Source organism: Alteromonas sp. OM2203 (genome assembly GCF_048517045.1).
In the GTDB taxonomy this organism is placed as follows: domain Bacteria; phylum Pseudomonadota; class Gammaproteobacteria; order Enterobacterales; family Alteromonadaceae; genus Alteromonas; species Alteromonas gracilis.
The window spans coordinates 2,247,222-2,304,892 of the sequence record NZ_CP183209.1 but is presented as its reverse complement, the minus strand read 5'-3'; the positions used below and the strand labels follow the sequence as shown (position 1 = coordinate 2,304,892).

The 57,671-nt window shown below is 43.6% G+C and carries 43 protein-coding genes (2 of these 43 cut by a window edge); 12 read left to right on the top strand and 31 right to left on the bottom strand.

The window, feature by feature from the left end; all coding sequences use genetic code 11:
- Together ACM0P2_RS10295 and ACM0P2_RS10290 are read left to right on the top strand one after the other, a co-directional pair.
- Window positions 1–743, top strand: partial view of a putative DNA modification/repair radical SAM protein gene (locus tag ACM0P2_RS10295; protein ID WP_159118890.1) — the 3' portion only. 499 nt of this gene lie to the left of the window's left edge; only the last 743 of its 1,242 coding nucleotides appear in the window; its start codon lies off the left edge, out of view; its stop codon occupies window positions 741–743.
- A gap of 50 nt (window positions 744–793) precedes the next feature.
- Window positions 794–1,588: a TIGR03915 family putative DNA repair protein gene (locus tag ACM0P2_RS10290; RefSeq protein WP_159118888.1), complete on the top strand. Its 795-nt coding sequence runs from the start codon at window positions 794–796 to the stop codon at window positions 1,586–1,588.
- Window positions 1,589–1,618: 30 nt separating this feature from the next.
- On the opposite strand, the gene ACM0P2_RS10285 is transcribed toward ACM0P2_RS10290, so the two are convergent.
- The gene (locus tag ACM0P2_RS10285; RefSeq protein ID WP_159118886.1) at window positions 1,619–2,461 is read right to left on the bottom strand and encodes a DUF6279 family lipoprotein; all 843 of its coding nucleotides are present in this window, start codon (window positions 2,459–2,461) and stop codon (window positions 1,619–1,621) included.
- A 207-nt stretch (window positions 2,462–2,668) separates the two neighbouring features.
- Here ACM0P2_RS10285 and ACM0P2_RS10280 point away from each other — a divergent pair, with 207 nt between their 5' ends.
- Complete coding sequence (locus tag ACM0P2_RS10280) at window positions 2,669–3,673, top strand: ATP-dependent 6-phosphofructokinase (protein ID WP_159118884.1); 1,005 nt, start codon at window positions 2,669–2,671, stop codon at window positions 3,671–3,673.
- A 121-nt stretch (window positions 3,674–3,794) separates the two neighbouring features.
- Here the strand turns inward: ACM0P2_RS10280 and ACM0P2_RS10275 are convergent, their stop codons facing one another.
- The 4 genes from ACM0P2_RS10275 to ACM0P2_RS10260 all read right to left on the bottom strand — a co-directional run bounded on the left by ACM0P2_RS10275 (window position 3,795) and on the right by ACM0P2_RS10260 (window position 7,074).
- Complete coding sequence (locus ACM0P2_RS10275; RefSeq protein ID WP_105931286.1) at window positions 3,795–4,622, bottom strand: LytR/AlgR family response regulator transcription factor; 828 nt, start codon at window positions 4,620–4,622, stop codon at window positions 3,795–3,797.
- A 1-nt stretch (window position 4,623) separates the two neighbouring features.
- Window positions 4,624–5,697 carry a sensor histidine kinase gene (locus ACM0P2_RS10270; protein ID WP_159118883.1) on the bottom strand — a complete coding sequence of 358 codons (1,074 nt, stop codon included), beginning with the start codon at window positions 5,695–5,697 and terminating at the stop codon, window positions 4,624–4,626.
- A gap of 162 nt (window positions 5,698–5,859) precedes the next feature.
- Window positions 5,860–6,321 (bottom strand): DUF962 domain-containing protein, encoded by a 462-nt coding sequence (locus tag ACM0P2_RS10265; protein ID WP_159118881.1) that lies wholly within the window; start codon window positions 6,319–6,321, stop codon window positions 5,860–5,862.
- 69 nt (window positions 6,322–6,390) lie between these two features.
- Window positions 6,391–7,074 carry a PilZ domain-containing protein gene (locus tag ACM0P2_RS10260; RefSeq protein WP_105931283.1) on the bottom strand — a complete coding sequence of 228 codons (684 nt, stop codon included), beginning with the start codon at window positions 7,072–7,074 and terminating at the stop codon, window positions 6,391–6,393.
- A 185-nt stretch (window positions 7,075–7,259) separates the two neighbouring features.
- On the opposite strand from ACM0P2_RS10260, the gene ACM0P2_RS10255 reads away from it, so the two are divergent.
- Window positions 7,260–9,071: a M61 family metallopeptidase gene (locus ACM0P2_RS10255; protein ID WP_159118879.1), complete on the top strand. Its 1,812-nt coding sequence runs from the start codon at window positions 7,260–7,262 to the stop codon at window positions 9,069–9,071.
- 61 nt (window positions 9,072–9,132) lie between these two features.
- Here the strand turns inward: ACM0P2_RS10255 and ACM0P2_RS10250 are convergent, their stop codons facing one another.
- The 3 genes from ACM0P2_RS10250 to yejK all read right to left on the bottom strand — a co-directional run bounded on the left by ACM0P2_RS10250 (window position 9,133) and on the right by yejK (window position 12,153).
- The gene (locus tag ACM0P2_RS10250) at window positions 9,133–10,044 is read right to left on the bottom strand and encodes a M23 family metallopeptidase (protein WP_419226572.1); all 912 of its coding nucleotides are present in this window, start codon (window positions 10,042–10,044) and stop codon (window positions 9,133–9,135) included.
- A 60-nt stretch (window positions 10,045–10,104) separates the two neighbouring features.
- Entirely contained in the window at window positions 10,105–10,980 is an 876-nt protein-coding gene (locus ACM0P2_RS10245; RefSeq protein ID WP_159118875.1) for a 6-carboxytetrahydropterin synthase, read from the bottom strand.
- 66 nt (window positions 10,981–11,046) lie between these two features.
- Window positions 11,047–12,153 carry a nucleoid-associated protein YejK gene (gene yejK / locus ACM0P2_RS10240; RefSeq protein WP_159118872.1) on the bottom strand — a complete coding sequence of 369 codons (1,107 nt, stop codon included), beginning with the start codon at window positions 12,151–12,153 and terminating at the stop codon, window positions 11,047–11,049.
- Between the two features lie 159 nt (window positions 12,154–12,312).
- Between yejK and ACM0P2_RS10235 the strand changes: the two genes are divergently transcribed.
- Window positions 12,313–12,531 (top strand): DUF1414 domain-containing protein, encoded by a 219-nt coding sequence (locus ACM0P2_RS10235; RefSeq protein WP_159118870.1) that lies wholly within the window; start codon window positions 12,313–12,315, stop codon window positions 12,529–12,531.
- An 8-nt stretch (window positions 12,532–12,539) separates the two neighbouring features.
- Window positions 12,540–14,066 (top strand): DUF3413 domain-containing protein, encoded by a 1,527-nt coding sequence (locus ACM0P2_RS10230; protein ID WP_159118867.1) that lies wholly within the window; start codon window positions 12,540–12,542, stop codon window positions 14,064–14,066.
- Window positions 14,067–14,174: 108 nt separating this feature from the next.
- Here the strand turns inward: ACM0P2_RS10230 and ACM0P2_RS10225 are convergent, their stop codons facing one another.
- The 4 genes from ACM0P2_RS10225 to ACM0P2_RS10210 all read right to left on the bottom strand — a co-directional run bounded on the left by ACM0P2_RS10225 (window position 14,175) and on the right by ACM0P2_RS10210 (window position 18,101).
- The gene (locus ACM0P2_RS10225) at window positions 14,175–14,738 is read right to left on the bottom strand and encodes a D-glycero-alpha-D-manno-heptose-1,7-bisphosphate 7-phosphatase (RefSeq protein WP_159118865.1); all 564 of its coding nucleotides are present in this window, start codon (window positions 14,736–14,738) and stop codon (window positions 14,175–14,177) included.
- Window positions 14,735–15,610 carry a putative RNA methyltransferase gene (locus ACM0P2_RS10220; protein ID WP_173358592.1) on the bottom strand — a complete coding sequence of 292 codons (876 nt, stop codon included), beginning with the start codon at window positions 15,608–15,610 and terminating at the stop codon, window positions 14,735–14,737. Before ACM0P2_RS10220 ends, ACM0P2_RS10225 begins: the two co-directional genes overlap by 4 nt.
- Before the next feature lie 156 nt (window positions 15,611–15,766).
- Entirely contained in the window at window positions 15,767–16,897 is a 1,131-nt protein-coding gene (locus tag ACM0P2_RS10215; RefSeq protein ID WP_419226571.1) for an enoyl-CoA hydratase/isomerase family protein, read from the bottom strand.
- 49 nt (window positions 16,898–16,946) lie between these two features.
- The gene (locus ACM0P2_RS10210; RefSeq protein ID WP_159118859.1) at window positions 16,947–18,101 is read right to left on the bottom strand and encodes an acyl-CoA dehydrogenase family protein; all 1,155 of its coding nucleotides are present in this window, start codon (window positions 18,099–18,101) and stop codon (window positions 16,947–16,949) included.
- A gap of 304 nt (window positions 18,102–18,405) precedes the next feature.
- Here ACM0P2_RS10210 and ACM0P2_RS10205 point away from each other — a divergent pair, with 304 nt between their 5' ends.
- Window positions 18,406–19,941 (top strand): response regulator, encoded by a 1,536-nt coding sequence (locus ACM0P2_RS10205; RefSeq protein ID WP_236547118.1) that lies wholly within the window; start codon window positions 18,406–18,408, stop codon window positions 19,939–19,941.
- Between the two features lie 74 nt (window positions 19,942–20,015).
- Here the strand turns inward: ACM0P2_RS10205 and ACM0P2_RS10200 are convergent, their stop codons facing one another.
- The gene (locus ACM0P2_RS10200; RefSeq protein WP_159118855.1) at window positions 20,016–20,891 is read right to left on the bottom strand and encodes an NAD(P)-dependent oxidoreductase; all 876 of its coding nucleotides are present in this window, start codon (window positions 20,889–20,891) and stop codon (window positions 20,016–20,018) included.
- A gap of 87 nt (window positions 20,892–20,978) precedes the next feature.
- Here ACM0P2_RS10200 and ACM0P2_RS10195 point away from each other — a divergent pair, with 87 nt between their 5' ends.
- Both ACM0P2_RS10195 and ACM0P2_RS10190 read left to right on the top strand, forming a co-directional pair.
- Window positions 20,979–21,464, top strand: coding sequence for a glutathione peroxidase (locus ACM0P2_RS10195; protein ID WP_159118853.1), 486 nt, complete (start codon window positions 20,979–20,981; stop codon window positions 21,462–21,464).
- Between the two features lie 44 nt (window positions 21,465–21,508).
- Entirely contained in the window at window positions 21,509–22,534 is a 1,026-nt protein-coding gene (locus ACM0P2_RS10190; protein WP_159118851.1) for a 2-hydroxyacid dehydrogenase, read from the top strand.
- A gap of 106 nt (window positions 22,535–22,640) precedes the next feature.
- On the opposite strand, the gene ACM0P2_RS10185 is transcribed toward ACM0P2_RS10190, so the two are convergent.
- On the bottom strand, window positions 22,641–23,384 hold the full coding sequence (locus ACM0P2_RS10185) for a methyltransferase (RefSeq protein WP_159118849.1): 744 nt from the start codon (window positions 23,382–23,384) through the stop codon (window positions 22,641–22,643).
- Window positions 23,385–23,399: 15 nt separating this feature from the next.
- Window positions 23,400–24,161 carry a Nif3-like dinuclear metal center hexameric protein gene (locus tag ACM0P2_RS10180; RefSeq protein WP_159118847.1) on the bottom strand — a complete coding sequence of 254 codons (762 nt, stop codon included), beginning with the start codon at window positions 24,159–24,161 and terminating at the stop codon, window positions 23,400–23,402.
- A gap of 232 nt (window positions 24,162–24,393) precedes the next feature.
- Between ACM0P2_RS10180 and ACM0P2_RS10175 the strand changes: the two genes are divergently transcribed.
- Window positions 24,394–24,729, top strand: coding sequence for a hypothetical protein (locus ACM0P2_RS10175; RefSeq protein WP_159118837.1), 336 nt, complete (start codon window positions 24,394–24,396; stop codon window positions 24,727–24,729).
- Window positions 24,730–24,885: 156 nt separating this feature from the next.
- Here ACM0P2_RS10175 and ACM0P2_RS10170 read toward each other — a convergent pair whose 3' ends face one another.
- The 4 genes from ACM0P2_RS10170 to ACM0P2_RS10155 all read right to left on the bottom strand — a co-directional run bounded on the left by ACM0P2_RS10170 (window position 24,886) and on the right by ACM0P2_RS10155 (window position 32,119).
- Complete coding sequence (locus tag ACM0P2_RS10170) at window positions 24,886–25,509, bottom strand: TetR/AcrR family transcriptional regulator (protein WP_159118835.1); 624 nt, start codon at window positions 25,507–25,509, stop codon at window positions 24,886–24,888.
- A gap of 104 nt (window positions 25,510–25,613) precedes the next feature.
- Window positions 25,614–26,636, bottom strand: coding sequence for a protease SohB (gene sohB / locus ACM0P2_RS10165; protein ID WP_159118833.1), 1,023 nt, complete (start codon window positions 26,634–26,636; stop codon window positions 25,614–25,616).
- Window positions 26,637–26,753: 117 nt separating this feature from the next.
- Complete coding sequence (locus tag ACM0P2_RS10160; protein ID WP_173358594.1) at window positions 26,754–29,279, bottom strand: acylase; 2,526 nt, start codon at window positions 29,277–29,279, stop codon at window positions 26,754–26,756.
- A gap of 242 nt (window positions 29,280–29,521) precedes the next feature.
- Entirely contained in the window at window positions 29,522–32,119 is a 2,598-nt protein-coding gene (locus ACM0P2_RS10155) for a VolA/Pla-1 family phospholipase (protein WP_419227675.1), read from the bottom strand.
- A 320-nt stretch (window positions 32,120–32,439) separates the two neighbouring features.
- On the opposite strand from ACM0P2_RS10155, the gene ACM0P2_RS10150 reads away from it, so the two are divergent.
- Window positions 32,440–33,183, top strand: coding sequence for a YciK family oxidoreductase (locus ACM0P2_RS10150; RefSeq protein ID WP_159118829.1), 744 nt, complete (start codon window positions 32,440–32,442; stop codon window positions 33,181–33,183).
- A gap of 216 nt (window positions 33,184–33,399) precedes the next feature.
- On the opposite strand, the gene glnS is transcribed toward ACM0P2_RS10150, so the two are convergent.
- Window positions 33,400–35,067, bottom strand: coding sequence for a glutamine--tRNA ligase (gene glnS / locus ACM0P2_RS10145; protein ID WP_159118827.1), 1,668 nt, complete (start codon window positions 35,065–35,067; stop codon window positions 33,400–33,402).
- A gap of 298 nt (window positions 35,068–35,365) precedes the next feature.
- Between glnS and ACM0P2_RS10140 the strand changes: the two genes are divergently transcribed.
- On the top strand, window positions 35,366–36,388 hold the full coding sequence (locus ACM0P2_RS10140; RefSeq protein ID WP_159118908.1) for a LacI family DNA-binding transcriptional regulator: 1,023 nt from the start codon (window positions 35,366–35,368) through the stop codon (window positions 36,386–36,388).
- A 211-nt stretch (window positions 36,389–36,599) separates the two neighbouring features.
- Here ACM0P2_RS10140 and ACM0P2_RS10135 read toward each other — a convergent pair whose 3' ends face one another.
- The 11 genes from ACM0P2_RS10135 to ACM0P2_RS10085 all read right to left on the bottom strand — a co-directional run.
- A complete protein-coding gene (locus tag ACM0P2_RS10135; RefSeq protein WP_419227674.1) occupies window positions 36,600–38,300 on the bottom strand; it encodes an alpha-amylase family glycosyl hydrolase in 1,701 nt (566 codons plus the stop codon).
- 2 nt (window positions 38,301–38,302) lie between these two features.
- The gene (locus ACM0P2_RS10130; RefSeq protein ID WP_159120317.1) at window positions 38,303–39,784 is read right to left on the bottom strand and encodes an MFS transporter; all 1,482 of its coding nucleotides are present in this window, start codon (window positions 39,782–39,784) and stop codon (window positions 38,303–38,305) included.
- A 37-nt stretch (window positions 39,785–39,821) separates the two neighbouring features.
- A complete protein-coding gene (locus ACM0P2_RS10125) occupies window positions 39,822–41,756 on the bottom strand; it encodes a glycoside hydrolase family 13 protein (RefSeq protein ID WP_419227673.1) in 1,935 nt (644 codons plus the stop codon).
- A 181-nt stretch (window positions 41,757–41,937) separates the two neighbouring features.
- Window positions 41,938–43,881: an alpha-amylase family protein gene (locus ACM0P2_RS10120; protein WP_419227671.1), complete on the bottom strand. Its 1,944-nt coding sequence runs from the start codon at window positions 43,879–43,881 to the stop codon at window positions 41,938–41,940.
- A gap of 132 nt (window positions 43,882–44,013) precedes the next feature.
- Window positions 44,014–44,937: a PEP-CTERM/exosortase system-associated acyltransferase gene (locus ACM0P2_RS10115; protein ID WP_419227670.1), complete on the bottom strand. Its 924-nt coding sequence runs from the start codon at window positions 44,935–44,937 to the stop codon at window positions 44,014–44,016.
- Between the two features lie 78 nt (window positions 44,938–45,015).
- Window positions 45,016–45,525 carry an RNA methyltransferase gene (locus ACM0P2_RS10110; protein ID WP_105931255.1) on the bottom strand — a complete coding sequence of 170 codons (510 nt, stop codon included), beginning with the start codon at window positions 45,523–45,525 and terminating at the stop codon, window positions 45,016–45,018.
- Between the two features lie 679 nt (window positions 45,526–46,204).
- A complete protein-coding gene (locus ACM0P2_RS10105) occupies window positions 46,205–47,065 on the bottom strand; it encodes a patatin-like phospholipase family protein (RefSeq protein ID WP_419227669.1) in 861 nt (286 codons plus the stop codon).
- A 177-nt stretch (window positions 47,066–47,242) separates the two neighbouring features.
- A complete protein-coding gene (locus ACM0P2_RS10100; protein WP_419227667.1) occupies window positions 47,243–51,574 on the bottom strand; it encodes an alpha-1,6-glucosidase domain-containing protein in 4,332 nt (1,443 codons plus the stop codon).
- 83 nt (window positions 51,575–51,657) lie between these two features.
- Window positions 51,658–54,708: a TonB-dependent receptor gene (locus ACM0P2_RS10095; protein ID WP_419227665.1), complete on the bottom strand. Its 3,051-nt coding sequence runs from the start codon at window positions 54,706–54,708 to the stop codon at window positions 51,658–51,660.
- A gap of 271 nt (window positions 54,709–54,979) precedes the next feature.
- Window positions 54,980–56,476, bottom strand: a complete 1,497-nt coding sequence (locus ACM0P2_RS10090; RefSeq protein WP_419227664.1) for a tryptophan halogenase family protein — start codon at window positions 56,474–56,476, stop codon at window positions 54,980–54,982.
- Window positions 56,477–56,485: 9 nt separating this feature from the next.
- Window positions 56,486–57,671, bottom strand: the 3' portion of a protein-coding gene (locus tag ACM0P2_RS10085) for a tryptophan halogenase family protein (protein WP_419227663.1). The gene runs 317 nt beyond the window's last position; only the last 1,186 of its 1,503 coding nucleotides appear in the window; its start codon lies beyond the right edge, outside the window; its stop codon occupies window positions 56,486–56,488.

Sequence of the window (57,671 nt, the reverse complement as noted above, 5' to 3'; positions counted from 1 at the left end):
ATAGATTAAGTATAAACGTCGAGATGCCAACCCAACCTTCATTAAATAAATATGCTCCAGAGAAAGACCTTGGCGCGATTCATGGGGCGATGAATACGCTTAAAGACAAAATAACGGAACATAATGTCGATAAAACACACTCGGGCAAACGCCCTCCTCGCTTTGCGCCTGGTGGACAGTCGACCCAAATGATCATTGGTGCGGATGATTCGAATGACAAAATCATTTTGGGAACCAGCGTTAAACTCTATAGCGAACAAAAGCTACGTCGGGTTTATTACTCTGCATTTTCCCCCATACCTGACGCCTCACAAGTTTTACCTTTGAAACCAGCGCCTTTAATACGTGAACATCGTCTCTATCAAGCTGACTGGCTTCTGCGTTTTTATGGATTTACCCTCGATGAAATTGTTCATGATGAAATGCTGGATATGGATCACGACCCCAAGCTCGCATGGGCATTGCGAAATCGCCATATATTTCCAATCGATTTAAACAAAGCCGATAAAATGCTTCTGTTACGAGTACCAGGGCTTGGTGCTCGTACAGTTCAAAAAATTCTCTCGATTCGTCGTCATACCAAATTAAATTGGATAGACCTTACTAAAATGCGGCTGCCTCTAAAAAAGTTAAAACCGTTCATCAGCGTGGGTGACTACTCACCGAACATTCACTTACTCGATAGCAATAATTTTGAACTTCTATTTAAACAGCCTAAGCAATTTGAGTTATTTGGTGGGTAAATGAAATTTATGTTAGCAGCTTCTAATTTAGTTTCGAAGGTAGTGCCAGAATGAAGACAATTACAATTACCTCGGTGCCTGGGTTTGATGAATGGCGCGAAGCATCAAGGGTGTGTCTAGCACACGGTATTCCTCCTGAGGCTATTATCTGGCAAAACGTTCAGTCGGTACAGGACGACCTGTTTGGTCATCAAGAGCAGACCCAAGCTACTAACAAACTTCAAATAAAACACACAATTCCCAAATCTGCTTTAGTGCTATTTAAGTATGCGCTATGTCATAGTGATACCAAACGCTTTGCTTTGTGTTATCGCGTTTTGTGGCGGATAATTTATGAAAATAGAAACCTTATTCAGCTAAAAACTGACGAAGATATAATGCAACTCTATATGCTTGTAAAAGCCGTCAAGCGTGACGCGTATAAAATGAGTGCGTTTCTGAGGTTCAAGGAACTTGAAGTTGAGGGTAAAGAACATTTTGTCGCGTGGTACGAGCCCGAACATTACAGTTTGGAGGTTAAGCTCGACTTCTTTCGAACTCGTTTTAAAAACATGCGCTGGTCTATCCTCACTCCCTACCGTGGCGCTCATTGGGATACCGATACGCTTCTTCTTGAGGATAATCCAGATCCAAGTGCAGTTCCTGATGATGACCGTATCGAAAAATACTGGCTTACTTATTATGCAAACATATTTAACCCAGCGCGCATTAAGACGAATGCGATGCTGAATCAAATGCCCAAAAAATATTGGAAAAATATGCCCGAAACCTCGTTGATAGACAACATGATCAAGCAGTCGGGTGCCCGTGCGTATAAAATGATTATTGATGGAAATAAGCACTGAATAGCTACGCACGAGCTTGTGTAGGCATACTTATTTTTTGAAGTTTTCCACTGTTTCAATAAGTTCATCAATATTTTTAAGTAGCGTATCTCGCTGCTTGTGGCTCATAGTTGTAAATATTTCAGAAATTAACGTAGCGGTAACGGCTTGATTGTGTTCACTACTTTGCTTATAGATGTCGCTCTTATACGTATCTGGGTTTTGCATTAGCGCAATAAGCTCCGTTTCAAAATCCTTATTAAACTTGCGTGTTACAAACAACTTTCTAGCAGCATTTTGTATGTCCCTACGATAATTTAACCATTCTTCACCAGTGGGAATAAACTGGCTAGCGTAAGTAGCAACAATTTGCTTTTGCTCGTCGCTAAGCTTTCCTATTCGCTCACTGATAGTTTCCTCTATGCGCTCAATGCGTTCTTCCAAACGCTTTTCTTCTGATTTCGCAAGCGTTTCAAGACGCTCTTCTTCTTCCTCTTTGTTGTCTTTTTCAAGTGCTGCAAAAAGAGATACGACTTGTTCGTCATCTAATGTTTTTGCAATTGATACCAACTCAGGGCTTATTTCGTCGCGAACTCGCTCCCAATGCTCCCTCGCTAGAACTAGATGCCCCTGCAAAGCGCCAGAATCTAATCTACCGTTTTTGATTTGACTTTTGATTTCGCTGAGGTGCGCTTTGTAGCGCTCAAGCTCTGATGTTTTGTGCCAGCGCAGCCAGTTTTGCAAATAATCATCAAATTTTTCTTCCTGCTCCCCCTTAAGTTCTATGTAGTCGTCCAAATACCAATAGACCCACCAGTCGAGGTTGTTGTAGGCCAATTTGGAACTACATGAAGCGAGAAAAATTACAGAAAACAAAACTAGCAGCAAGCGCATAATTCAATCCTTTTTTATTAACTACGTTCTCTACCGAAGATTCGCTTATTCGTTTTTTACATAGAAAAGCAATAACGATTTAGCAGCGTTACCTTTACGATATAAACGAGTTTTAAGTTCTTAGGCACTTGCTATAAATGTTTACTTTACGTGCCAACCCCTTAACGCTACCTTAAACATATTACCTGTAAAAAGAAGGATTTTAATGTGTCAAAACGTGTCGCAATTTTAACGTCTGGTGGTGATGCGCCAGGTATGAATGCGTGTATACGGGCAGCCATTATTGCGTGCCAAAAAGCTGAATATACGTTGTTAGGTTACCAACATGGATATAATGGCTTACTACAACAGGAACATGTCTCCCTCTCTCTCGGTTCGACCCACAATCTTATTCAACAAGGCGGTACTATTCTACACAGCGCCCGCTGTAAAGAGTTTAAAAACCGCGAAGGGCTGATAAAAGCAGCGGATAACCTAAAACAAGCTAAGATCGACACACTTATAGTCATTGGTGGTGATGGCTCGTTTCGCGGAGCATCAAAATTAAGCGAACATTGGGATGGTCAAATTATAGGTATACCCGGCACGATAGATAATGATATTGCTGGTACAGATGCAACTATTGGCTATTTTACCGCTATAGACACAGCAATGAGTTCAATCGATAAAGTCCGAGACACCGCAGATGCGTTTGAGCGAATTTTCCTAGTAGAAGTTATGGGTCGTAATGCCGGCTTTTTAGCATTAAACGCCGCTCTTTCCTCGGCCGCTGATTACGTGGTTGTACCTGAATTTTTTGAATCAGCCGAGATAGAGATTCAAAAAATGGTAACGCAGATCAAAGCACAGCGAGCGTTAAAGGGGGCCGTAAGCTTTATCGTTGTTGTGGCCGAAAACGTCTGGCCCAATGGCTTAGCAGGGTTAACCGAAGCATTACGGCAGCATGATATTAGCGATGTAAGGCCTGTCACATTAGGTCACGTTCAACGCGGAGGCTCACCAGTGGCACAAGACCGCTTACTAGCAACAACCCTAGGGGAACACGCTGTCAAGTTAGTGGGAAGTAAGGCTACTAACATCATGGTAGGTGAAGTAAATCAACGCCCCGTTACCGTACCCTTGTCGAGAACATGGGAAACAACAAAGCCCTTGAACGATGCAAGTGTAGAAGCAATGCGTACACTAATGAATGAGAGATACAGCAGTGAATAGCGAATAAGTTTATAACAAAAATGCTATGCTCATCGAGCGGAACTACTTAAAGAATAATAGAAAGCCTTGTTTAACTATAAACAAGGCTTTCTAAAACAAGGCCAAATGTTATGGTGCCGCTTTACATCTTCATTGCTGCTTTGACTTTATCGCGATGGCTACGGCTTACCTTTAACTCGGTATCGTTTTGAAGAATTAAATGATACTCACCGCTTATATGACTGACTAATTTTTTAACGAATCGGATGTTAGCAATCGCAGAGCGGTGAACGCGAACGAAAAACTGAGGGTTAAGTTCTTGTTCCAACTCTTTCATAGTCTTTCGCATAATATGCATGCCGTCTAGCGCATGAACACACATATAGTCACCCGCAGCGTCAATCCACTGTATGTCTTGAACATTAACACGCGTTACTTCAGAGCCATCTTTTATAGCGAGCACATCAGGATATGGATTGGTCTCTACTGGTTCACCATTAGCAAGTTTGCGGAGAATCTCTTCACAATCATCACCCGTTAATTCAGCAACCAAACTTACAAGCTTTTGCGACTGCTCATCTTGATGCTGCGTAGAAAAATACTCACGCACTTTGTCTAATGCAGCGCCTAAACGTTCGTCGTCTGCAGGCTTTAATAGGTAGTCAAGCGCATGAACATCAAACGCTTTAATAGCATAGCTATCATAGGCAGTTACGAACACGATCATTGGAATAGGTTGTTTTAATTCCCGAAGTTTATGAATAACTTGAAAACCATTTAAACCAGGCATCTGTATATCCAAAAACACCAAGTCAGGGCGATGTTGAGAAATACTGCTCACCGCCTCAAGGCCGTTTTGACATTCGGCAACCACCTGTACATCATCATGGCGTTCTAACCTAGCACGAAGCCCTTTTCGAGCTAAAGGTTCGTCGTCCACTACAATGGTTTTAATCACTTGCTTTGTCATGTTATACGTCCTTAACTTCATACGGAATGCGTATTCTTACGCGCACACCAGAAGGCTGATTGTGTTCTATTGAGAATGCAAAATTACGGTGATAAAGGGATTGCAAACGTTCTTTTATATTGGCTAAGCCCACGCCGTTCTCTCGACTTAGCGTACCGTCTTTAATGTCCGCTCCAGGCCCATTATCGGCCACGTCCATCAATAGGTCATTTCCAAAAGTACGTGCAGTTATTGAAATACGACCGCCGTTTTCCATTTTAGATATGGCGTGCTTTATCGAATTTTCAATAATTGGCTGCAAAATCATACTTGGCACGAGAGCACTCTCACAGCCTTCATCAATGTCCCAAAGTACTTCTAAACGGTCATCGAAACGCACTTTTTCTATTTCTAAGTACAGGCGCAATGCCTTAATTTCCTGCCCTAGTGGAACTCGCTTTATCGGGTCGTTATCTAAAGAGTAACGCAAAAAGTTGCTAAGGCGCGATACCATAGCTTCCGCCGTATCATTTTCCTTTAGCAGGATGAGTGTTGATATAGCGTTGAGCGTATTAAATAAAAAGTGCGGATTAAGTTGGTAGCGTAGCATTTTTATATGCGCTTGGTGCGCCATAGTGCTTGCTTTAAGCGCATTTTGTTTTTCTTTTTGGAGCATCTGGAAGTTTTTGATGCCGAAATACACGCCACTCCAACAGCCTACCATTATCAAAGAGTTGATGGTGTTGGTGAAATACATATACCATTCATCAGGGCGATATCCATGTTTATAGATTTCCCAGTAGTTTATGTTTTTTACCACAGCCCATAGCAGCGCAATTAAATAACAAGAAACGATCACAATAGTGATCATGTTGAGGGGCGACTGCTTTCTTGCCCAACGGTAGATATATCGAAGAGGGATGGTTAACAACCAACCTGCATAGGCGTTTAGCATAATAATGAAGACCCATATAGGCCTTACATCATGGAGAAATGAACCAATGTAATAAATTATCGCAAACCCTGCCCAGCCCGCGCTGTGCAACGTCCAAAATAATCGTTCATTACTTTCTATTACACGCTGAAAGCGACTCACATTATTACCAGTTTAAAAACTTATAATAAGATTATACGCAAGCATTGCTATCACCCAAGCAGCTTGGTCGTGCCACTTATGCTTCTGGTCGCAGGGCAAAATCTTGAAATTAGACATTTTTTGGCGAAATAAAGGGCTTTATCAGGTTAAACCCGCTTGGCTTTAGTAGCTAATATTCATTCTTTTTAGCCAGTGAACCCACCACCAAGCTGGGCCGACTAAAAGAAACCGTAAATCATCAAAAAAAGACGGCTTCTTACCTTCAATACGATGACCTATAAATTGAAGTGCCCACATAACCACAAACAACACAAGTGAAAACGACCACACAGTGATATTGAAATGTTCAAGGGTGTTAATTGCACCAAAACATAAAATAGTAAGTAGGGTCATTGCGGCCCCAATGGGCCCGGAAAGAAGGAAGTAGTAGTACAGTACAGGCAAGGCGATGATATGGGCCCAAGTTACATCAAACTGCGCGATAAAGTTGGGAACAGGTATACTCCAGAACAGCCCAATTGTGACAAAATAAATGCTCGGAACCGCTATCGCGTGAATAATGACATTCGTTTTATTTTGATGGCTTTCGCCGTATTGCATTAGTAAACGCTCAATGCTTCTCATGTAGACCCCCCTAGCCTGCTTATATAACCATTATTAAAAGCGCACTCGTTATCACGTTTTACACCACTATTAAGCTAAAAGTGTGTGCCGCGACAACAGCGTCTTTATCAGTTTCTCATCACAAGTAAAGGCGAGCCCGTAGTAAACCACATCGTTCTCTATCTTATGGTTTTTTACTTTAGCTGTAAGAGCTACTTCTTTACCGTCTAACAAATAATTTATTTTAACTTCAGATTCATCGATCATTATTGGCCAATTCGGTTTCACCTGTAACGCGACTTTCGACCCTTTTTCGCTCAAATCGATTATGATCCCCGTCACATTTTCATCGCTTGGATACACGTCTGCTTCTAGCGTAACTGACACACCAAGCTGTGCACGTTTAACCGACCTAAGTCCAATACTTTCAATACGTTTTGGAAAGGTTGTAACAAGTAATCCTGAAGGTTTTGAGAGTAACTTTAGCACTTTTACTTTAAATGCAATAACCTGACCGGTATCGCCTTCAAGTACAGAGCGAACGACCACATCGTTGCCTACGGTGAGCGCATCTCTTACCGTTATCCACTTAGCAGACGTGGGAATATGAAAGAGCAAGCACTCGTCAATGAGCATACCTATATAGTCAGTTTTTACGCGCTTTGGCGCAGCCGGCATAGAAATCTGTAAATCTACTGTATCGCCGGGCACTAACGTTCGTAAAGAATCTAAGTTTTCTTCACTCAATACACTGCTTTGTATTTTTTCAGCCATTTGTATTTGTTATTGCTGGAATTAATAGGAATAAGTTCAATGTACGCATCAAACAAAAACTAATCAACACTGTGATGTGAAAGACCCTTAATAATTGTTAAAGAATGTTAGTTATGAATCTGTTGGGCTAAGCGCCTTAGATTGGTATAGTAATTAACTCGAGTTATTGACCCTATTGGACGTTTATGCCTTCTGCTCTTCATTACACGTTAACTATCGAAAATTGGCGTGCCCATCAATTTACCGTTACATTAGATATCCCCGAACACAGTAAAAACATGCTTGAGCTTTCATTGCCAAGCTGGATACCAGGCAGCTACATGGTGCGGGATTTCGCCAAGAGCATTATAGATATCAATGTTACCACTGGTGCAAATAGTAAAAATGAACATCTAACCATGCTCCCCATCGTCAAGCTTGATAAGCAAACATGGCGTGTAGAAACCCAGGGAAAACCATGCACCATTAGGTATTCTGTTTATGCAAATGATTTGTCAATCAGATCGGCATTTATGAACGATCAGTATGCGTTTATCAATGGTACCAGTGCGTTTCTTAACGTGTCTGAATTTGAAAATGCACGCTGTGAACTCGATATTAAACTTAATGAGAATGATCCAGAGATCACTGATTGGAAAGCCTATACATCCATGCCCACACGGGCGGATAGTGCATCTTCTTCTAAATGGCACTTCGTTGCACAAAGTTATGACGAGTTTATTGACCATCCTATTTATGTAGGTATTGCCGATACTCACTGCTTTGATGTGGATGGTGTTTCATTCACCTTACTATTTTCTGGCAATAACAACATCGACTATGAGCGTATCGCTAAAGATTTAACGCCTATTTGCAAACATCACCTTGATTTGTTTGGTGCCCCTCGGACTATCGACAATTATTTGTTTATGACGCTGCTTGCCGACAATGGTTTTGGAGGTCTTGAACATAAGTACTCTACTGCTCTACTGTACCCACGTTTTGACTTGCCACTGGTTGGCGAAAGTGGCAAAAAAACAGATAGCTATATTACATTCTTAAGCCTCTGTAGCCATGAGTTTTTCCATACATGGCATGTAAAGCGAATTAAACCCAGTGTCATGGTCAAGCCGGACTTGTCGCAGGAAACCTATACCAACCAACTGTGGATATATGAAGGCTTTACGAGTTTTTACGACGATGTAACCCTTGCTAGAACTGGCGTTATCGAACCACAGAAGTACCTCGATATTGTGGCGCAAAACGTGAGTCGGCTTTTACAAAATGCCGGGCGCTTAAAACAAACCACTGCAGAGAGTAGTTTTGACGCATGGACAAAGTTTTATAAGCAAGATGCTAGCGCTACTAATAATATTGTTAGCTATTACACCAAAGGCGGTATTATTGCTCTCGGACTGGATTTATTGCTTCGTAGAGAGTCTGACAACAAGGTCAGCTTAGATATGCTCATGCAGTTGCTCTGGCAAAACTATGGAATAGAGGAAAAAGGCACGCCTGACAACGTTATACAAGATTTATGTAAAACGCATTTTGATATTGATGTATCAGCATATTTAGACCAAGTAGTTTATGGCACAGATGACGTAGAACTAGCCTCACTCGTTAGTGAGATGGGGGTTGATTTTCATATTCGCCCTCGCGTGTCGAGTGACGACAAAGGTGGTTTAACGTCACAGCCTGCAATTGTCAATCAGCTTGGCGCCACGCTCAAACCAGCAAGCTTTGGTTTGACGGTTGTACAGGTTTTTGAAGGGCTCGCCGCCATGGATGCTGGAATTCTGCTAAACGATGTGATTATTGCACTTGATGGACACGTCGTGAATGCGCAAAAGTTTCAACGTCTTTTAGATAATGCACAGGCGTCAACGGTAGAGATAACCCTTATCCGTGATGGCAGACTCCTTACCTTGCCCCTTAATGTAGTTAAAGCCCGCACAGACATGGCGTTCTTTACCATTACCGATCAGCAGAAGCTCAGCAAATGGTTAGCTCGGTAAATTAAAAGAAAAGGCACCACAAGGTGCCTTCTTAACGTGTATCTAGCTGATTGGAGCGCGCTTAATCTTTTTCTGGTGAGCCAGATATAACCGTTTGCGGGTCTAATCTCATTTTCCCAAGGTTAATTCGCCAATCTAGATGGGGACCGGTAGAGCGGCCCGTTGTTCCAATAGTGCCAATTTGTTCACCCTGCTTTACTGTATCTCCCACTTCTACCGTGATGGTATCCATATGTAAAAAGGTTGAGAACACACGCATCCCATGATCAATAATCAGCGTGTTTCCTGAGTAGTAGAGGTCGTCAGCCATTGTTACAACGCCATCTACCGGGGCATACACATGTGTACCTGTTTCATTTGCTATATCAAGCCCGTAATGAGGCCATTTAGGCACGCCGTTTAAAATACGCTGACTACCATACACGCCAGAAATACGTCCGTTGGCTGGCCACTTAAAGCCTGTAAACAACGCGTCTAAATCAGAATTGCCGCTACGAGCATTCGCCACATTGATATTATCTTGCTTAATACGTGCCGTGACTTCAGCAGGTGGCGTAACCATTTTTTGTTCTAACCCATCAATACGCTGAATATTGTATTCCCGCTTTTCTAGCGTAATGTGGCGCTCCCATTTCTCACCGTTGGTTAATTCTACAGTGAGGCGTTGTTCTAGCGGGGCTTCTCTTTCAAACCCAACAACAAACTTGCCATCCTTGTTGGTGGGCACGCTCTGCCCGTTTAAGAAAACACGCGCGCCGTTTGGCGCTTGTCCGCGCAACAATGCGCCCTGTGTAAACTTCCCGTTGAGGGTGACATCTATGTTTGGTTGTTGCAAAGGTTTAGCCGTGGTGCCGCTAGTGTTAGTTCCTTCTGAAGCAAAACTCACTTGCGGCGATACAATTAGCGCAATTGAGCAGAGTAAAGCACGAGTAAGTAGTCTAAAACTCGCGTTTCTCGTTCGTGTAATTTCCATAGCCAATTCCTTACCCACTTGAGTCGCTATCTTGTCGTGCCGCTGTTTGAAGGGGTCTGCTTACCCTTTAACGGTAGCACCCTTACCTACGCCTTCATAAGCAATCACCTGACAAACGCCATCCGGTGTCCGTTTCTTTTGTTCTTCAAGTAAATACTGTGCCAAACACTCAACCGTAGAGTCAGTTTCAATGATTTCGCAATCTGATTTAGGAATTAGCAATTCGAAATAACCCTGCGAAGACTCATAAGCGAAGCAGTGATAATCTTCTTGATTTTCTACTTCACCCTTTAATTTTCTGTCGCTGTAGGCAATCTGGTCTTCACGGGTGGCTATGTAGATATCTTCCCAGCGTTCAGCCCAGTATTGTTGGCTGTCGACACACACTTTACCGTCTAAGATAATATCAATACGAGAACGATGGCCATGAGCGATGCGCTGACAATTACCGTCATGCTTTTTTAGCCCGTGTGTGTAGTGATAATAAGGTGAGGTAATAACCTCTTCCCGAAGATTAAGCGTAATATTTTCAACGTTTTCCGGCAAATGCGTAGCCAAAACCTCTTTTAGATAAACACCCACTGAATCCATATTAATTTCATCAGAATACACAAACGCATACGCTTCAGCAGGACAATGAAGCATGATGCTACGGCCATCTTTGCAGGTAAAACGGGTTTCAACTTGTTCTGAGTCATCCTCATGGATCACTTCTGAGCCTTCATACTCAGCCGGTACGAGCAACTTATGGTCAACATATTCGTCAATCAATCGCTTTAAGTTCTTTTTAACATGACCGAAGTCTTGAACCATGCTCTCTTCGTTAAGTTCACCGTCCAAAATCACATCGACAATCCAGCTTTCACCAACCATGCCACGCTTTGGGCAAAGGTACGAGAAGTCCATCACTGTCAAATCATTTACAAATAATTGCATAACACCCTTGAATCGAGTTTATTTTCTAAAAACTAGTATACGTTTTTTATCGCGGTTTCGCAGCGACTAGTCCATTGAAGATTGGCGATTAAGCTGATCTTTTAAATTTGGTGGAATTCCACGTATCGTCAGCGTATCGGTTGCTGGGTCATAGAAAACCCTATCCCCCATTAGTTTGCGCTCAAAACTCAAGGAAATGCCTCCGCCTTGCCCTGTGAACTTAGCAAGCTGTTTCAGCGCTGCTGGATCGGGCTGAATTTCTTTTTCAAGCGGGACTTCCATTGATTGAGTAAATGCAGAAAAATTACTGCTAGTCTCTTCGTTTTGTGGAAGTCGGTTAGCCAACTCGTCGACCGACAGGCTTTCACCCGCATCAATTTTTTCTTTGAAGTACGATTTTACTTCTTCTCTATGCTGATGCTGCTCTTGCGGGTCTAACGATTCACTGGCTAAGTATGCATCCACAGAAGAAATAAGCTGTTTATTTTGCTGCTTAACGTCTACCAGTTCTTCGCAACCAACAAACTGCATAAAGAAGTCTGATACTTTACGGCCCATTCTACCTTTAATAAAACTAACGTACCGCTGTTGCTCTGGCTGTACATCCCATTGAGTTAGATCGAATCGAACGGCAAGTTGCATTTTCGCCAAATCTAAATGCTCGCGAGCAGATAAATCAAGAGAGTTCGTCACTTCAACATGTGACCGGGTATTTAACAACGCAATCATGAGGTACTGCGTAGCCAAATATTCGTACTGACAGAAAATTAAAAAACCCGTCTCTACCGTTCCAGTTTCAGCTAGCGTGCGTACTAAACGGTTTGTTGCTGACACCGAAAACGCGTGAAAAGCATCCTCTACATTGTCGCCCGCTGCTTTTTGAATATCCATATACGCTCTTAGACCTTCCGCAAACTCAGCGACATTCTCGGTGCTTTTCTGCGTCTCGGCTTCCCCCTCTTCGTTCTCAACTTTGGCTTCGCGAGTTACTTCACTAACGAAGTGGCCTACCCCCTTTCCTGGTTTGGCGTTAAAGCTGTGATTGATTTGATGGGCAAGAAGCTCAATTTCGGGCGTAACTGCAAGGCAGTTTTCTCGGGGAATAGCTTCAATTTTCTCTTCTTTGTTTACAATCAAACGATGTACAACAAAGTGATGAATCAGTGCACTCATAGAGTATCAGGTGTCCTGTTGCTTAAAAAGTGTCAGAATTATTCAAAGAATTGCGGGATTTAAGAATGAATGATTGTACTCACTCAAACAACGATTATAATCATTTTACGTGTAAAACCATTCTTTTTATCAAAGAAATCTTAAAAAAGAGGCGTAGCAATGCCCCAACAAAGCCGCTATAACAACGACGAATTCGAAGCGCTAATGAATAACGTCATTCTAACGCTTGAAGAAGCTGGTGCAAACCGCGATCTTTCTCTTATGGTGTTAGGAAATGTAATTACGCATATTTTGAACACGCAGGTAGCTCCTGAAAATCGTGAAAAAATGGCAACGCAGTTTGCCGATGTTCTTAAGAAAAGCGTAAAAAACAGCTAAGGGACAGCATGATACTTGCCGAATCACCTCGTCGCCAGCGCGTTACTAAACTGGTAAATTGGGGGCACTGGTTTGCCTTGGCGAATATTATTATCGCCATTGTTATAGCCTCAATTTTCGTGTTCTCTTCCCCTATGCCTGGAACAGGTATCGGCACTGTATATCTTCTTGCCAATTGGTTTGGTCATATCGGATTTATGACCTTCTTCGGCTTTGTTATTTTTATTCTTCCGCTATGCTATTTGGTCAATAACCAAAGGGTGATAAAGCTAAGTGCCTCTATTATCGCTGCAGTAGGCCTTGCGCTTCTGGCATTCGATGCACTCCTCTTTAACCGCACTGGCTTTCATATAAGCTTTCACGCCGCCGATTTACTGCGAAGTGAAGCACAATCGACAATGGCAATCGAGAGCTGGCAGCAATGGTCATTTCTACTTCTTTTGTTTGTGGTATGGCTTGGGTTTCAACTGGTTCTAGCTAATGCAATCTGGAAGCGTGTTGAGCGCTTTACTCGCTATAAAGTAGGGATACCCGTCACTACATTTTTCGTCAGTTGCTTTGTTACAAGCCACGCCATTCATGTTTGGGCCGATGCTAGGCTTTATCAGCCAATTATTAAACAAGACAACATGTTTCCGTTGTCTTACCCAGCGACGGCTAAAACGACGATGTCGCGCTATGGTCTTCTAGATTTAGCTGCATATGAAGAGCGAAAGCAGCTACAGTTCAATCCAGATATCCATAACATTACTTATCCTGCAGAACCTGTTTATTGCTCTATAGAGACAAATAGAAACTTAACAGTAGTCGTGCAGACGGACAACGAGCAAACCGTCAATATTGGCGAAATTGCTTCAACTAGCCTGTCTCAAGTGGCCAATTACTACTCAACAGCAAGCACTATTGAAGGTTTAATGGTATCCACCCTATTTGGTGTGCCTGAGATCTATCAAGACGCATTGTCTCAAAAGCGTCCCGTTCTGCTAGCACTTCCCTTGGGTTCAGGTATGCCAGTTTCTATTCATAGTGATGATTCGCTGCCATTACCGCAACTTTCAGGCTACCAACAGCCGATAACGAATAGTCACCAAGGGCTTCACATCGCTTTTATGCAAAGCGCAGATACAGCTAGTTATGTGAAGAGCACGCTTGCACGCAATCACGATATTATTGTGGCAACGGGGTTTGGAAGTGAAGATGGAAAGGGAGTGCTTTACAGCACCCTTAAGTTAGACGCAAAGTTAGCGAGTACCGAAGATTTAGCGCCAACGATATTAAATGCCCTGGGGTGTAACGCGCCAACCACCTATTATTCAACAGGCCAAAATCTATTATCCCCTAATAGGGCTTGGTTGGTGAGCACTTCAGGTGAACGAATTGTTGTATTCCACGACAATAAACGCACTGATGTATTAAGTAATGGAAGTTACGAAATTAGCGACATGGCAACGGGAAAACGTAGCAAAGACCCGTTAAACGTCGACTTATTAAGTCAGGCAATAAAGCACCTGTCGCGCTTTTCAACGCAAAATTAATGATTAACGCTGCTGTGCAGTAATTCTTTTACTCACAGCAGTTTACATCCTATCTCACTGAAAATTCTTAATTTTCAGCCTAAGCGCCGGTTACGCATAACCATTCATTCACGTAATCAGCTCTTTTAGACTCTCAATTCTTGTTACCGAGTGGTCGTTCGAAAGCTGTGCTCTCTGCTCGCATGAAGCATTGTCTTTGCTTAGGAAAAAACTTTGCTTGAGCCCTGCCGCATCAGCAGCCTGTATATCCCGCCAGCTATCGCCAACCAACACGCTATTAGCTAGGTCTATTTTTAAATCTTGTGCAGCCGATAAAAGCATTCCCGGTGCTGGCTTTCTGCATGCGCACTTTGTTGCGTACTTAGGAATGTTTCCATCAAGATGGTGTGGACAAAAATAAAAAGGTAGTGAATGGATACCATGAGTTGAAAAGTCGTCTTGAACCCGCTCCATAAGTACCTCAAAGTCAGTTTCAGTATAATATCCACGAGCAATACCGCTTTGATTTGTTACGACAACAGGAAGAAACCCTTTAGATTGGAAGAAAAGTACCGCGTCAAAAATTCCCTCTATAAAATCAAAATCCTCATATTTTCCAACATAACCATGGTCTACGTTGATAACTCCGTCCCTATCTAGAAAAAGCGCAGGTTGCTTGTATTGGTTATTCATTTAGCATCTTCGCTGTTGTGTTTTTGCCAAAGTTGAATGTGAAAATCAGCGGAAACCGACGTGAGCGTTTTCACAATCTCATTAATTTTTCCTTCTGGCAATTTCCAATAAAAAGGCGTCATTTTTATCAACGCAAGAGCCTGCTCAACGCTTTTAAATTCAATAGAAAACGTGAATATCTCGTTGTGTAATCTCGTGAACCCTGCCCTTGGCGCTTCTTCAAGCTTGTGTTGTTTCGGATCGTCATAAACCCTTGTTTTTAGCTCAAACAAATGCTTTGGAGCAGGGTCCACAGTAAGCAGAAGGCCTTGGGCTCTTAGTACTCTTAGATACTCCTCGTTGCTCCCCGGTGCGAAAACCTGAATGATCACATCTTGACTGGCATCAACAAGCGGTAAGTCAAAGCTACTTGCTACCACAAACTGTGTGCTCTTAAATGCTTTGGCAGCAAGTTCAACCGCAATCTTAGCTATATCACTACCCGCGCCATTAACTGAAAAACCTTTAGCCAGTAATCCGTCGATAACTGCATCTAAGTAACTGCCTTCACCGCAGCCAGCATCGTAGATATTAATGAAACCTGATTTACGTTCTCCATCCAAAGGTACAGAATGAGTATCTTTCTTGCCCAGGGTATCCCCTAGTAGTGAAATTATTCTCTCTTTTAGCGGTAGGTAAGCGTTTAGTTGGTGAAATTCTCTTCGCGCTCTCACCATGTCCTTATCGTCGCCTGGCACTTTTGATTTTTTAAACTGAACAGGCAACAAATTTACGTAACCAGACTTTGCTTTATCGAAGCTATGGCGATTGGGGCAGATAATCTGTTTAGTACCAAGAGAAATCGGGGATTTACAAAGTGGGCAGTGCCACATGGCAAGATCTTACTTGTAGGAAATTTGCCGCTTAGGATACCAAATCCAGTACCTTGACGGCAATACAGTGTTCCATTGCTCCGTCAGAACCTTGTATTTCAAAAGGTGCTCTAGTCAGCACGATAGAGCTAAAGCACCTTTTAAGACTTATAAAGCTTAAAGTGACGCCAGCGGATGGTTCTCTTTTGTCCAAGGCGAAGTGAAATGATGTTCAATCTCGCCCGGGGGAACATCTTCGACGTGCTTATATTTCCACTTGGGCGCCATGTCTTTGTCAATCAAGAGCGCCCTAACACCTTCTTGAAATTCACCACTCTCACCGCAACGACAAGACATGTCAGCTTCCATTCTAAAGCAATCAGCTAGCGTCATATTCCCACCTCTCTCGCACTGCTCAAAAACCAGGTGCATGGTAATGGGAGAACCTTTCGCTAATGTCGCTTGAGCTTTTGATAGCCACTTGTTGTCTTGCATGTCACAAGACAAAATCGCATTTACAACCTCAGTAACGTTGTCGCCTTTACATAATTCATTAATCAACGCCATATTGGGTTCGATATTGCTTTGCGGGATATTTTCTGGCCCTGGAAGGTCACTCAGGACATGGGTTACCGCCTCGTTTAAATTATCTAAATCAGTGACGTTCCAAGAATAATTTGCAAGTTGCTCGAGCAAATTATCTTTTTCAGCGCTACTGACCATGATATCAGCTAATCCAACGTAGCAAGCGTCAGCCCCATTCATCTGCCCACCCGTTAACCCTAGAAACAAACCTGATTTCCCTGGTAGCCGAGGAAGAAAGTAACTTCCTCCAACGTCAGGGTAAAGTCCGATGGTAATTTCAGGCATGGCCAGGCGAGATGTTTTGGTGACAACTCGATGGCTAGCACCGCAGAGAAGACCCATGCCACCGCCCATCACAATGCCACTTCCCCATACAATAATGGGCTTACTATAGTTATGAATGGTGTAGTCTAACGTGTATTCAGTTTCGAAAAACGTTTCTAGGAATGCCGGAATTTGTCCTTGCGCTTCAACCATTGATTTGTACATGGAAACGATGTCACCACCAGCACAAAAAGCCTTTTCGCCAGCCGAGTCGATAACTACCGCAACAATATCACTTCTAGTATGCCACCTTTGTAATGCTTTTAGCATAAGGTCTGCCATTTCGAGATCTAACGCATTTAATGCTTTTGGCTTATTCAACGTCAACCGGCCTATTTTAAAGCCATCTGTTTTCGTACTAATCTCATCAACGATCACAACTGATTCGGCATCTGTCATTGCAACTCCTATCGGGAAATCCGTTTATAAACATGAATAAAAAAGGGTTTTACAGTACGCTTCGTTCGTCCGACAGTAAACGCCTACCGATGATCACCCGCATTATTTCGTTAGTTCCTTCCAATATCTGGTGAACTCGGACATCTCTGAAATGACGCTCTAGAGGATATTCTTTTATGTAGCCATATCCGCCATGCAGCTGCAATGCGTCGTTACATACGTTAAAACCGACATCTGTTGCAAAACGCTTCGCCATTGCACAATACGTTGTTTTATCAGCGTCATCGTTATCCAGTTTACATGCAGCCATCCGCACCATTTGTCTTGCGGCAACAAGTTCTGTTGCCATGTCAGCCAGCTTGAATTGTAGCGCTTGAAAACCAGCAATGGGCTTTCCAAACTGTTCACGCTCATTCATGTAGTCTCTTGCTACATTTAACGCTTGCTGTGCAGTGCCAACTGAACATGTTGCGATGTTAATACGGCCACCGTCCAAGCCTTGCATTGCCATTTTAAAACCCTGGCCTTCGTCGCCTAATAGCCAACTTGGATGAAGCTTCACATTATCAAACGTTATCATACGGGTTGGTTGCGCGTTCCAGCCCATTTTCTCTTCTGCTTTGCCATACTCAATGCCTGCTGCATCAGCAGGAACAGCAAATGCAGAAACCCCTTTCGGACCTTCTTCTCCAGTACGAGCCATAACAACCAATACGTCTGTGCTACCCGCGCCAGAGATAAAAACTTTTGAACCGTTTAAAACGTACTCACCGCCTTCCTTAACGGCTTTAGTTTTAAGTGACGCCGCGTCAGACCCAGCACCAGGCTCTGTAAGGCAATACGACGCGAGTTTTTCACCAGAAACCAGCTTTTCACACCATGTGCTCTTAACTTCTTCGGTTCCCCAGGTTGCAATCATCCACGTCGCCATGTTGTGAATAGTTAGCATAGCGGTGGTTGTCGTGCACCCCATCGCAAGCTGCTCGAAGATAATTGAAGAATCAAGACGCGAAAGCCCTAGACCCCCAGCGCTTTCTGGCGCGTACAAACCACAGAATCCTAATTCGCCTGATTTCTTTATTGCCTCAACAGGAAAATAATGTTCTCTGTCCCACATCGCTGCATTGGGCGCCAACTCTTGTTGTGCGAATTGACGGGCGGTTTCTTCAAAGGCCAATTGGTCGTCTGTTAAATCAAAATTCATGAGTCATACCTTCAATTGATTTGCTTTTTCATAACAATAACCAATAGCTACCCCTTACGTAAACGTAAAGGTAAACATTCTTTTAAATTTTGTCGCAAAGGACGTAAATATTTTGTGACGACAAGAGGTTCACAATTGGATATCGCCTCCATCGACATAAAATCTTGGTCTATTTGCTAATGCACTTTTATGCCGCTACTGATAACCTAGCTACTTTGTCATCACACACTAAGTACTCGTGGAATTTAGAATTGCTATTGTAGAGGATAATGCCACCGCTCGAACTGCGCTTCGAGGGCACCTTATGTCTATTGCAAACTTAGAAGTGAGTAGTTTTGCTACAGGTGTTGAACTTAAGGCCGCGCTAAAAAAGCAGAACTTTGAGCTTTTGCTTATGGATTACCACCTCGGTGAAGGTAAAAACGGTGTAGAATGGGTTCATAATCTTCGCGAGGCGGGGTTTATTCGTCCAAGCACGGGCATTATCTTTTTAACGTCAGATCGCTCTCCACAAATCATTGGTCGTATTATGGACCTGCAACCTGATGTCCTTCTTATAAAACCCTATACAATCGCATCCCTGACCCGGCAAGTTAACCACTACTTAACGTACCGAGACTTTATAAAGAACGCGTTGCATTCGCTTGATAATAGAGAGCCAGACCGAGCAGTAAATATTATTAGAGCGAAGATAAAAGAAGGCATTCCACCTCGTCTTGTTGGAGACATCAGAAAGCTTTACGCTCGTCTTCTTGTCGATTGCGGAGAAATTCGCCGCGCACTAAGTATTTATGAAGACGTGTTGACCCGTTCGGAAAAGGTACTTTGGGCTCAATGGGGTAAAATTAAGTGCCAGTATGCGTCAGGTCAGTGGCCAGATTGCAAAAACCATTTAAGCGATTTAGTTAATTCAAGTCTTGCTCGCGATAAAGCCTTTGAATGGTTAGCGTCCATTTCCTTCGAGCAAAGTGCGTTTGAAGATGTAGAAAAATATTTAAACGAAATCAACTTTAGCGAGCTAAGTCTTCCCGCAGCTAAATTAAAAACTATTGCTTTTCAGAAGCAGGATAAAGTCATAGAAGCCATTGACTTACTTCAGAAAAAAAGAGCAATGCACAGAAGCGCTAAAGACAGGTTTGTTGACTTTACTTTCGAACTTGCAGAATTTTATCTTTTGTTAGCGGAAGAGTCCCCAGAGACAAATCGGACAGAGAGTTTGTCTCAGGCCCGTAAGCTAGTAGGTATAGCAGGGCGAAGCCAAGGTGATCCACAAATTCTTCAAAAGCGAGATTATCTCCTTGCCTTCGGCGCAGTAATTGAGAACGATTTAGAAAAAGCGGCGCACCTGCTTGAAGGCGATCACATCGACAACTATTTGCGAACAGAGCCTTCGATTTTAGTGATTGCAGCTAAAGTCCATCACGGTTTAGGCGACGAGCGTAAAGCGGGTGAACTACTTTTGATGGCTAAGCAAAAAAACGCTGAGTTACAGGTCATCTCTGAACAAGTCATGAATGATGAACTCATATTTTCAGGTGGGGAACGTTTAGGGTTAAATCATGAACAGGCCGTTGCTATCAACCAAACCGGCACCCAGTTATTTATCGAAGGGAGTTTCACAAGCGCAATGAAGCACTTCTATGACGCGTTTCACCTCTCTGAAGAAACGCCAGCATTTGGGTTAAACCTGCTTCAGTGCATGATTGAGGCAGATACGGGCGTGTATCGAAAGTTTAACCTAAAACAGCTTATCGATAAGATATCGACGATGAAATTAAATGAAACTAATAAAGCCCGTCTTGAACAGCTTATTCTTTCTAGTCAAGAGCAATCGATTTAAAGCTATTAATGAAAACGCGACCCTGATTGTTAACCAGGATCAGCGTTAACGTTTAAGTATCTACCAGCGTAAAATTATTTGAGGCGTGTTAACAGGCTAGAGGTATCCCAACGTCCTCCACCTAACTTCTGAACATCGGCATAATATTGATCAACAAGTGCAGTAAGAGCTAGCGTTGATCCATTTTTACGCGCTTCATCTAACGCAATGCCTAAATCCTTTCGCATCCAATCAACCGCAAAACCAAAATCAAATGTATTGCTTAGCATTGTGCTGGCTCTGTTTTCCATTTGCCAAGATTGCGCAGCGCCTTTGCTGATTACATCAATTACAGCATTACAATCTAAACCGGCCCTTTGGCCAAAATGCAATGCTTCTGATAACCCTTGAACGATACCCGCGATGCATATTTGATTCATCATTTTTGCTAATTGACCGCTACCGCTCTTGCCCAATAGCTGGCTATGTCGAGCATAATGAGACATTACTGGTTCTGCTTTATCATAGGATTCTTGATCGCCACCAACCATTACCGTCAGTTGACCGTTTTCGGCACCTGCCTGTCCTCCCGAAACAGGTGCATCAAGAAAGCCGATATCTTTTTCTGTGCAAGCAGCGTAAAGCTCTCTGGCTATATCCGCCGATGCAGTAGTGTGGTCCACAAGAACGCTGCCCGGTTTCATCACTTTAAGCGCTTGATAGGCAACGTCTTTCACATCGTTATCATTTCCTACACACATAAAAACAATGGATGCATCTTCGCAGGCCTGAGCAACCGTTTCACAAGCCTTAACTTGTGCGGCATCTAAATTATAAGTCGTTACCCAGTCTTTGGCTTTTTGCGCCGTTCGGTTGTAAACAGTCACAGGGTAACCCGCTTTGCTTAAATGGCCGGCCATTGGAAAACCCATAACACCCAAGCCTAAAAAACTCACTTTCAAATTACTCATACAAAATATACTCTAGAAGATAAACATCAATGTTTTGATTACTTAAGAGTAACAGACTTAACAACAACAAAAACATAGGAATTTACTTTGGAACTCTACTCGCATCACATTACCCGCAATACCGGCGAACAAATCACCCTTGAACAATACAAAGGGAAAGTGTTGCTCATTGTCAATACCGCCAGTAAATGTGGGTTTACTCCACAATATGAAGGGTTAGAGGCACTTTACAAAAAGTATAAAGACAAAGGTCTGGAAATACTGGGTTTTCCATGTGATCAATTTGGTCATCAAGAGCCAGGGAGTGATGAAGATATTGCAGAGTTTTGTAGTTTAAATTTTGGTGTGTCTTTCCCTTTATTTCAAAAAACTATTGTGAACGGTCCTGAGGCAAATCCACTTTTTGAGTCATTGAAAAAAGAAGCGCCAGGCCTATTAGGAACCAAGCGAATAAAATGGAATTTCACAAAATTTCTTGTCACCCCAGATGGCAAGGTATTAAAGCGATACGCGCCCACCATCAAACCTTCGGCAATAGAAGCCGATATCGTTAAGCATTTACCTGTTGACTGATCGTTCCAACAGGACTTTAATTACCTGCTCAAGGGGTAAGGCATATGAAACAAAAAGGTTTATCGCTAGACGACGGCTCTAGCAGGAATGTGGCTTTTTTTAGTACTCGGCCTTATGAAAAGCAGGTCTTTACTGAACTGCTCAATGTACGCAATGAGACGTTAACCTCTCCCATAGAGGCAACGTTTTTTGAACATCCGCTAAACCCCTCTACAGCTTTAAGTTGTGAAGGTTTCTCTGACGTTGTGGTATTCGTAAATGACGATGTAAGCGAAGCTACAATTAAAGCGTTGAGTCAAAATAATGTAAGCCACGTAGCGCTTCGTTGTGCCGGCTACAACAATGTGGATGTGGACGCGGCAGCTGAAATGGGGATCAGTGTGAGTCGTGTACCGGCTTACAGCCCTGAAACTGTTGCAGAGCATACGCTTGCGCTTATCCTTACATTGAACAGAAAAACACACAAGGCCTATAACCGGGTTAGAGAGGGTAACTTTAACTTACAAGGTTTAATGGGCTTTACGCTTCATGAAAAAAATGTTGGCGTTATTGGAACGGGCAAAATTGGCAAAGCGGTCATTCGAATATTGCTCGGGTTTGGGTGCAATGTATTATGCTTTGACCCAACACAGGATCCTTCTGTTAGCGGCATGGGGGCTCAATATGTCTCTCTCAACGAGCTGCTCTCAAAAAGCGTGATTATTACGTTGCACTGCCCGCTCAATGAACATAGCCAGCACATAATAAACGCTGACAGCATTGCCAAGATGCCTGACGGTGTCATGCTTATTAACACGTCTCGAGGGGGGTTACTTGATGATGCGGCGGTTATTAAGGGCCTAAAGTCGAAGAAAATCGGCTACCTAGGCTTGGACGTTTACGAACGCGAGTCTGAACTCTTCTTTAGCGATCATTCTCAGGAGATTATTCAGGATGATGTTTTTCAACGGCTCACTACCTTCCCCAATGTTTTAATAACCGGGCACCAAGGTTTTTTTACTCAAGAAGCCCTCCATGAAATTGGAGAGATAACGCTAGATAATATAATGTATGGCGGCAACAGGCTCTGAGCCATTGTCGCTTTTGATGGTCTATTTATACACTCACTTATTGCGCCTTTTTCCAATCCAAGCTGCTTAACACAATAAGCTGTTGGGAAAAGAAAAAGGCATGCTCTTACGGCTTTTTAAGTATTAATTGGAAATATTTGCCAAGCCACATGTAAGGTGCTTTTGTATGATATTGACGTTCTAGCGCCAGTAGTTCGTCGAACTTACTGCTCTGATGGCTTATATCGCGCATATAATCATGAAAGCATCGAATGCCAGCTTTTTCTAACACCTGAAAACCAAGCGCCTCACAGTGCTCCACAACGCGCATAGCACTTAACGGCTGGTTAGGATTAAGCCTAACCTGCTTTTTTACTTTCATGCCTTTGGCGATATAGTCAAAGTTACCGTAAATGGCATTTGCAAATAAGTTTGCATCCTGGTTGAAAAAGCTAAGACTAAGAGACGCCCCACTCTTCATATTGTTAAAAATATAGTCGATTGCATCGAAAGGCGCGTCAAGCCATTCAAGCACTGCATGACACACAACCAAATCATAGTCAGCTAAGTCTTCTATAGCCTGCAGGTACTGCTGTCTTATCGTTATGCCGTCACAAGCACTAAGAACAGTAGCAGCTTGTTCGAGCACATCTTTAGATGCGTCGGTTAGCGTAACAGTGTGCCCCATTGACGCTAAATGGGCAGACATAACCCCTGTTCCGCCGCCTATCTCAATGGCGCGCAGCGGTTTTGCAACATAGGGCGAAAGCACATCACAGAGTAAGGTGTGCCTTAGCTTTCCTTTTGTTGTACCGTAAATATTATTTGAAAATTTTTCAGCAATTCCATCAAAGATACGATCGTTGTTCATACACCTTACTCTACATCAAGCAGGATTATCGATATCAATGAACTGAACAGTCACATCAAACTGTTCTGCTATGTGCTCACCTAAAGATTTCACCCCGTAGCGTTCAGTAGCATGGTGACCAGCGGCAAAAAAGGTGATCCCCATTTCTCTGGCAGTATGTACTGTCTGCTCGGATACCTCGCCGGAAATAAAAGCGTCGACACCAAGGTCCACGGCTTGTTCGATAAACCCTTGTCCGCCTCCCGTACACCAAGCAATGGTTGAAATAGGCTTAGTGACAGGGCCCTCAATTAAAATTTCTCGTCCTAGAAGTTTTTTTAATTTCGATTGCAGGGCTTGACCGTCAATCGACTCTACTAAATTTCCCTGCATAACAACGCCCAGCGGCTTAACGCTACTTACCGCGCTCACATTTTCAATTCCTAGAAGCGCTGCAAGTTGACGGTTATTGCCGAATTCTGGGTGTACATCTAATGGAAGGTGATAGGCATACAGATTAATATCGTTAGCAAGCAGCGCTGAGAGACGACGTTTTTTCATGCCGGTAATTACTTGAGATTCACCTTTCCAAAAATAGCCATGGTGGACAATGATAGCGTCCGCATGCTTTTCTACGGCAGCATCAACTAACGCTTGCGATGCCGTCACGCCCGTTATAATAGTCTCTATATTCCGTGCGCCTTCTACCTGTAAACCGTTAGGGCAATAATCACTTATTTCTTTGACCCTAAGCATGCCATCAAGATAATTCTGTAGTTCTAGATTGGTAATAGACACAAGTCCTCCGGTTGAAAATTAGACAAAAAGGCCAAAAAGCGCTATAAAAAGACGCGAACGTTATTCAAAATTACTGCTTATGGGCAAACACAAGTAGTTTGTGAATTTGCAGATGTTCACCTTGTCGGCTTGGGTAATTTGTCGTGAAGCGCTACATCAATATTAGTTTCAGCCAGCGCTTTTATAGGTTTTGAATCGTTCGCTATGTTAACAAATTAAAGAGCAAAAAAGCATGACAAACTTAGACAAAGATGCCGTGTTGGCAGCTTTCACTGACGCTTATAAGAAGGCTCACGGTAAAAGCCCTAATATCGAAAGTAAAAGTGGATGGTACAGCGTAGACGGTGGTAAGAACGTACGACTCGCACAACTTCAAGAGATGATAGCGTCATTGGAGTCACAGCACGGGAATTCTGCTGAGAAAACTTCAAAGAAGAAAAATACAACTACCGCGACTAGCACAGCGAAGAAAAAAGCCACAAGCCCCACGAAATCAGGATTTTCTGTGAAAGACTTTTGGGCAGAAAAACTTAATGCAGAAGCACCTGGCGCCACCCTTCCTCGCTAGGTTAACAAATAGAAAGCAATTCGAAACAAAAGGGATTTACGTAATGCGAAGTTGCATGGCCAGCTCCTCATTACGTAAAACACCTCATCTGTAACCACCCGTAAAACAATAGTAACAGCTGATACCAAAGTATTTGATTGTCTAAGCGGAGTGGTATTACCTGCCTGCTAGCCCTTGTGCCACAAATGGAACAAGGTGCTGAATCACTTCTTCAATATCAACGTGCTTATGAAAATCTGATTCTGCAATCTCTGTTAATGCTTGGCTCGACGCCATAGAAAACACAAAACTTCCCATTGCAAAATGCAATCGCCAGAATAGCTCCTCCTCTGGTAATTCCGGAAGGCAACGCCTTATAGCGTCAACGAGCGCTCGGATACAATCACCATAATCATTCATTAAAAACTTTCGCAAGTGACCCTGAGTTTCGTTATACCCTCGCCCTAGTAACTTAACAAAGGTGGCGGTGCCCTGAGTAGATAGCTTATTAAGATTTATCATAGGTGGGATGAGTGAATAAAGTAGCTGCTCAACGCCCTTCACACCCTCGATATGCGGTAGCGAAGCTAAGCAGGATTTCACTTCCGGCATAAGCTGGTCGAAATAGCGCTTAAAAACCGCTTGAATAAGGTTTTTCTTGCTGCCAAAGTGGTAGTTGACGGATGCAAGGTTCACTTCAGCTCTGGCGGTAATTTCTCGCATCGAGGTTTGTGTAAAACCGCTTTGAGAAAACAAATATTCAGCCGCATCCAATATATCGGTTTTCGTATGCCGTGCCATATTCTTCTTATTATCTTTCTTGTAGGTTCAAAAACTTAACTCACGCCTGCCTTACTAAAAAAAGTCGAAATACCGTTTTTTCAGTCGCAGACGTGAGCTTGACATTAAAACCAGTGACGGGCTTTATTCATAGATTTCATAAAAACACGCTCAACAACATTTGCTGCCGACATACCAAGTTTTTCTGCAACATTCTTTTTCACTGAATATTTTACGCTAAAGATTTCTCGCGCTGGATAGTGAGAAAGGATGTAATCATCCGATGTAGTAATGTCGTCAACTAAGCCAAGCGCTTTAGCCTTAATACCTGGCCAGTATTCACCGGTTGCCACCTTGTCGATGTCCATATCTGGGCGCTGGCTTTGCACAAAATCTTTGAAGAGCACATGAATTTCTTCAATTTCCTCTTTGAACTTTGCGCGGCCTTCATCGTTGTTTTCACCAAACACCGTTAGAGTGCGCTTAAATTCGCCCGCAGTGTGCTGTTCAAACTCGATATCGTTTTTCTTTAATAACTTATTAAAATTTGGAAGTTGAGCCAGTACGCCAATACTTCCGATATACGCAAATTGAGAGGCAAGAAGGTTGTCAGCGACGCACGCCATCATATAACCACCACTAGCGGCGACTTTATCTACAGCTATGGTCAGCTTTATCCCTTTTTCTTTAATCCTTTGGAGTTGTGACGCCGCTAGGCCGTATCCGTGCACAACACCACCACCGCTCTCTAGACGAACCAGTACTTCATCGTCTTTATTAGCTACGCATAAAATAGCTGTAATTTCTTCCCGTAAGTGTTCAACCTCGTTTGCATCCATAGAGCCTTTAAAGTCAATCACATATAGTCGAGACTTTTGGGTATCGTCGCCTTTTTCTTTACTTTTTGCTTTCTCTTCTTTTTTCTGTTCTTTCGCCAACTTTTTAAGTGCATTTTTATCTAACAACACCTGCTTTGCGTAGTTAGTGATGTCTTTTAATTGCTCTGAAATAGACACGATTTCAAGCTGCCCTTTTCCCTGTTTTTGCTTACTTGCAACGCCAACAATGGTTGATACCACTACAACAAAAGCAATGACCAGTGTCGCTGCTTTGGCAACAAACAAACCGTACTCGTACAAAAACTCCAAACTCTACTCCTAGTAAGATAAGCGGGTAACATAACGTCACAACAATTAAGTAAATAGCGACCTTACCGATTAACGGCAAAGTCGCTGTTTTCATTACGCTATAATACCAGTCTCACGCTAGTCTGACGATAGGGTAAGCTGCTCAATCTTATTGGCTTCAATTTCTTCTTCCGTGAAAAAGATGTCTCTCAGTGTTGGCTGCTCAGAATAAAGCTCGGTTTGGTCCAAGAAATGCTCGCTGCCATACTTACGTGATTGTGAGTAGGTCAATATACCGCGCCCTTTTGGTCCATTGTCGGTAAAGTTAATAACCATAGCCCAACTCGTACCATAATTTATGTGGTAACCCTCTGCTTCAGCACTCATGATGGTATTGCTATTAACCGGGTCATAAGTATGACGTGGAAGGAGTGTTCCGTTTCTATTTCGAATGACGTCAAACACATTAAAGCCGCCCTCAATGTTGTGCGCGCCCGCCCAAGGCAACTTAATACCTGATGGTGCACCGTTTGGTAGGCTGCGTTCAACAAACTGTACCTCGCCTAAAGGTGCATCGAAAGCAACTCCTGCTTGCTCGATAACCTGAGTTGCTCTTGCTAAATGTTGAAGAGTAACTTCGTTTTTAACCAAACCAGATGGCGTGCTGACAGGCGCATCGAGGGAGAAAGGTATTTCCCATTGTGGCGCTTGATTAAATTGAAAAGCAAACTCTCTGAACACATGGGCCCCTGTGCTTGCTAGGTTCATTGTGCCATCCCAGTCCTCAAGTGCTGCGCAAGCTTGTGACACATCCACATTGGTACCGTCTACATCGACTGGAGTATCACCTTGTTCTGCACATATCGAAAGCAACGAAGGCAAAATATTTTCTGCTAAATAGCTTCTGTTATTAAGCAGCAAACCTTCTACTTCCTCCGGCGTGAAAGTACCGTCACTCCCAGCTTCATTTTCAATAAACTGTTGACCCATACGCGAACGCAGTGATTGTTGGTTGTTCACATTACCGAAAAGCGGGTTGCTTACCACAATAGGCGTATCGAGATTAGTTAGCCAATAGCTATCATTAGAGTTTTGTACCGAGTCAGTACCTTCGTATTTTGGCGCTTCGTCGTAAGGCACGGGCCCTTCGAAATCAAACTGAGAAATATTTCCAGGTAAAACCGTGAAGCCTGCAGCCGCTTTAGTTTGAATAAGCAACGGATTTGTTGTGAGTTGCTCTATCGCTGTTTCAGTTAAATTAGGAACGGTTGAGTCATCAATATAAAAAACCTGACCGTCAGCAGAAGCCGCCATAGTGTTATTAAAAATAACGCCATCATAATCTTTAAACGCTTGCTTAAATTCATCCATCGATGTTGCCATGTTCATGGCAAGCCAATGATCAACGATATCGAAATTAGGTAAGTTGGCATCTTTTATTGCAAACGCGTTGTTCCCTGTCCAATCAAAATTACCCGGCACTTCTATCATAGGCCCGTAGTTGGTGTAGTAAGCCGTTTTATTGAGCTTAATTGTCTGCCCACCACCTACAGCAACATCTATCTGCAGTGGTTTTTCGTAAATAGTTCGTCTATTTCCGTCCACAACATGGGTAAGACCAGATTCATCGTTTTCATCGAGAGTGAGTTGATAAACTACAAAATGCTCGGCTGTAGAGAATGTATGTGTCCATGCAACGCTCTCATTAAACCCAATATTAACTGCACCTGGCAAACCCATTAACGAGCCACCTGTAACATTTAAATGACCCGGTACTTGAGCATGAAAATTCCAGAAACGAAGGTTACCGGTATGCGGAAAATGTGGGTTTCCAAGAACCATACCTTTTCCGTTGGTTGTCTTGTCACTGCCTAGACCCCATCCATTTGACCCCATTTCCTGGGGATTTCTTTCAGGTAAAGCGACCGTTGGCGCAATATTAACAGAAGCTGCGACCTCGCTTGTTGATGCTGCAGGTGTGGGTAAGTAACTTTTCCCCTCAGGTGCAGCAATAAACATTGGCCCAAGGAAATTAGCTGCCCCTGGAAGAAGCGCCACACCCAATGAATAGGTTAAAAGATCAACACTGTCTATTTCAGTTACCCATGGCTGCCCGGCACAACTTTGGTCTTGGTCTTCAATTGGTGTTTCGCTTAAATAACGATTGTAGCCCGCGGTATATCCCTGAAACATAGCGCGTGAGTTCGCTGAAAGTCTCGGCAAATTCTCTTCGGCCAGCTCTCTTATTCCTAGTGTCAAAAAACCGAAGTCATTAATAAGATGCTCGGAATCTCCGCTACCGGGATTTAGGTCCGGTCCATAATACTTGGCCCGTTCTGAGTTGTATTTCAGTATTTGATCTGCCAATACACAAAGATTATCTCGAGCAAAAGCATAACCAACGCCATAAGCCATACTCTCTAAATTATCCGCTTTAACATGCGGCACCCCGTAAGTTGTCCATGTAATATCGGCTGAGAGTGAACCGTCAGGCGAAAATGCTGGTAGTGGTGCTGGTGTAGGGTCTGGAGTAGTTGGCGGAGTTGGTGCTGGTTGCTCTACGTTTGAGAAATCGTTGTTGTTGTCTCCACACGCCGCCAACAGCGAAGCTAGAGAAAGCGCAATAAGCGTTTGTTTAGTAGCAAACGTATTTTTTTTAATCATCGCATTGAATCCCTGTAATAAATGAAAAGGCCCTTCTCTCATAAGCATATATAAGCATTCTATGCTGAGAAGCGAGTATCAAGAATCATACTGATCCGACCTGAATTTTACACTACATTAACAACGTGAAACATTCAAACAACATTATAATTTATATACAAAAAAGCCGGCTTCAAAAGCCGGCTTTTTCAACATTAAATGTAAGCAGTTGTTACATTGTATTTTACAGAACTAATACCTTTTTAGTTTGCTATAACGCTCTCATCCGAAATTGGAAGCGCTAATGCATCAGAAGCAATATAGCCTGCCACTTCTTTTTGCATCTCGGTGGTAACTGCCGCGCTTGCTGTTGGGCTCAAGCTAGATGCATGTGCGCCGCTGTTGAACAGTACCAAACCGCTGATTGGGTCTGTACCCGGACCTTGGGTGGTAGTCACTTGATCTAAACCAATGGTAGAAGCGAGTGGAAGCTGACCTGAAAGCGGCAGTGCAGTTGAAACCGGAATCACCTGATCAGGTAAGTTCTCTGCGCTACCGTCACCCACTACCGTCATCATGTGAACTGGCGTAGTGCTACCCAACGTCTGTGCATAGTTTGTTGGGTCACCCGAATCCATAACTGTTTGCGCAGCAAAAGCAAACTCGGCAAATACCGCATTCACAGCTGCCGCTTGTTCTGGCGTCAAGTTATCTTCAAATATTGCAACAGCTGCGCGAAGCTGCTCTTCGCTTACGTCAGTTGTTTCATACAGCTGATTAAGCAGTGCAACAAAGTCCTCAGATGCTTGAGACAACAATAGACCTTTAATTAATGGGCCAAAAGCAGCAGATTCTAGTAAGAATTGCGCCACGCCGCCTCCCGGAGATTCAAGAGAAGCTTGTCTCACGGCAAACATACCGTCAAGTGCCGCTAAGTCACCACCCATCGACGTGTTAGCAACTGCCGCGAAGTTGCCGCCGGTAATCGCACCAAGTGATACACCCATAATAGAAACACGAGACATATCAAACTTAACGTTCTGTGCAGCAGTGGTATCTACAACAGCGTTTAGACCTAAGCGCAATCCAAGTAAATCTGACACGCTTTGACGTAAATTATCGCGTGCAGTAGGTAGACTCGCTAGGTTCATATAGTGAGTAGCACTAACCGTGGTTGCATTTAGGTCGTCATTACCGTCGCCATCGAGATCAAAACCACGACTACCGTGTAATGGTTGGTCGATTGCCACAGACGCTATACCAGCCAAAGACAGTGTGCCTGTAATCGCAAGCATGTCTTCTTTCTGACTAGTAATGCCGTGAGCTAGAATAACCACTGGCCAACCTGCCTCAGGCATACTAATCGGGAAGCCCAATGCACCTGCAATTGCCGGATCAGGGATCGTTACCTGAACGTCTAGCGTTTCTGTACCCATGTTTCCGCCGGTCGGCTGTGGATACGGATTAAATTTAGTAATGTTTCTTGCGTTATCAAGCATTTCGCCATTAATTCGAACGTCAGCAAGTCCTAGCGAAGAACACATAGCTGCATTTGGACCTGGCTCTGCATTTGCGAGTAGCTCCTGCGGTGCGCCAGCTAGTACAATGCCGCTATCGCACGCTGCTTTCCAAAAGTCATTTACCGGTGCTAATGGGTTTTCAGCACTCGGTACACCTAAGAAATAAGGCAGTGCGATGTTACCTTCATAACGCTGCGCAGCACAAAATGGGCCCGCTTGCGCTAAAATACCTGTCGATACGCCAACTGCAAAATCATTCAGTGCACCCCACTGTGACGCAAGTTGACCAGAAGCCGTACCGGCAAGACCTGCACATGTTTCTAACAGGCTAAAGTCAGTAGCGTCAATAGCAGCTTGAATATTATCAGGTAAGCCTTGCTTGCCCAATTCAACCGCGCCTGCAACAACCGTTTCGTTAACCAATCCAAGCGCTTCCATCGCATTTGGCGCTGCAGAAGCGTCGCTAACCGTAATCGCTGGTAGTGCTGTTGGTGCAGATGGGTCACCACCAGCAGCAAGTTGTGCAAATCGACTAATCATCACCTTTTTAATCGTATCAAGTGAGTTAGCTATTGACTGCGTTGTGAAGGCAGATACGTAAGTAATGTCTTCACGGTCATAACCTGCGCCAAGTACCGGATTAACTAATGAATTTACTAGGCCCTGCAATTGAAGCTGTGCATCGCTTGATAAAGGGTTGGAGTTAATGTCTTGTCTAACAGAGTCCCAGGTTGTTGAACCTTGCACAGACTTGCCAGAGGAATCTTTCAAATCAGTGGTCATGACAAGCATGTAGCCTTGTGCAGATTTGAGCGGTTTTAATGGAACAAATGTAATAGTGTTGCTGTCCGCTAGACTAAGCACATAATCAACACCAAAGGTAAGCTGGTCACCAAGCTTACAACCCGCTGATGGCGTAGTGACCTGAGCACAGTCTGGGTCGCTTTGGTCAAGACCAAGAGTAGCTTCAAACAACAATACGCCAGCCGCAAGTGTACTTTCATCAAGCGAGGTACCTGGCGGTGTTTCTACGTTAATAACGAATGGATGTTGCGTAGACCAACCGTCCAAAACGTTAAGTGCGTTTTGCGGGTCTGCAAAATCGGTAGGGTCAGCCACCGGAATGTTTAGTGTGTAATCGAAGAAACCGTCATCGCCCGGAAGCATAAGCAGGTCATTAGGAATATTTAGGTTCCCTGCTGCTGGGTCAAAAACAATTCGTGAAAATGGGGTTTGAACTTCTGTTTCGGCCTGAATGTCGGAAAGGGTTTCATCGGAGCCACCACAGCCTGCTAGACCCAGCGCAAGGGCCACACTGGAACTTAATACGAGTTTTCTCATCTCTACTCCCTACAAGCATTGTTGTTATTCTGTGTTTAAAACCTAATTCTTTTAAAAGTAGCCTGCTGTGCGTTTTCTTTACAGGTGTAATTAATGGTTTTAAACATGTTAGACCAGTTGTATCTCACTCAATCTTATTGACTTTGTTGCAACTTTGCAAAGTTTTGTTAACTACTTTTGTGAACTTTTTTTACGTTTGAAGAAATTTTCATTCATTGATTTACTTGTGAGTCAGGCTGGGTATGATCTCTCACCTATTTTTGAGATGGGTACAACCACCCTTATCACCGCGATAAAAATTAACCTTTTCAAGGATTACAATGAACGACTATAACGCACCGGCTGATTTATTACGGGACAAAGTTATTCTAATTACAGGCGCTGGCGATGGTATTGGCGCACAAGCAGCTAAAACTTATGCTGCTCACGGCGCAATTTGTATATTACTGGGCCGCACTGTGTCTAAGCTTGAAGCTGTATACGATGAGATTGTCGCTGCCGGCGGACAAGAGCCTGCCATTGTTCCACTTGATATAAAAGGTGCAACACCTTCGCATTATCAGCAAATGACACAAACTATCATTGATCAGTTTGGCCGACTGGACGGTGTACTTCACAATGCTGGGATTTTAGGTCATTTAAGTGCGTTTAAAGATATTGATGCACAGGAATGGCAAGATGTCATGCAGATTAACCTTAATGGTATGGTGTATATGACACAGGCGCTTATACCTGCGTTGGAGAAAGCCGATAATGCTTCAGTGATTTTCACAACATCCAGCGTAGGCAGAAAAGGCCGCGCGTTTTGGGGCACCTACGCCGTATCAAAATTTGCAACAGAAGGCGTCATGCAAACCCTAGCAGATGAATATCAAAACAAATCGCTGCGCTTTAATTGCATTAACCCAGGTGGTACTCGTACTCACATGCGCGCGCAGGCTTTTCCTGCAGAAACCCCTGAAACACTCAAAACACCAGCGGATATCATGCCTATGTACTTATACTTAATGGGTGATGAAAGTATAAAGGTAAACGGTCAGTCCCTTGATTGCCAGCCAAAGTAAACAGCGAAATAGCTTATCTCCAAAGAAGCTTAGATGCACGCAATACGTTGAACTGTAAAAGGGCTGTTGGCTTTCCTATCTAGATACAATCGTAAGCGACTGAGTAAACACTGTTCACTAAACCAAAACAGAAATTAGCTTTTTTGCCAAATAAAAAACCGCTTAAGTTTGCACTTAAGCGGTTTTTTAACGTTTGCGTTCTCTTACACGGCTAACTTATTCGCCTATTTTTGCCCAAGTGTCTCTAAGGCCAACCGTACGGTTGAAAACAGGTTTTTCGTCAGTACTGTCGTTGTCAACGCAGAAATAGCCTGTGCGCTCGAACTGCCACGCACCTACTTCTGGAACATTTTTCGCCAAGCCAGCTTCAACCCAACCTTGTTTAAGTTCAAAGGACTCTGGGTTAATCGCATCAGTAAAGTTTTCTTCCGCAGCAGGGTTAGGTACGTTAAACAAGCGGTCATAAAGCCTAAATTCGGCCGCCTGCGCGGTTGCCGCATCCACCCAGTGAATAACGCCTTTCACTTTGCGTCCGTCAGCTGGATCCTTACCCAAAGTACCAGGGTCGTATGTGCAGTAAACGGTTGTTACGTTACCCGCTTCATCCTTTTCAACTCGATTAGCTTTGACTACATATGCGTTACGAAGGCGTACTTCTTTGTCCAGCACTAGGCGTTTGAATTTTTTATTCGCTGACTCGCGAAAATCTTCCGCTTCGATATATACTTCGCGGCTAAATCCAATGTTACGCGTACCCATACTCTCATCGTTTGGATGATTAGGCGCAACCAGTGTTTCCGTCTTGCCTTCCTCATAGTTTTCGATAACCAACTTGATGGGGTCTAGAACGGCCATGGCACGAGGAGCATTAGTGTTTAAGTCGTCGCGAATACAGGCTTCTAACATGGACATTTCAACCATGTTATCCATTTTAGTCACACCAATCCGCTTACAAAACTCAACGATAGAGCCAGGTGTATAGCCACGGCGGCGCAAACCGGCAATGGTTGGCATACGCGGGTCATCCCAACCGTTTACATGATTTTCTTCTACTAACTGAATCAAGCGGCGTTTACTTAATACCGTATACTCTAGATTTAGTCGTGAAAACTCATACTGACGCGGCGTGCAGTCAATACTAATATTCTCAATAACCCAGTCATAGAGACGGCGGTTATCTTGGAACTCTAGCGTACACAACGAATGCGTAATGCCTTCAATGGCATCTGAAATACAATGGGTAAAGTCATACATCGGGTACACGCACCATTTATCACCGGTTTGATGATGGTGAGCGTGTTTAACGCGATAAATAACCGGATCACGCATGCACATAAACGGCGATGACATGTCTATCTTTGCACGCAGACTGCACTCGCCTTCTTTATATTCGCCTGCCGTCATTTTAGCAAACTCACGAAGGTTCGTTTCAACGTCTGTATCGCGATAAGGGCTGTTCTGACCAGGCTCTTTAAGCGTACCGCGCATTTCGCGCATCACGTCTTGTGCTGAAAAATCTACGTAAGCCAAGCCTTTTTCTATAAGCTCAACGGCATATGCGTGCAGCTGGTCAAAATAATTTGATGAATAGCGCGCTTCGCCATCCCAGGTAAAGCCAAGCCACTGAACGTCTTCTTTTATGGAATTGACGAATGTGATGTCTTCTTTTGCAGGGTTAGTATCGTCAAAGCGCAGGTTGCACGTTCCTGTATAGTCTTGTGCAATACCAAAATTCAAGCAAATCGACTTAGCATGGCCTATATGAAGAAAGCCATTTGGCTCGGGCGGAAACCGAGTTTTAATAGCATTGTGTAAGCCACTAGCCAGGTCTTTGTCTATGATCTGACGGATAAAATTGGTCGGACGGTTTTCAGTCTCGGCCATTCGCTTGTTCCCCTTATGCACGTAATATTTCAAAATCTTTGCGAGTATAACACTCTCACAATTACTTCAACCATGTTTTCTTTAAAGAAGCCTGACAAGTGGTTGAATTAAGAACGATCCAACCGTTAAGCACAGGTTTTATCATTAAACCAAATCAGCAGAGATATAGATAAAGACTAAGGATTTATGAATTTTGCGTTGCAATACTGCCTCTGAGACGCAAAAAACACGCCTTATTCGAAAAATGTGGTAACCTAAATTTGCGACAACATTGTCGTAGCAGCAAAAAATGGTATTTATGAAAGAAAAAGCAACCTCTTTTGATATTGCCCATTTGGCAGGGGTTTCGCAGTCAACCGTATCGCGAGCATTAAATAATAGCCCGCTGGTAAACCAAGAAACTCGCGATCGCGTTCAACGCATTGCCCGGGAACTCAATTACAAAGTGGACAAGAACGCGAGTAATTTGAGAAAACAAAAGAGCAGCACGATTGCCCTACTCTTATTTGAAGATCCCACGTCTGATGATTCGATGATCAATCCGTTTTTTTTAGCTATGCTGGGCAGCATCACACGGGCCTGCGCGCATGCCAATTACGATTTACTTGTCTCTTTCCAAAACCTAGATGACGATTGGCACGCCGAATATGAGGATTCGAATAAGGCGGATGGCATTATTTTGCTGGGATATGGCGACTACACTGATTATCAAAATAAAGTTGCTCAATTAGAATCACAAGGCACCCACTTTGTCCGTTGGGGAGCGCCAGATGAAGCACATCCAGGGATTAGTATTGGTTGCGATAATTACCAAGGCGGCCAAAGCATAACTGAACATCTTATAAAGTTAGGTAAACGTTCGTTTGCTTTTATCGGCGATAATGGTGAGCACGCGCCTGAATTTAAAGCGCGATTTAACGGCTATTTTGACGCCCTCAAAAAGCACGGACTGAGTAGCACAAGCGTGCAAAGAGACGCTATATCCACTGAGGATGCAGGCTCTCAAGCCGTAAAGTCATTACTTGAAGGCGGTGAGTTACCCAATGCATTTGTTTGCGCATCGGACCTTATCGCCATGGGCGTATTAAGAGCGCTAAGACAAGCCAACGTGAATGTTCCTGATGACGTTGCAGTAGTTGGCTACGACAATATTGCTGTGTCTGCCTACACCACTCCATCGCTTACTACCGTTCAGCAAAATACTAAACTGGCTGGCGAGTTACTGGTGAATACCCTGTTAAAAGCAATCAACAATGAAGATGTTCAGGACTATTTAATGCCCGCGGATGTCATTATTCGCCAATCTTGTGGTAGCGAGTAAAATCTTTATAAGCAGCAAATCTCGTATCAACGAAAAAGCCCTGAAAACTAATATTCGGGGCTTTTTTAAGGTTCAGATTTCAACTTAAGCGCGCGTAACTATTACATTTCTTAGTTGGCTTGAAAGTATCATTTATACTCAGTGTTCAAAGCATACGTTTGTCAACGACCAATATTCAGCCAATTCCCGTCTTGCTGTATTAAGTATATGTCTATTGACGAGCCAACTGATACTTAATTTGCTCAAGTAAATCAAGGTTGTTCACTTCCCCTTCACGCACCCATACCTGTACGCCATTTGGCTTAACAGTAGTCTTTACCGAAGCGCTGCTTGCCACGGTCAGTGTCTGACCAGTTAGTTGTTCTACCCATTCTCCAGACTGCATGAATTCACTAATATCGAAGGATTCCAGTGAATTACCTTTATTCAATAATACTAGTGCAGTCTCTTGAGCGTCTTCGTTATCTATTACACGATAAAATGCCGCTCGATGGCCGTTAAGTTCGATATTTACTTGAACACCGCGCTGCAGCGAAACTGTGTTTTTGCGAACATTAGCAATTTTTGTTAGCGCCTGTTGGATAGTATGCTCCTTTGCTTGGTCGAGGCGCTCTTGACCCACATAGTTACGATTGCCCGCATGTTCAGCTGTTCCGCGCATAAAGCCTATTTCAGACCCCATATAAACCACCGGAATACCGCGAACCGTAAACAACCAATTATGGGCATTGATAAAGCCTTCATCAGTAGCATTCATTCGCGCCATATCATGGTTATCATAGAAGGTGGTTAATTCATAAACATTGTGATAAGGGCCGTGAGTAAGGTGAAGTACCTTCTCTAGATCAGCAAAATTACTCTCTAGTGGCTTTTCAAAAACACGTACCATGGCTTTTTGCATCGGAAAGTCGAGGACGCTGACGCCGCCATTTTTTGGTAAGGTATGCTGCGCAATATTATTGGCTTCATAATCGAATGCTTCCCCAAACATAAAGAAATTAGGGTGCTGCTTACGAATGCGGTCAGATGCCTCTCGCCAAAACGCATGAGGAACATGTCTGATTGTGTCTATTCTAAACGCATCTGCACCTTGAGAAATCCAATACAGATAACTGTTTATGAGATAGTCGCGTACCGCCGGGTTCTCATCATCTAGATTAGAAAGTTTTACTAAATCTGGATAGTCATGAAAAAAGCTATGTAGCGGATTGTTTTTAGGGTCTAAATCTTCAGGTGCAAGATTTTGATGGTCAGCAACTAAGTTTCCATCCTTATCATAAATTTCACCATAGCCCGGTAAGTCTTTTTGCATGGTAAAGCTTGGCGTGCCGTGATTCGCTACAATATCAAACACCGACTTAAGACCGTGCTCACGCATTTTCGCGGTATAATCACTTACACTTAAATTGTCGCTAACCAAGTGCTCGTCAGCTTTATAAAAGTTTGTAGCCCAGTAGCCGTGATATCCGGTTTTACCGCCGTCTTTAAATGCGCCACCGTAAGTAATCGGCTCATCACCGTTGAACGCATAGTCTGGATTATCGTGTACTGGCGTCATCCATACTGCGGTGAAACCCATGTCTTTTATGTAGTCAGCGTTATTTAAGATACCTTGTAAATCTCCGCCCATATAGCCTACATAGGCTTTTTTGTCATCAGGGCCCTCAAGCGGCAGTTGCCACGTAGGGTGTTCCCCCCCCTGACTTTCATGGTTATTGTTAGGGTCACCGTCAACAAATCTATCGGTAACTACAAAATAAACCGCTTCACTCGCGAACGGGTTACTCGTACCCACAACGTCGAAATTGTCGGTATTTTCAGTACTGCCAATCTTGGGGGCCGATGTGCTCGTGCACGCCGTACAAAATATTCCGGCAACAGTTAAAGCAACTGCAGTGCGATTAAAAGACATAATTAAGCTCCTTGTGCGGCTTCAAGTTCTTGTTTGTCAGCTTCCTTTACAAAGAATACTGACGCAGCGCCAATCAACATGGAAACGCCCGCTACAACGATGATGTATTTAGCATCGTTATCAAATACGCTGCTTAGAATCCAGCCCGCTGTCAAACCCGACACAATTTGTGGCGCAGCAACGGTAAAATTAAAAATTCCCATATACACACCGGTTTTATTAGCAGGCAATGCACCCGCTAACATGGCGTAAGGCATAGCGAGGATCGCTGCCCACGCAATACCCACACCTATCATAGGAATAAGTAATTTTACCGCGCCTAAAGGCACTGTAACTTCAGTGATTAATAAGTTTACGTTCACCATTGTCAGGTCTTGGAATAGTAAGAAGCTTACATAGCTAAGGCCGCCTAGGGCTAATGAACTGGCATACACCGTTTTTCGACCGAACTTATCAGCCAATTTGGCAAGAAATATAGAAAAGATAGCCGCAAACACCGAATATGCGGCGAACAAGATCCCAACCCAGTCGCCAGCAGCACCTTTGGCCATGATAATGGTTTCAGGAACCATAGGGGCAGCAGCAATATAAGCTGGATCAAACCACTGCTTATCTACATTCCAAATGTGCTGTGTAATGGCAGGCGTGGTATAAACCCACATAATAAAAAGTGCAAACCAAGAGAAAAACTGCACAACTGCAAGCTGCTTCATGGTTTTTGGCATATCCCTCACCAGACGGAAAAATTCGCTTAAACGCTGACCTAGCGGCGCTTTGGACGTTTTTTCGTGCACTGGCTCCTCATCAGTGAGCCCTTTGTAACGATTGTATTCCTCTGGTGCGTACTCTTTTGTACGAACTACCGTCCAAATTACCGTACCAAGCAGCACAGTGGCACCGATATAAAAAGCCCACACTACAGAAGGCGCAACTTCGCCCATTTGCGCAGTATTTTCTAAACCAACTACATTGGTTAGCACAAATGGCAGTATAGAGCCTATCACCGCACCAATGTTGATGAGTAGCGACTGAATTGAATAGCCAACGTTGCGTTGTGAAGGCGGAACCATGTCCGATACCAGCGAACGAAACGGTTGAAAGCAAACGTTAAACGACGCATCCATAAGTGCAACCATCAATGCGCCCATCAGCATAGGCGCTAAAAATGCAACAAAAATGGGGGCGTTTGGCAACAAGATCATGCCGAGCACGGCTGCAATAGCGCCGGCTAAGATAAACGGTCGGCGTCGACCAAGCCGATTCCATGTTCTATCGGATGCCGACCCTACGATAGGTTGTACTATCAACCCCATGATTGGCGCTACAAGCCAAAATAAAGATAGAGAATGAAGGTCTGCTCCCAAGTCGGACAGGATACGACTGACGTTTGCATTTTGCAGTGCAAACCCAAATTGAACACCCAGAAAGCCAAAGCTGACGTTCCATATTTGCCAAAAAGAAAGGCGTGGTTGAGTTGTTTGCATATGTTGCTCTTTTTATAGTTTTATTTGATTAATACGGCTATTGCACAATGAAAACATTTGCCGACATTGCCGAAAGGCTTATGGTATCAGACGCTTTGAAGATTACACCGTCACTTACACGTCTTAATGAAGCATTGGCACCGAACATCTTTGCGTACTTTGTTAATTTCAAATTTACAGGCTGCTTATTAAGCACAACCATAAGCTTTTTGGCTGATGAGTTGGCTGGAAATCCGGCTAGAGAATCAGTTGATTCACTCGCTACGCGAAAATAAGTGTAAACACCGTCAACAGGCGCATAGTGTTTCAACTCGCCTTTAAATAATTCAGGATGAGATTGACGAAGTCCTAATAGGGTTTTAATACGCTCTTGTGCCCAACGTTCGTCATCAGAAAGCCCTTTACCAGTAAAGGCATTCTTTTCACTGTCTGATGGCCACCCGCCCGGGAAATCAGAACGAATGATGCCGTGATCGTCGCTTCCCTCGTTGCCCATTAAAATTTCGGTTCCATAGAATACCTGCGGAATACCACGGGTGGTGAGCAACAGCGTCATTGCCATATTCCATTTTTCTTTATCATGCCCAAGCTGAGTATAGATCCTGCTCATGTCATGGTTGTCTGGAAAAATAACAAGATTATTTGGGTCGCCGTATAAGAAATCGCTCGCTAACGTTTCGTACACGCTTATAAAGCCAGAGTTCCAGCTTTCATCGTTATTCAGTGCCTCAACCACTGCGGCCTGCAAAGGGAAATCCATAACAGACGGCAGCGCACTGTCATAGTTGTCGTGGCGCTGACTTCCCGCTTGCCAATAGGCTGTAATGGCAGTGTTTACTGACCACTCTTCTCCCACAATATTGAATTTCGGATACTCGTCCATGATTCGATTAGTCCACTGACTTAAAAACGCTTTATCAGGGTACGAATAAGTATCTACGCGAATACCGCTTAGATTTGCTGTTTCCACCCACCAAATGGCATTTTGAATAAGGTAGTTAGCCAGGTGCGGATTGCGCTGGTTCAAATCGGGCATGGTGGGCACAAACCAACCGTCACTAAAGCCCTTTATATCGCTTTCTATAGCATGCGGGTCGTGAAGAGACTCCCTTTTGTGTGTAGTGCCTACGAACTTGCCGTTGTTGTTTATCCAATCAGATGAGGGCATATCTTCCATCCAAGCGTGATTGCTTCCTATGTGATTGAGCACCATGTCCATGATCACCCCAATCCCATGCTCGTTGGCTTTCTGACTAAGCGCGATAAATTCTTGATTAGAGCCGAAGCGTGGATCGATGTTGTAGTAATCTGTTGTCGAATAGCCATGATAACTGTATTTCTCCATGGCATTTTCAAGCATTGGCATCGTCCATATCTGGGTAAAACCCATCTCTTTTATATAGTCGATATTTTCTGCGATTCCTTTAATATCGCCACCATGACGGCCTCCTTTGAATGACCTGTCAGCCTTGTCTTTATAACCATCTACGTTGTCATTGTTTAGGTTACCATTGGCAAAGCGGTCTGGCGTAATTAAGTAAATGGCGTCTTCTGGGCCAAATCCTTTTCTTTCCGCGGACGCATCTTTACGCATTTTCAATGTGTAACGAATATCTCGTTTGCTACCGTCATCATCGGTTAACGTCATTACAAGCTCTTGCGCTTTTGCAGCTGAAGTATCTAATGTAACGAACAGGTAATTATCGCTATCAAGTGCCGTTGACTTTGTTATTCTCACACTACCTTTGGCAACAGAAACCTTGTCGTCGGCTACATCCTCTCCTGCAATCATCAGCTCTACTTCAGGATGCTGCATACCTACCCACCAGTTAGGCGGATAGACGTTAATATGTTCCTGCTGTGATGCAAAAACAGAGACTGTGTGAAGTGACAAGGCACAGCCTACAAACAGTAAAAGTGGGTTCTTACGCTTTAGGTGGATAGCATTGCTTAGGCGGTTAGTTTTGAACACATTAACACCGATGTTAAAAATACGTTAAAGATAAAGTAATGGGGAGATACTACCTTGCTAGCGCTGACTGACCAATGGTCTGCATACGTATTCACGAGACTCCATAGAAAAATATATGGTGCCACGCGTATACAAAGTTTAAGCAAGTCCTTAATTACTGTGTCAGTAAATAAGGGAAAATTTAGAAGGCAAAAACCTTGGTTTCTAATCCATCTAATGACAATGTTGTTTGATAGTTAACGCCATCTTTTTCTAAGTTTAGAGCGTCATGGGAAAGTAAGGCTTTAACCTCACTACTTTCATCTCTACCACCAACTAAATCTGAGGGAACAATGAGGTTAATTAAACCGGTAGGATTTTCATCGAAATTAGAAATTACCAATAACCCATGCTCATCTTTAACTCGTGCGAACGCAAACTGCTTTTCAGAATAGGTTGAGTTGCTTACGTCTAAATTCAGCGCATGAAGGCTCTGATATTTACCTGTAATTGCCGGATGAGTGGCAGCAATAGTCATCACGTCTTTGTAGAAGTTATGCAACTCTTTTTCACTTTCGGTCGACTTCCCGCCATCAAATTTGCCACCGTTCATAAAACGCTGATGGGCAGGAACACCCACGTAATCAAAAATTGATGTGCGTGTTGGGTCGCCAAACCCTGTTTCTTCGCTACCGTCTTCGCCCACGTCCTGACCAAAATAAAGAAGTGTAGGTGAACTACTGATTAGCGCACTCACCGCAAGCGCTGGCTTACCTTTTTCAGCACTTCCAGTAAAGTCAGGGCTAGCAATACGTTGTTCGTCGTGGTTTTCCAAAAAGTGCAGCATATGTGGCGCAATATCACTGATTTCCTTATGAACAGCAACCAGGTCGCTGACTTCGCCCTTGCCCTGCATGATAGCTTTCAATGTATCGTAGAAGCCTACTTTATCGTAAAGGTAATCCATTTTTCCTTTTTGGATATAAGCGCGATATTTATCTGGCTGGTAAACTTCTGCCAGCAAAAACGCATCAGGCGTCCTCTGCTTAATGCTGCTATTTAAAAAAGACCAAAACTCTACTGGAACCATTTCCGCCATATCGTAACGGAAGCCGTCAACGCCCTTATCAATCCAATAGTGAGCGATATCTCTGAATTTGTACCACGAGTCAGGGAGATCTTTACCGTCCCAAAACGCTGCGTGCTCTTCGTACGTTTTTTTGCTGTATTCATCAGGCAAAACCGGGAAATCATAAGTGCCGTCTGGCTTAACACCATAATTTACCTTAACTGTTTCATACCAGTCATTTATATCTGGCTGGGCCGCACGAGCGCCATTGCCCGTCCACTTAGCTGGATACTCATCGAACTTACCATCAGATAATGGATGAATTTCACCGCCCAAGGGTTGGTAACCTTCAGCTTTGGGCACCTGAAAAGCCTCGCCCACTACATAGTAGAAGTTGTTGTCTCGGGCATATTCCACATTAGTGTCATCGTTAGCGCCAAAATCGCTCACACCTTCTGGCGCTGAGAGCGAGTGGTAATCACGGGCAACATGGTTAGGCACAATGTCTATGATTACTTTCATTCCCGCAGCATGCGTCCTTTCAATTAACGCTTCGAACTCTTCTAATCGTTTTTTAGGGTTATCGGCAAGATCTGGATTTACGTTGTAATAATCTTTAACTGCATAGGGAGAACCCGCGCGGCCTTTTACAACATCAGGGTCATCGTTTGATATGCCGTAATTTGTGTAGTCATTAATAACTGCATGGTGTGGCACACCGGTATACCAAATATGGCTTGTGCCCAAGGACTTTATGGCGCTGAGTGCTTGTGGCGTGAAATCACTAAATTTGCCTACGCCATTTTTTTCAATCGTGCCCCAAGGTTCGTTATTTGAATTTGTATTTCCAAATAATCGAGTAAAAACTTGGTAAACAACGGGCTTACCTTGCCTGTCAATGTTATCTGTAACCGGTGACATATCACGACTTTGACTTGATGTTAAAGACTGATTCTGTTTGCCCTCAACCTTCTGACTACCTACAGAAGATGACGGCCCAGAACACGCAACTAAACCTAATGAAAGTATAGCAAGGGACAAAGGCTTAAGACAAAAACCCAACTTTGTATTTGGCATAGTATTCACTGTAAAAAATAAGCAATGCCAACAGGATACGCGTTAAATGTATGTTAAAAAACATGCATACGTATTCAAACATAAAAAAGCCGCCTGTAAGGGCGGCCCGTTTTGACTTAGGTCAACTGCGCACTAGGCAGCTTGCGCTATACGCAGAGGTTTTTGCGTATCTTGTACTGTGTGAACAATTGGCGTTGATACCTCACTAATAGCCTGGAGCTTAGCATGAAGCCCTTTGTGTATGGCTTCGTAAAAACCTTGCAGTGGTTTGGCTAATTCAGTTATCAGGACAGAAGGTGCCACTCTGTATGGAACACGTTTGCCCTTGAAATCTACGGCATCCCCTACTGGATTAAAGTTAATCCCGAAAGCTTTCATCCTTCTGGCAAGTTTCGGCTCCATAAGTACGTAAGCATGCTTAACATCAAGGTGTTGGCAAACACTCGTTGCCATTAAGTAAAGTGCGATGGAAAGGTAAGGAAAATGCTCTACGTTAAAGGGCGTGCTTTTTTTCTGTTTAATTTTTTCTAGCTTTTCAGCAGGCAAAATTTTTGTACGCATTTGACGCACTCTGAACTCTCGTGGGATAGCTAGCCTTGATATCTCACATACCGTCTGAGGGTCGAGATTAGAGGGTAACAACGCTCCGTTTTCAAACGCTTCAGCACATTTCTCTTCAAGAGGAAGTGAAAGCCCAGCCTCCGTAGGTAAAACTAATCTAATCGTGCCAGCACACTCTCCTGTAGGCCTGTGCTTTATATAACAATTAATGGCACGATCATCGTACTTATCTTTTTCTAGCGCCGTCGCATTTTGTTTCTCAAACTTCATTTCTTCACAATACACTTTATGACGGGTTTTATAACTTACCTGCTTCTCATTCTCTTCGTTAGCAATCACGAGTTCATAACGGCTAAAGAAGAAATTGGAAATGCTTTCTTCAAGTGAAAGTGGACGAGTTAATAATCGTGTAAACTGACGTGGCAGTTGTCTCAGTTTATCTGACACGGTGCTATTTAAAGCACGAACCGTGTTCATTGCTCTTGTTTTCAACACAAAGCTCCCCTGATATTGGATATTATTATTAGGCCTGTGGGTAACTTCCTGGTCGCAACGACAGCCTTTGGTTAACGTCTATCTAATTTTTGTTTTATTATTGGTATCTCTACTCTGTCTGATAAGCGCATCCCCGCTTATATATTCAGACTTTGCTAGTCGGTCATAAAGCAAGACATTGGCTGTTGCCGCCAAGTTCATACAGGAATAAGTTGGCACATATACAACATGGTCGCACCATGACAGCACGTCTTCGCCAATACTTCCGTCTTCTGGACCGAGCAAGTAAAATGCATTTTCTGGGTGATTGAACGAAGGTAAAGGTGTTGCGCCTTCGACTAATTCAACCGCTACTACTGACGCGCCTTCAGGTACAACATCACGCAAGCAATCTACGCCGACAGTAGGAATAACCTTATGGAACGCTTTTGTGTCCGCATTGAAGTCTTTCGCAAAACGATAACGCTCACCAGTGTAAAAAACACTGGCGACACCATAGCAACCCGCCGCGCGCAATATAGAAGCAACATTTACCGGATTTTTTGGGTTTACAAGCCCGATTGAAATTTTTTGTTTTGCTATATTCACGTTTTATTTTTATTTATTTTTTTCTATTTTCGGATACTGACACGAACGACAAGTAGCTGCTATATGCGAAAGCAAAAAATAGCCTTAAGTATTAATTAATATACATTTCAATGTGAGCTTTTTCGTTGTCGACTATTTTTATTCAATCAAAACATCTTGTTTTGCATTCAAAAAACCGCAAATTTTGGCCAAATAGCGCCGATTTCACTTTTATCTTTTTCAGTATAGGTGAACTCTTATTTACCGTTTCTGATATGCGCTTTAGCTTTTTGTGTATTATGTTTTATAACTATCGACAAATAAATGGTAGCAATTTGCGCACCATAACCGTGAAAATATTGCACATTACCTGCAAAGTTTACAGATACATCATAGAAAAAAGTGAAAGTTATGATATTTCAGCTAGTTAAGAACGGAGAATAACAATGATACTTCTCAGAGATTGAAAATTATCAATACACTTAACGTTTATTAACTTTTTTACAGTTAGTATTTTTTAAAAAGAAGGAGAAAGTGATAAGGCCCAAGCCATTAAAGTGTTGCCTATTTGTAACACAGTAAACTGCTGTAATCGTTATATTTTCTAGACCACAGTCAGAGCTGTCTCTTTTATTTCTAACTATAGGCGCAGATGTTGCGAAAAGCATACACACACGCATATGCTTCTATTGAATTATCGTTATGCAGATTTACGGGTGTTGGCGTCAATTGTATTTTTAACGGCTTTAAGATAGCGTCTAGCCATTCGCCTTCCTTGACCATAACCTCTTAGTAGCTTTTTCTTATCCATTGTTAAGCGCTTTACACAGAACGCTTCATCGGGTGCAATCACGCGAACCTTACAATCTTCAGGTGGATTATTCAGAAAATCGAGGGTTTCGTTGTAGATGGTGGCTCGCTGAAGCATCTTGTCTAGTATGGCAGGCTGGTTTCCATACATTTTCTGCATTAACCAAACGGACTTTACTTCGGGTTTGGTGAAGCCTAGAGGCTGAGAAAGGATCACAGTAATATCCCTCGCCCCCATCTTATATGCTTGAATTGCGGGGATCGCATCAGCCACACCACCATCTAAATAGCGAACGCCATTTATTGAAATTTCGTCTCTGTATGCAGTAGGTAGTGCACACGAGGCCACCATAAGATCATCTACGTTATCTTTGGTAGCTTGAATATATTCGCACTCACCTGTCTCAGCATTTGTTATTCCCACATAAAGCGGCATACTGCTCTTTTCACCGGGAGCGGGAATATTCATCGATTGCTTTGAATGGTGCCACAACCAATGGACATCTGTCATATGGCCGCCTTTGATGAAACGAAGCGGACTAAAGAATTCACGTTTTGTTGCGTATTGAGTAATGATTGTCTTACTTAGCCCATGCATTTTCGACACATAGGTAGAAAGATTAGTCGCTCCTGCTGAGACCCCGAGTGTAAAATCGAAAGGGTGATAATCATGCTCCATGAACTTATCGAGCACCCCAGCAGCAAAAATTCCCCGCATCGCGCCACCTTCTACTACTAATGCCTTTTTCATGTTTTCATCTCCTTACGAAATACGCTAACCATCTGGTACGACCACCTTTATACGCCAAACACTTTCAAAGAATCAAGAGATATGCCAAAAAATTAGGCGCTGTAAAAAAACCGCGAACTAGGTCGCGGTTTTTATTAAATCGGTTAGTAAAAACCGACGTTGTGTTACTTTAGACGATTATTTTTTAGTAACCGTTAACGTGGGAGCATTACCATCTGGCCCTGAGACCATGAATTCATAAAGGCCTGATTCTGGAATTTCAATCATAAGATTGTTATTGCTTCCTCCAAGTATTTTTGGCTCGCCAGGCGTGACAACGTTACTCGCGGCATCATTAGGATTACCCAGGTTTACCGTCGACCAATCTTCAGAGGCAACTTTGAACTCGATGCTACCTGCGCTCAACTCAATGTTAGCTGTGTAAACACCTTCTCCTTGGTATTCAAACATATCTACTGCGCTCCAACCGTTCATACCACCGCGGATATAAACTTGGGTGTCTCCCCAAAACGCTTCTTTAAATACACCAATGGTAGGGGCATCCAAGTCAGTCACATTGAACACAAACACATAGCGATCAGCAGTTTCAATGTTTAGAACAAGGTTATCGTTAGTCGCAGCCAACCCAAGAGTTTGACCTGGCGCTAAATTACGATCGGCATCATCGGCAGACATAGCACCAAAATTTACTGTACTCCAGTCTTCAGATGCAACTTTGAACTCATACGTACCAGGCTCAATATCTCGAGCAAAAGTATAGATACGACCACCTTGGTAAGTGAACTCCTCGTCTGTCCCCCAACCGTTCATTGCACCACGAAGATACACAGGTGTACCAACGAAGGGCTCCTCGTTCTCAATCATTAAGATCGGCGCTTCACTGTCAGACGCGTCAACAGTGAACAAATATGTCGCGCTCGTTGCTGGCGTAAATGAAAGATTGGTATTAGTGCGCGCAAGAACCTTTTCCTCACCCGCAATTACCGCACCTTCTTCACCATCTGCAGCGCCAAAGTTAACGGTACTCCAATCTTCAGACGCGAACTTGAACCCATAAGTTACACCGCCTTCTAACACAGCAGTAACCGTGTATTTACCATCACCCTGATACGTAAACGCGTCATTAGTAGACCAACCATTCATGTCTCCACGAAGGTAAGCAATGGTGTCACCGTAAGGGACAACGTCAGGTGCGCCAGACGTGGCATATGCTGATAGACCATGACCTTGGGCTCCAGACTGCGGTTTCACAAATACAGCAATGGTAAGCGCAGGTACGGTAAAGGTACCGTTACCGTCTTCACCCTCAACAAAGCTTGCTCCGCGTACCGCAGCATCAACTGAGTTCATTTGGGTAGCGTGAAGGGAAAAGCCAGTTGCTGTGTTAACCGTGATAGATTTTTCTTCGTAACCCGAGTTTACCAGTACCATTACCGCATCATTCATCGTGTCTAAGTCTTGACGCGGCTCTTCGCTGTTGTCAGAAATGCCGTCATCAATGCTCATCGCAATAAGGCCTCGCTGCTGGCGCTCACCGATATTGTGGAAACCAATACGATCGATAATGTCTTCAGCGGTGGTCAATCTAAACAATGGACTTGTCATACGAATGTTTAGCAACTCTGCAAACACGTCTGAGGCGAACATGATATCTGCCATCGACGCAGCGCGGTTCGGACTATAAATAAACTCACCCATTTCTTCCCAACGGGCTTCATTGTCCTGTGCTAGCGGTAATCCTACATTCCAGTTGTTAGTATCGTAAGTGAAATCCACATAGTTAAACCAATCTCCGGCATCATAAGTGTTTCTATCCATTGATTTGGAGCGAAGCATGTCGCCGCCCATTTGTAGAAATGGAATGCCTTGAGATACAAGGTTGATACCCATAGCTACGTTTTGTGCACGAACCCGCTGCTCTAGGGTGATATCTTGCGGAAGCGTATAGTTTAATTGGTCCCACAAGGTTTCATTATCATGCTTTGACACGTAGTTAATGATATCTGCTGGGTCTTCAGCATAGCCACCCAAGTTACTTGTTGCACCAGCACTGCCTGAAGACGTTTCTAAAACATAGTCTTTCAACGTGCCTATCATGCCCATTTTCACACGGTCTTGCGCACTTAACAGCCCGTCATCTTCTGGTCTGAAAATGGCGCCCTGACGAATAGCCTCACGAATACGGTCGTTATAGGTACCAATCTCTGTACCGGCCATATTCAGCTGACTTGCCTGTTCGTAACCGCGGTCTATTTTGGTCCAACCTTCCCCATAAAAGTAATTGTCTTCGTCAATAGAATGAACAGCATCACGCAAGCGCACCATGGTGTCTTTTGTGGCTTGGCTCATAATATCGAAACGGAAAGAGTCATACTTATAGTGTTCAGTCCACATAAGCAGTGAATCTTCCATGAATTTTTCCATCATGACATTGCGTGGCTCGGTGTCATCACAGCACGTTTCGCGCACTATCGCGCCAGTGTCAACTTCGTAACGGTGGTAATAACCGGGAACTGCTTTGTCCAAAACTGACTTGCTGAATACACCCGATGCATTGGTGTGGTTGTAAACCACATCAAGTGCAACACGAAGTCCCATCTCATGAAGAGCCTGAATCATTGCGCGCATTTCTACTATGCGTTCAACACCTTCTGCACTAGACGCATAACTTCCTTCCGGCGCGTTGAAGTGATGAGGGTCATAGCCCCAGTTGAACGTATCCAGATTCCGCAAATCATTAGTAAGCTGTTGTGCCTTGCCCGCTTCAGATAGTGGATCATAAGAATTGTAAACATCGATTAGCAATGCGTTTGCGCTTTCTTCTTCACACACTGCCGCACCGCTGTTTAAGCGACACAATTTGCCTACCGTATCGTACAAATCAACGGTCTTAGTAGGGTCTTCGTCAATGGTTGCGATGTCATTCGCTGGAAGGATATGGAAGTAGGTAAGCCCTGCCTCAACTAGCTTTTTAAGGTGTTCGACCGGCGCTGTACCTTCTTCCGTGAAGGCAAGGTATTTACCTCGATTTTCTTCAGAAGTCGACATATCACGTACACTAAAATCACGAATGTGACCTTCGTAAATAACTGCGTCTTCGTAATTTTCAACCGTAGGGATGGTGTGAGAATCCCACCCTTCAGGTTTTAAATCATCATCCTCTAGATTTACAAAGCGCGAGAAACGGCCGTTTGTACTTAGTGATACAGAATATGGGTCTGTTACAAGCAGTGTCTCTACTTTGCCCGTAATCGGATGATAAACAGTAACTTCATAACGGTAAAGCTGACGGTCAAGCGACATATCACCTTCATGGCGCCAAACACCTGAGGTATCGTCACGAACCATTTCAATACGTTGGTTTAATGTCTTGTTATCGTTATAAAGTAAAAGGTCAACATTTGAAGCAGTAGGTGCCCACAGTGCAGCAATTATACCTGCGTCAGTGTAGATTCCGCCAAGTTGAGCTTCATCAGCATCGTCTTCCCCTAAGGTGTACAGGGCATCAATAGCATTAGCTAATTGGATACCTGTTGCGGCGACAAGTGTGCCATCAGCATCATATCCACCAACAACGGCCTGGGTTGTGAGTACGGTTTTTGCGTCTTCAACTGACCATTCGCCTTCCCATGCCTGCATGGCAGACAAGTGAGGGGCGCGCGCAGATTGATCTTCGGTAAGCGTTGTACTCATTAGAGGTAATTCAGTACCGTTGATACCCTCTTCTAGCGTGCTCTCTAAATCAGCCTGTGCTGAGTAGTGAAGTTTCACTTGCGAAACGGTTTCTGGAACGTCCCATAAAATCGTATTCGCATCTAACCAATGAGCACCAAAGCCTTCTATATCAACCGGCTGTGGGCCTAGAGACATAATTGGAAATTCAAAGATCGTTGGTTCACCAGAAAGCGTAAAGTTCATACGCACAAAGGTTTCATCATCCTGTAAAAGCGAGGCTTGGAAGTCACCACCTCCCATTTCTTTTCCAGCATCATCAGTACCTTTGTGTATGATGAAGTTATGACAGCTTCCGTAATCGTCTTTAAGATCTAAGATCCAGTACGCACCATAATTTGGATCGATGCCGCTATGAATACGACCGTTTGCCCAATCCGTATCGGCGTCAGCATAAGCATCGCATTCGTCGTTGTTCCAAGTATGTAGTCTCCAACCTTCGTAGGCAGCGTCGTTACTAGAATTATCCGCGTCTACCGCAGCGCGATTGTAATATAAAACCGCTTGATTTGATGACGGGGTAAATACAGGCGCAGGGAGACTCGGATCGGCGCCAGCTTCACACGCGTCGTTTGCTTCGTTAGGTACTAATGGCGCGTCACATTGAATAGGAGGTGGTGGCTCACACGCCGTACCTGCAGCGTTTGGAACATTTGGCACATCACAGGTAAGTAAATCGTTTGTTCCAGACTCTACGCCCGAACCTCCGCATCCTGCAAGTGTATAAGCGCCTACTAAAAGTAACGCTGCGCGCACTACTCTCTTTTTAGTAAACATAGAATTCTCCTGAATATTTTCGCTATTGTTGGCGACCGAATGTTCCTTCGAGTCGCTAAATAAATTGCCTAGGATGTTGTTTTTCATAGTTGGTATGTCATCCCAAGGTAATATTGGGTGCCAAAGTACTGAATGGTGCCGGTTTGTTCTTCTGAGGCGAAATAGCTCTTAGTTGGCTCGTCGGTTAGATTATTAACCTGAAACAGTACACTCCAATTGTCGTTAATTTCATAAGACGCTTGGTAATCTATTACCAACTCTTCATCAAAGTTAACTACTTGGTCGTTTACTGCTACCTGTTGCGAAACAAACGCATCGCGATATCGACTAGACAAGCGGGTTTCAAAACCTTCGTATTCCCAGAAAACTGTTAGCGTCGCTACGTTCTCAGAAAGGCCAGGTAAATTTGCTGCGTAAACGCCGTCGCCCAGAGTGCGCTGAATTTCGCTTTCGGTGTAAGAATAGCTAGCGCTAACCCCTAACCCTGACCACAAACCAGGCAGCATGCTGTATATTTGGGTATAAGCAACTTCAAGGCCTCTGATGTAACCGCCCTCAGCGTTGTTTACTGCCGTACTGTAGCTACCATTTTCCGTAGGAACGGTTACGAAAATAGGATCGCCGTTCTCATCGCGAGCAAGCTCAGCCTCTTGGCCGTTAAACTCAGGGGTTAGGTATACCGGAACGCTAACGTTGTCAGGAATAACAATGCCGTTTGCCTCAAAATCATAAGGCTCTATTTCAATGTCTTCTACAAACGACTCAATGTCTTTGTAGAAACCAGCGATAACCAAAGCACCTTCTGTATCTGAAAAGTAATATTCCCAAGACACGTCGTATTGCGTGGCGTAAAACGGTTCTAAGTACGGACTATTACGGGCATTACCACTAACTCTTGCGGTAGGGTTCGATAAAGTAATTTCACCTGAATCTCTGTCTTGGAAAGCAGTAACCGTTTCAATGGTAGTAGATGCATTTGCCGCAAAACGGTTAATTGGCGCTCTACCCATTACTTTTGCTGCTGCAACGCGAAGCTGTGTGTCATCAGTCAGCTTAAAGTTTAGATTGATAGAAGGAAGTACGTCTGAATACTCATGGCTTATCAAGGCTGGTCGATAGAAATTGTTGATAAGCCCAACATCGTCTGTAATGTTTTGCGCACCTGCGTTAGGGTCGCTAACTTCAACTGATGTGCCTGTTTCTAGATCTTGAATTAGCTGGGTAGCACGCTGCAGCGTTGTTGAGCTCTGTTTACTTTTAACGTAACGAACACCCACATTTCCCGTAACAGGAATATTGCCTATTTCGGTATTTATCTTAGCCATTAAGTAGGCCGAGTTTACCGTTTCAAATACATCTCCGCTTTCTTGCAGTGTCCATGCTGTAGCGGGCCCTGTACCAGGCCCGTTAATAACGCCAGCTGCGCCCGGACCCCATGTTTGAACAGGCTGAGGCCTACCGCTTGGAAACCATGAATTAAGTGCACTGTCTAGATCAACAGAAAGATAACTTGGGAAGTAGCTAAAGTCACCACTCCAGTCAACTTGCTCGACCATGTCAGACGTTAGCCGAAGCGGCGGCTCGCTCACTGAAAATGCACTGTCGTTTCCGTACTCAAAGACTGAGCGATCGTTGTTGTACTCCCGGTCTGAATAACGATAGCCAAATTCGAAACCAGAAATGACGGGTACGTCTACGTAATACTGGAAGTCGACACGATATGCATCTAGCTCATCTTTATTTTCAAACGGATAAATACCGTACTTACTCACCATGACCCGGTCTAAGTCAGTAAAGGCATCTGTTTGATTAAAACCGATATCAGGCAGATTTAACCCGTTCAGCAAATACGATATTTGAACGTTTTCATCAAAAACTGGGTTGGTTGCTGTCGCGTCTTCGCCTACAAGCGACCATAACAAACCGTTTCTAAAGTCACTTTCGGCACTTGAACGGGATACATCAAACTGAACCGCTAAATCGGGTGATATTTCCCAATTGGCATTAATACCTAAGTTGGTTACACTGTCGAAATCTTGATTGTCGTCGTTAACCAGTTCAACACGGGTAAAGCTATTGTCTGTGCGTGAAAAAGTACCGCCAATGACATTATTATTCACCACTACGGGATTGGTGATGCCAGCGTTAATGCCGCCTAACTTTACGCGAAAACCACGGGCAAATGCTTCAGAATCAAATTTAGAAATAAAGGCATCAGCTTTTAATGTAAAGGTATCGATGGGCGCCCACTCGAACGCAGCCACGTAACCGTCGCGGGTTTCTTCCCCGCCTTTGTGCTGCATTTCAAAGCCTTCAGAGATAAGCTCACAATTTGGGCAATCTGCTGGCCCATCCGTATCCCCTTCTAGACCATCAACATCTACCTGACCGTTATACGCCAAACCAATAAATTGCGTAGAAACGCTTGGTTGGAATAGACGGGCATACCCCAAAGACACACCTAACGTATCGTCTAAAAATTTACCTTGATAGGAAAAGCTCAGTCTGTGACCATATTCAGTAGCATCGCTTATCTCTGATGCTCTATCGTTGTACATACCGCGCATGTTGGCGCTGAACTTATGCTGCTCTTCAATAGCCAGTGGTGATGCTGTTTTCAGTTCTACTGTACCCGCAATACCGCCTTCAATAAGCGACGCCTTGGGTGATTTATAAACCGCTGCCTCACTAATCAGTTCAGACGGATATTGGTCAAACTCAATGGCGCGACTTCCGCTGGTGGATACCTGCTCTCTACCGTTTAACGTAGAAAATACGAAGTCACCTGATAGACCACGAATATTAATCTGGGCAGCTTGTCCTCCGGTTCTTACAGCAGAGATACCCGGCAAACGAGTGAGTGCATCTGCCATAGATACATCAGGAAGCCCGCCAAGGTCGTCCGCAGATATCTGTTCAGAGACTGTGTCAGAGAATCGTTTTTGATTAAGTGATTGAATCAAGCTAGTGCTGAAACCACGCACCTCGATACGCTCTAATGTATCTTCCTGTGGTCGTTCAACTTCGTCTGTTTGGGTGTCAGGTGACTCTTGTGCATAAAGAGGAAAAGCGCTAAAGGCAACTCCACTGCTTATAAGCGCCGCCATTATGGTGCTGGGTTTGAATCTTTTCATTGGTGTCCCATCCTTGTTTATTATCGACATTTTTAGGACTACCACACCCAAAAATGCCTCTTATGGAATACCAAATACTACTGGTTTGTGTAAAAAGGGAGCAATGCTATGCATACGTATTCATTTACAATTTTTAAACATAAATGAAACATTGTGCAGAACTTATTGTTTTTTATACCATTTATATGCAGGGGTTAAGGAGTCAGCGCTTTTACTTATAGATAAATATAACAATCTTGCTAACCGTCCTTGGCTTTCAAGATTGTAATTATTAGCTTTGTTGTGTCTGAAACACATTATTATGATGTTTAAAATTTAACGCGCAGCCTTTAATAAAATGTTCAATTTTTTGCTCATTGTACAAATCGCCACGGCCTGGTTGATTTTGCTCTAGAGGCGGAAACGCGCCATATCCAGCAAATAAACAGTGCCATGATACAGAGTCCCAGTGCATTCCTATATTCTGACGATTAATCTCACTGGTGAGATCTTCACGTTGGAACCATGTAGAGATTAATGACTTGAGTGAATCTGACAGCACCATGTTATTTCTGTTCGCTCGCCAATAATCACTGTCATCACGGGTATTAAGCTTATAATGCGCGACGATATAGTCTCGTACTCGATCAAAACGCTCTTTGGCAAAGGCATTGTAAGCTGCGCTCCCTTTACTAGAAAAGCCACTCTTTTCAAATGTATCGGAGAAATACTCAATACAAATCTGTACCAGGTGAAGTGCGGTTGCCTCAAGCGGTTCTATAAACCCTTGGGATAGGCCTAATGCTAAACAGTTTTTCTGCCAATGCTGCGCTACTTGCCCAACTTTCATTTTAAGATGTCTAGCTTCCACATCGCTGTTTTCAAGTCCAAGATGCCGACGCAACTCATCTTCTGCCTTGTCTTTCGTTAAATGTGAAGCACTATAGACATAACCATTTCCCGTGCGGTTTTGTAGTGGTATTGACCAACACCAACCATTTGAGAGTGCTGTGGATTGTGTCTCTACCGGAATGGTTTTGTGAGCGTGTGTAGGTAATACTACCGCAGAGTCATTAAACAAGTTATCGGAGTAAGAATTGAACTTAACACCTAGGGTTTGCTGCAATAGATGGGAAGAAAACCCGGTGCAATCGACGAAGAAATCTCCCTCAATGTTACCCTTTTCTGTTACAAGGTGACTTATGTCTCCGCTAGGATGAAGTACTACGTCACTAATTACCGCACTAACATGAGTAACGCCTTTTTCAACCGCAACATCACGCAGATAGTTGCCTAGCAATGCGCTATCAAAATGGTAACCGTATTCCATCCTGAATGGAAAGTTATCAGGAGTAATCGGCGCCTTGTTCTGCTTTGCCAACACACCATTTAATAAAAAGTCTTCAGGTTTAACGTGAGTATCTAGACCCAACCTTCGGGTACGGCAGTTCACTTCAAAAGCACGCTGAGTAAACGTATCTGTTTGAGATATGAAGGGATGGCGATACTGTTTAACACCGGAACTAGGGCTCCAGTCATTAAACTGAATGCTTACTTTGTAGGTTGCATTACACTTAGGCATCCAATCACTTTCTTTAATTTTTAGCTCTTCAAAGAAGCGTTTTAATGTCGGTGTAGAACCCTCGCCTACACCAATAATGCCTATATCGGGAGACTCAACAAGGGTTACTTTAACCTTGTCCGAGGGCCATTTATGTGCAAAATAATTAGCCGCCATCCAGCCGGCAGTTCCGCCCCCGGCAATAACAATGTTCATTGGTTCATTCATGCTAAACGGCTAACCACAAAACTGCTTCAAGAAGTCATCATGAGTAGCAATTTTTCCGATGGGTTCATTCTTAATACGTTTAATATTTTGCATCAACTCTTGCAGTTTTTGCTCAGACAATGCGTTTGCCAGAGGATGGTAATCACCTTGTGCTATACCTTGCCCCATCAGTACTTGTAGCCAAGAACTTTCAAGGAACAAGTCATTTTGTTCTCTGAATAAATTACCAGACTCTCTGAATAGCTCGATTTTATGCGTTAAGCTATCAGGTACATCCATTTCTCGTAAGTCTTTCCAGAAGTGCGAGTCAGTTCTTTCATTCACGTGATAATGCAAAATAATGAAGTCACGTATTTGTTCGTACTCGGTCTTTGATTGCTTATTATACTCATCAATTTGACGTTGCTTGAAACCTTCGTGTGGGAATAAATGGATAAGCCTAACCACGGCAGATTGAATAAGGTGAATACTGGTTGACTCAAGAGGTTCAAGAAAACCGCTTGAGAGCCCAACGGCGATCACGTTCTTATTCCACTGCTTGCGTCTTCTTCCAGTCTTAAAACGAATAAAATTAGGATCGGCCAGTGGTTTGGTGTCTAGGTTATTCGACAATATATCAAGTGCTTGCTCGTCAGTATAATAGTTACTGCTATACACAAGGCCATTACCGTTACGGTGTTGAAGTGGAATACGCCATTGCCAGCCGGCAGAGTGTGCTATGGAGCGAGTGTAAAGTAAGGTTTTTTCTAGTCGCTCTGAAGGAATAGCAACAGCGCGATCGCAAGGTAGCCAGTGAGACCAATCCTCATAGCCTGTGTTCAACGTTTGCTGGGTAAGAAGGCCTTTAAAGCCTGAACAGTCAATAAATAAATCGCCTTCAATATGTTCACCGTCTTTCAACGTTACCCCTGTGATGAAGCCGCTCTCACTATCTTGCGTGACATCATGAATAATGCCCTCTTTACGAGTTACTCCCATTGCTTCACACTTTTTGCGTAAGAAGCGCGCATAAAGCGACGCATCGAAATGGTAAGCATAAGGCATTTCTATAATTGGATCTGGAGATTTTATATGAGCAAATTTACCCGCTTTGCAGGCAAGGTAGTTCAAATCGTATTCCCAGATTGAGTCGGTAAGCCCTAGTTTTTGTGCACGTTTAAAATAGTGATGAAAATGACAGAAAGCGTAACTTTTT

Bases quoted from the DNA above. Each gene is read 5' to 3' on its own strand.
- ACM0P2_RS10290 (WP_159118888.1), top strand. From the start codon at position 794: ATGAAGACAATTACAATTACCTCGGTGCCTGGGTTTGATGAATGGCGC.
- ACM0P2_RS10285 (WP_159118886.1), bottom strand. From the start codon at position 2,461: ATGCGCTTGCTGCTAGTTTTGTTTTCTGTAATTTTTCTCGCTTCATGT.
- ACM0P2_RS10275 (WP_105931286.1), bottom strand. From the start codon at position 4,622: ATGACAAAGCAAGTGATTAAAACCATTGTAGTGGACGACGAACCTTTA.
- ACM0P2_RS10265 (WP_159118881.1), bottom strand. From the start codon at position 6,321: ATGAGAAGCATTGAGCGTTTACTAATGCAATACGGCGAAAGCCATCAA.
- ACM0P2_RS10260 (WP_105931283.1), bottom strand. From the start codon at position 7,074: ATGGCTGAAAAAATACAAAGCAGTGTATTGAGTGAAGAAAACTTAGAT.
- ACM0P2_RS10255 (WP_159118879.1), top strand. From the start codon at position 7,260: ATGCCTTCTGCTCTTCATTACACGTTAACTATCGAAAATTGGCGTGCC.
- ACM0P2_RS10250 (WP_419226572.1), bottom strand. From the start codon at position 10,044: ATGGAAATTACACGAACGAGAAACGCGAGTTTTAGACTACTTACTCGT.
- ACM0P2_RS10245 (WP_159118875.1), bottom strand. From the start codon at position 10,980: ATGCAATTATTTGTAAATGATTTGACAGTGATGGACTTCTCGTACCTT.
- yejK (WP_159118872.1), bottom strand. From the start codon at position 12,153: ATGAGTGCACTGATTCATCACTTTGTTGTACATCGTTTGATTGTAAAC.
- ACM0P2_RS10235 (WP_159118870.1), top strand. From the start codon at position 12,313: ATGCCCCAACAAAGCCGCTATAACAACGACGAATTCGAAGCGCTAATG.
- ACM0P2_RS10230 (WP_159118867.1), top strand. From the start codon at position 12,540: ATGATACTTGCCGAATCACCTCGTCGCCAGCGCGTTACTAAACTGGTA.
- ACM0P2_RS10225 (WP_159118865.1), bottom strand. From the start codon at position 14,738: ATGAATAACCAATACAAGCAACCTGCGCTTTTTCTAGATAGGGACGGA.
- ACM0P2_RS10220 (WP_173358592.1), bottom strand. From the start codon at position 15,610: ATGTGGCACTGCCCACTTTGTAAATCCCCGATTTCTCTTGGTACTAAA.
- ACM0P2_RS10215 (WP_419226571.1), bottom strand. From the start codon at position 16,897: ATGACAGATGCCGAATCAGTTGTGATCGTTGATGAGATTAGTACGAAA.
- ACM0P2_RS10210 (WP_159118859.1), bottom strand. From the start codon at position 18,101: ATGAATTTTGATTTAACAGACGACCAATTGGCCTTTGAAGAAACCGCC.
- ACM0P2_RS10205 (WP_236547118.1), top strand. From the start codon at position 18,406: ATGTCTATTGCAAACTTAGAAGTGAGTAGTTTTGCTACAGGTGTTGAA.
- ACM0P2_RS10200 (WP_159118855.1), bottom strand. From the start codon at position 20,891: ATGAGTAATTTGAAAGTGAGTTTTTTAGGCTTGGGTGTTATGGGTTTT.
- ACM0P2_RS10190 (WP_159118851.1), top strand. From the start codon at position 21,509: ATGAAACAAAAAGGTTTATCGCTAGACGACGGCTCTAGCAGGAATGTG.
- ACM0P2_RS10185 (WP_159118849.1), bottom strand. From the start codon at position 23,384: ATGAACAACGATCGTATCTTTGATGGAATTGCTGAAAAATTTTCAAAT.
- ACM0P2_RS10175 (WP_159118837.1), top strand. From the start codon at position 24,394: ATGACAAACTTAGACAAAGATGCCGTGTTGGCAGCTTTCACTGACGCT.
- ACM0P2_RS10170 (WP_159118835.1), bottom strand. From the start codon at position 25,509: ATGGCACGGCATACGAAAACCGATATATTGGATGCGGCTGAATATTTG.
- ACM0P2_RS10160 (WP_173358594.1), bottom strand. From the start codon at position 29,279: ATGATTAAAAAAAATACGTTTGCTACTAAACAAACGCTTATTGCGCTT.
- ACM0P2_RS10155 (WP_419227675.1), bottom strand. From the start codon at position 32,119: ATGAGAAAACTCGTATTAAGTTCCAGTGTGGCCCTTGCGCTGGGTCTA.
- ACM0P2_RS10150 (WP_159118829.1), top strand. From the start codon at position 32,440: ATGAACGACTATAACGCACCGGCTGATTTATTACGGGACAAAGTTATT.
- glnS (WP_159118827.1), bottom strand. From the start codon at position 35,067: ATGGCCGAGACTGAAAACCGTCCGACCAATTTTATCCGTCAGATCATA.
- ACM0P2_RS10140 (WP_159118908.1), top strand. From the start codon at position 35,366: ATGAAAGAAAAAGCAACCTCTTTTGATATTGCCCATTTGGCAGGGGTT.
- ACM0P2_RS10135 (WP_419227674.1), bottom strand. From the start codon at position 38,300: ATGTCTTTTAATCGCACTGCAGTTGCTTTAACTGTTGCCGGAATATTT.
- ACM0P2_RS10130 (WP_159120317.1), bottom strand. From the start codon at position 39,784: ATGCAAACAACTCAACCACGCCTTTCTTTTTGGCAAATATGGAACGTC.
- ACM0P2_RS10120 (WP_419227671.1), bottom strand. From the start codon at position 43,881: ATGCCAAATACAAAGTTGGGTTTTTGTCTTAAGCCTTTGTCCCTTGCT.
- ACM0P2_RS10105 (WP_419227669.1), bottom strand. From the start codon at position 47,065: ATGAAAAAGGCATTAGTAGTAGAAGGTGGCGCGATGCGGGGAATTTTT.
- ACM0P2_RS10100 (WP_419227667.1), bottom strand. From the start codon at position 51,574: ATGTTTACTAAAAAGAGAGTAGTGCGCGCAGCGTTACTTTTAGTAGGC.
- ACM0P2_RS10095 (WP_419227665.1), bottom strand. From the start codon at position 54,708: ATGAAAAGATTCAAACCCAGCACCATAATGGCGGCGCTTATAAGCAGT.
- ACM0P2_RS10090 (WP_419227664.1), bottom strand. From the start codon at position 56,476: ATGAATGAACCAATGAACATTGTTATTGCCGGGGGCGGAACTGCCGGC.